Below are 57458 nucleotides of genomic sequence, written 5' to 3' on the forward strand. Positions count from 1 at the left end.
TAGGTGTCCGCATATCGGACATTGCCTCTGCGAACCGACGAACAGGAGACGGACTGCCGCATGAACGGGCGAACTGCAGCGCCGCGCGGCGAAGCGGACGAGGCGCCGGCAGGCAGCCTGCACCGCGCACGCCTGCTGGTGACGACGATTGCGCGCGGCTCGCGCCGCGGCAGTCTGCTGATCGAACTGGTCGCGCGCACCGGCCTGCCGCGGCCGACCATCCACCGCGTGCTCGACACGCTGATCGATATGGGCTGGGTCGAGCGCGATCCGGTCACGCTGCGCTTCAACCTCGGCCGCGATCTGGCCGCACTGGGTTATTCGGCGATCGGCCGCCAGCCGATCGAACGTGCGGCGGCCACCGAACTGAGTGCGCTCGCCGTGGCGCTTGATCAGGTGGTGTTCCTGAACATCCGCAGCGGACTGGACAGCGTGTGCATCGGGCGCTACGACAGCCTTTCGCAGATCCAGGTCGGGCGCGGCGACGTCGGCCTGCGCACGGCGTTCGGCGTCACGCAGAGCTGCCTCGCCATGATGTCGCGCCTGCCGGAAGAAGAGGTGTGGGAGGTGGTGCGCATCAACCTGTCACGCTTTCACCGCGTCGAGCGCTACGACGAAACGCGCCATCGCGCGGCGATCGAATTCGCGCTGGCGCACGGCTACAGCGCGTTCGACGGCATGGTGCTCGACCGCAGCACCAGCGGCATGGGGGTGCCGATCTGTGATGCAGGCGGCTATCCGGTGGCTGCCATCGGCACCACCTTCATTAGCGCCTGGCTGGACGAATCCGGCCGCGCCGCCTGTCGTGCGCGGCTCGAGGCGGCGGCGGCGCGGATTGCGCAACGGCTGTTCGCGTTGCCCGGCAGCGGCGCCGACTGATGGTCGGTCGCCGCGCGGGCAAGATGCCCGCGGTGCGTGCGGCTAAACTCCGGTGATGAAGCGTGGCACCAACCTGAAACTGACGCTGATGCTGCGCATCACGCTGCTCGCCGTGGCGATCGGTGCGCTCGCGTCGGCCGGCCTGATCTGGCGCACCACGACGCGGCTGCAGGCCGAGGCGGTGCGCAACGCCGATCTGGTATCGCGGCTGATCACCGACCAGATGTCGCGCCAGTTGAGCGGACTCGAACTGAATATCGGCAAGCCCGACCTCGCGCGCTTTGCCGAATTTTCCGAAGTGACGCGACTGTGCGTGCAGTACTTTGACCTGGAAGGTTCGCTGTCCGCCAACAGTTGTCAGCAGCAGGCGCCGCCGGCGCAGGACGCTGCGCAGGCACCCGCATGGTTCCGCGAACTGATCCGCTACATGCTGAACCGGCGCATCGATCGCGATGCCGAAACCGTCGTCGACGGCGGCGAGGCGCCCGGCGTGAAGGTGGGGCGGCGCGTGCTGTGGTACCAGCCGTACGGCGTCGGCCTGGACGTCGGGCGCGCGCCTGGCCTGAAGATGGGCGAAGTGCTCATCCGCGTCGACGCCGATCGCGAAAGTGCCGCCGTGTGGAACGAAATCACCCGTCTGCTGATGTGGGCGGTGCTGGCACTGCTGGCGTTCAATGTGCTGATCTACTTCAGCATTGGCCGCGCGCTGCGCCCGGCTGAGGCGGTGCTCGACGGTCTGGGCAAGCTCGAGCGCGGCGATCTGGATGCGCGGCTGCCGGCGTTCGAACTGATCGAATTCGACCGCATCGGTTCGGTGTTCAACGCGATGGCCGGCAATCTGAAACAGAAGACGCAGGAACAGCAACGGCTGGCGCAGATGCTGCTCACCGTGCAGGAAGGCGAGCGCCGGCGGCTGGCGCGGGAACTGCACGACGAATTCGGGCAGAGCCTGGCGTCGATCAGCGCCGAGGCCGCCTGCGTCGTGGACGAAGCCGCGCGGCCGCAACCCGAGCCGACTGCGCTGCGCACCAGCGGACAGACCGTGCTGCGCACGGTCAGCGGCATGATGGAATCGCTGCACGGCATCCTGCGCGATCTGCGGCCGGTGGGGCTGGACGAGTACGGGCTGATCGCCGGCCTCGACAAGCTGGTGCGCATGTGGGGCGCCCAGGCGCGCGGCCGCTGCAATTACCGGCTCGATGTAAGCGGCGAGTTCGCCGACGTGCCGGATGACATTGCGATCAATCTGTATCGCATCGTGCAGGAATGTCTGACCAATGCGGCCAAGCATTCGGACGCGACTGCGGTCGACGTACGACTGGAACGACGCGCAGCGAGCGATGACATCCGCCTGCGCGTCAGCGACGACGGCGTCGTACGCGGGCCTGACCTGCCTGCGCCGCAGGGAAAATCCGGCGGCTTCGGCCTGATCGGCGTCAAGGAAAGGGTGATCGCGCTCGGCGGTCGCGTGCAGTGGTCGGTGCGCGAACCACAGGGGCTGGTGGTCGACATCGTTGTGCCCTGGCAACTGAACGAAGGGGGAATGGCGGCATGACGGATACACCGGTCAGCGTGCTTCTGGTCGACGACCACGCGGTGGTGCGCGAAGGTTACCGGCGGCTGATCGAGCGCCATCCGCCGCTGACCATCGCAGCCGAAGCGGGCTCAGGCGAAGAGGCTTACCGGCTTTACGTCGAACTGGCGCCTGATGTGGTGGTGATGGATATCACGCTGCCTGGCGCCAGCGGCATCCAGACGCTGCAGCACATCCTGCAGCGCGACCGCGATGCGCGCGTGCTCATCTTCACCATGCACCGCGACGCCACCTTCGTCGAAAAGGCACTCGAATCGGGTGCGCTCGGCTACGTCACCAAAAGTTCGCCGCCCGACCTGCTGGTCGAGGCGATCTGCGCGGTGTACCACCGCCGGCAGACGCTGAGCCCCGACGTACAGGTCGAACTGGCGGCGCTGCGCCGCGCCGGCAGCGCTGCAAAGAATCCCTTGGCCGCACTGAGCGCGCGCGAATTCGAAATCCTGCGCATGCTGATCGCCGCAAAATCGCGCGAGGACATCGCCGACACGCTGCACATCAGCGTGAAGACGGTGTTCAACATCCATTACCAGATCAAGTCCAAGCTCGGCGTGTCGACCGACATCGAACTGATGCACGCGGCGCGCCAGCTCAAGCTGATCGACTGAGTACGGCCAGGACGCGGCCAGACCGGCAAGATGCCGTTCGCAGCAAGGCTGGACCGGACTTGTTGGCTCGCGTCGCGATCACGGTCGAAGCTCGATCGTTGGGCATCGCTGCGCTCACCCCAACCTACGCATCATCCAGCCCCGTAGGTCGGGGTGAGCGCAGCGATGCCCAACAAGTGACGTTCACGCGCCCAACGCATCGTCCCGCGCCCGTAGGTTGGGGTGAGCGCAGCGATGCCCAACAAGTCACGTTCACCCGACCAACGCATCGTCCAGCCCCGTAGGTCGGAGTGAGCGCAGCGATGCCCGACAAGTGACGTTCACCCGCCCAACGCATCGCCCAGCCCCGTAGGTTGGCGTGAGCGCAGCGATGCCCGACAAGTGACGTTCATCCGCCCAACGCATCGCCCAGCCCCGTAGGTCGGGGTGAGCGCAGCGATGCCCGACAAGTGACGTTCATCCGCCCAACGCATCGCCCAACCCCGTAGGTTGGGGTAAGCACAGCGATGCCCAAAACAAGTCACGTTCACCCGCCCAACGCATCGCCCAACTCCGTAGGTTGGGGTGAGCGCAGCGATGCCCAACAAGCCGCGCTCACCCGCCCGACGCCACCCGGCACATTATTGGAAGCAGGTGGGCGGTGACCGGCTCTGTCGCCACACCGGACGCCACGGCGATGCGGGTTCTGGCGTCAGCGTCCGGTTCCGGCGCCGGCAGAAACAGGCGCCGAAGGCGGCCGCTCTGACCGTGCGTTACCGCGGCTGTCGCCGGCCGCTCAGCCGGCGGCCGGATGCGGCTGGCCCCGCGCGTCCTTGTCGAGCAGCGGCGCCAGATAGCGCCCGGTGTGCGACGCCGGCTCGGCGGCGACCTGCTCGGGCGTGCCGGTGGCGACGATGCGCCCGCCGCCGGCACCCCCTTCCGGGCCGAGGTCGATGATCCAGTCGGCGGTCTTGATCACGTCGAGGTTGTGTTCGATGACGACGATGGTGTTGCCGGCGTCGCGCAGCCGGCCGAGCACGCCGAGCAGCATGTCCACGTCGTGGAAGTGCAGACCGGTGGTCGGCTCATCGAGGATGTACAGCGTGCGTCCGGTGTCGCGCTTCGACAGTTCCAGCGCGAGCTTCACCCGCTGGGCTTCGCCGCCGGACAGCGTGGTCGCACTCTGGCCGAGGCCGATGTAGCCGAGCCCGACTTCGACCAGCGTTTCAAGCTTGCGCGCCACCGTCGGCACGGCGTCGAAGAAGTCGCGCGCTTCGGTCACCTTCATCGACAGCACATCGTGAATGGTTTTGCCCTTGTAGCGGATGTCCAGCGTTTCGCGGTTGTAGCGACGCCCGTTGCACACGTCGCAGGGCACGAACACGTCGGGCAGGAAGTGCATTTCGACGCGCACCAGCCCGTCGCCCTGACAGGCTTCGCAGCGGCCGCCCTTCACGTTGAACGAAAAGCGGCCCGGGCCGTAGCCGCGCGAACGCGCTTCCGGCACGCCGGCGAACAGTTCGCGGATCGGCGTCAGCAGGCCGGTGTAGGTGGCCGGGTTCGAGCGCGGCGTGCGGCCGATCGGCGACTGGTCGACATTGATCACCTTGTCGAACAGGTCCAGCCCCTCGATCGCGTCGTGCGCCGCCGGCAGCGCAGCCGACCCATACAGATGGTGGGCGGCCGCGGCATACAGCGTGTCGTTGATCAATGTGGACTTGCCCGAACCGGACACGCCGGTCACGCAGGTCAGCAGCCCGACCGGAATCGCCGCGTCGGTGCCGTGCAGGTTGTTGCCGCGGGCGCCGCGGATGTGCAGCCAGTCGTCCTTCGCCGGCGTGCGGGTTTGCGGCACGGCGATCTGCCGGCGACCCGACAGGTAGGCACCGGTCAGGCTGGCTTCGCACGCTTCGATGTCGGCCGGCGTGCCCTGGGCGATCACTTCGCCACCGTGCTGGCCGGCGCCCGGGCCCATGTCGACCACGTGGTCGGCCATTTCGATCGCTTCCTGATCGTGTTCGACCACCACCACCGTGTTGCCGAGGTCGCGCAGCCGCGACAGCGTGCCGAGCAGGCGGGCGTTGTCGCGTTGGTGCAGGCCGATCGACGGTTCGTCGAGCACATACATGACGCCGGTCAGGCCCGAGCCGATCTGGCTGGCCAGCCGGATGCGCTGCGCCTCGCCGCCGGACAGCGATTCGGCCGAGCGGTCGAGACTGAGGTAGTCCAGTCCGACGTCGATCAGGAAGCCGAGCCGGGCGGCGACTTCGCGCATGATGCGGGCGGCGATCGCAGCGCGCGCGCCATCCAGTTCCATGCCGTCGAAGATGGCCTTGCAGGCGCGTAGTGGCAGCCCTGCCAGTTCCGGTAGCGTGTGCTCGGCCACCTTCACGTGGCGCGCATCACTGCGCAGCCGCGTGCCCTTGCAGTCCGGGCACACCTTGGTGTTGCGGTACTTGCCCAGCTCTTCGCGCACGGCGACCGAATCGGTTTCGCGGTAGCGGCGTTCCAGGTTCGGCACCACGCCTTCGAACACGTGCTCGCGTATCGTCGCGCGGCCCGATTCCGACAGGTAGCGGAACGGAATGCGGACCTTGTCCGAACCCTCCAGTACGACGGCCTGAAGCGCCGCGTCCAGCTCGTCGAACGGGGTGTCGATGTCGAATTTGTAGAACCCGGCCAGGCTGGACAGCAACTGGAAGTAGAACTGGTTGCGCCGGTCCCAGCCGCGGATCGCGCCGGAGGCGAGCGAAAGGTGCGGGTGGGCGACGATGCGCGCCGGGTCGAAGAAGGTGACCATGCCCAGGCCGTCGCAACTGGTGCAGGCGCCGGCCGGATTGTTGAACGAGAAAAAGCGCGGCTCGAGTTCCGACACGCTGTGGCCGCACACCGGGCAGGCAAAGCGGGCCGAAAAGAGCTGTTCGGCGTCGCTGTCCATGTCCAGCGCAATGGCGCGCCCCTCGGCCTGCTGCAGCGCGGTTTCGATCGATTCGGCGAGGCGCTGGCGCATGTCGGGGCGCACTTTCAGCCGGTCGACCACCACATCGATGGTGTGCTTGATGTTCTTGTCGAGCTTGGGCAGCGCGTCGATGTCCATCATCCTGCCGTCGAGCCGCACGCGCACGAAGCCGCGCGAACGCAGCTCGGATATCAGCTCGACCTGCTCGCCCTTGCGCTCGCTCACCACCGGCGCAAGGATGGCCACCTTGCTCTCTTCCGGCATCGCGAGTACGGCATCGACCATCTGCGACACGCTCTGCGCGGCCAGCGGCGCGCCATGCTCGGGGCAGTGCGGCGTGCCGACGCGCGCGAACAAGAGGCGCAGGTAGTCGTGTATTTCGGTCACCGTGCCCACGGTGGAGCGCGGATTGTGGCTGGTGGCCTTCTGTTCGATCGAAATCGCCGGCGAGAGCCCCTCGATCAGGTCGACATCCGGCTTTTCCATCAGCTGCAGGAACTGCCGCGCGTAGGCGGACAGCGACTCGACGTAGCGGCGCTGCCCCTCGGCATACAGCGTGTCGAACGCCAGCGAGCTTTTGCCGGAGCCCGACAGACCGGTGATCACCGTCAGGCGGTCGCGCGGGATGTCTATATTGATGTTCTTCAGATTGTGGGTGCGCGCCCCACGAATGCGTATCCAGTCCATCAGCCCGCCCGGTTTCATGCAACCGGGTATGAGAACCCATTTCGGGGGGAAAGGCGAGGAGCGCAGGAATCCGGATTCAAGATTCAAGATTGAAGATTCCAGGGCAAGGGGCAAGGGCGATGCGTGGGGTACGGATGATCCTTGGCACGGGCTCTGCGTGGGTTGGCGTCGCGCGCGCAGAAAAGAGCCCGGTGCGGCGCATCAGACCCTGCCGGCTTGCTAGAATCCCGGCTGACCGTTTTCCTGCCTCACATGACTCCCCCGACAAAAGACCGCATGACCCGCACGGAACTGCGCGCGGGGGCTGCGCTGGCCTTCATCATTTCCCTGCGCATGCTGGGGCTGTTCCTCGTGCTGCCCGTGTTCGCGGTGTTCGCGCGCACCCTGCCGGGCGGCGACAACATTTTCTGGGTCGGCCTGGCGTTCGGCATGTTCGGCCTGTCGCAGGGCGTGATGCAGATTCCGCTCGGCGCCGCTTCGGACCGCTTCGGCCGCAAGCGCATCATCGTGATCGGTCTGCTGCTGTACGCCGCGGGCAGCGCGATGGCCGCCTGGGCGCCCGACATCAACTGGATGATCGCCGCCCGCATCCTGCAGGGCAGTGGTGCCATTTCGGCCGCGGCCACCGCGCTGGTGGCCGATCTGGTGCGTGACGAGCACCGCACGAAAATCATGGCGGTCATCGGCACGTCGATCGGTCTGGTGTTTGCCGGCTCGCTGGTGCTGGCGCCGGCGCTCTACGGCTGGATCGGCATGGAGGGCATCTTCCTGCTGATCGGCGGGCTGGCGCTGGCCGGCATTCCGCTGCTGCTGTTCGTCGTGCCCGACCCGGAACACGCGCCGGTCGTGAAGCCTGCGCCATTCGCACGCGTGTTCGGTGACCGCCAGCTGATGCGCCTCAATTTCGGCATGTTCGTCGTGCACATGGTGCAGATGGCCATGTTCCTGATGGTGCCGCTGGCCCTTGTGCAGGTGATGGACCTGCCGGTCGCCGAACACTGGACGCTGTACTTCCCGATCGTGATCGCCAGCTTCATCTGCATGATTCCGGCCATCATCTGGGCCGAACGCAAGTCACGCGTGAAGACCGTTTTCCTTGCTTCCATCGTCACGTTGATCGTGTCGCAGGTGATGTTCCTGCTGCATCTCGACCTTGCCTGGGTGCTGATCGGCGGCCTGTTCGTGTTTTTCGTGGCGTTCAACCTGCTTGAAGCCACGCTGCCGTCGCTGGTGTCGCGCATCGCGCCGCCGGACGCCAAGGGCGCGGCGCTCGGCGTGTTCAATACCGCGCAGTCCTTCGGTGCGGCGACCGGCAGTGCGATCGGCGGTGCAATCGCGCTGCGCTTCGGCGAAGATGGCGTCTATCTGTTCTGCACTGTGCTGGCCATCGTGTGGCTGCTGTGGGCGCGCAGCATGAAGCCGCCGCCGGTGGTCGCGCTGCGCGAGTACGTGATCGACGAACATGTCGATCTGGACCGCCTGCGTGACCAGATCAACGACCTGCCCGGTCTGCGCGAAGTGCGCATCGAGGCAGAGCGGCGCATGGCTTTCCTGAAGGTCAATCTGGAACTGTGGGACGAAGAAGTCGTGCGCCGGCTGCTCGACCAGCCGGTCGCCGGTACCTGAGATTATGCAATGGGCGTAATCTGCCCTGTGCGAACGAAGACGCGGCGCGCAGCGCCGTTTTGATCATGCAGTCCGTGGGCCCCGTCGGGGCGCACGCTCAAGACACTCCGGGGGAGAAATCATGGCTTCAGTCAACAAGGTCATTCTGGTCGGCAATCTCGGGAAAGACCCGGAAACCCGCTACGCACCGAATGGCGACGCGATCTGCAACATCACCGTCGCGACCACCGACAGCTGGAAGGACAAGGCGACCGGAGAAAAGAAGGAAATGACCGAGTGGCACCGCGTTGCGTTCTTCGGCCGGCTGGCGGAAATCGCCGGTCAGTACCTGCGCAAGGGTTCGGCGGTGTATGTCGAAGGCAGCCTGCGCACCCGCAAGTGGCAGGACAAGGACGGCAACGACCGCTACACGACCGAAATCCGCGCCGACCAGATGCAGATGCTGGGTAGCCGCCAGGGCATGGGCGGTGGCGGTGCCGGCAGCGAAGGCTACAGCGGCGGTGGCGGTGGCGACGATTTCGATCAGTCGCCGCGCCAGGCGCCCGCCGCGCGCGCGCCGCAGAAGCCCGCTCCGCAGTCCGCCCCGGCCAGCAGTTCGGGCGGCTTCGGCGGCATGGACGACGACATTCCGTTCTGATCCGGCGCGTCTGGCCACTGCGACGGCGCGCCTCAGAGCGCGCCGTTTGTCTTTCTGCGCCCGGGTCTGACCGCCACGAACGCGCCCGCCGACACGAACAGCAGGCCGGCGATCAGCCAGCCGGACAGCGCCTCGCCCAGCAGCGGCGCGGCCATCACGCCGGCCAGCACAGGCACCAGTGCGACCAGTGCGCCGGTGCGCTGAGCACCCAGTACCGCCACTGCCTTCAGGAACAGCACCATGGCGACGATGGTCACGGCCACGCCCTGGTAAAGCCCCTGCAGCGCCAGCATCGACAGTGGGACGGCGTCGAGCGCTTTCGGCAGCCACAGCAGATAGACCGGCAGGAACACGAGCGCGGACGCCAGTGCGACGAAGCGGGTCAGCGTCCACGGGTCGTAGGCCCATTTCCTGGCCAACACCGAATAGATGGCCCAGGCGAGCGAGCTGCCGAGCAGCAGCGCGTCGCCGATCAGCAGGTCCGGTGTCCAGCTGCCGTGGCCGACCAGTTCGTGTCGCGTCACGCAGGCGATGCCCACAGCGATGAACACCAGCCCGGCGATACTGGCGCCGCCGGGCCGCGCGCCGCTGACCGCCCAGGCGACGGCGGCGATCAGGAAGGGCTGCATGCCGGGCAGCAGGATGGCGCCGTGGGCGGCCGGGGCGAACTTGAATGCGGCGAAGGCGAGCACGCCGTAGAGCAGGCCACCCATCATGGCCAGCGCCCACAGCCTGCCGTCGCGCCAGGCCCCGCGCGGCAGACTGCCGGCGAAGGGCAGCAGGAGCAGGGCGGCCGTGCCCAGCCGCAGCGCCAGCGTGTCGTAGGGCGTCAGCGCGCTTTTCCCACCCATGCGTGAAACGAGGATGAAGCCGGTCCAGATGGCGACGGTACCGGCGGCGGCGAGATAGCCGCCCAAGCGGGATGACGGGGAGGCTTCGGTGGAACTCATGATGTGAACGAGCTGACGGGCGGGCGAGAGCTTAGCCGACCCGGCGCCCGGCAGGGCCGGAAGCTGATCAGGCTCAAGAAATGGAACGTAGTCCGGACTATTGTTTGATCACGGAGCATGGGCTCCGACTCAAGCGGGAGCAGACATGAAGAAGCGTTGCATCGAACTTGTCATCAAGGATCAGGACCCGTTGCTGCTGAGCACCGGACAGACGGTCGGCGATGCCTGCCGACGCATGTGGGAACGCCGCGTGGGTGCCGTGCTGGTCGTCAACGACCAGGGGGCGCTGGCCGGCATTTTCACCGGCCGGGATGCAGTGCGCATTCTGGCTGAGGCCCACGATGGCCCGGACACACGGCTGGCGGTTGCGATGACGCCGGATCCGCGCACCATCGGCCCGGGCGAAACCTCGCTCGACGCGTTGCGCGCGATGAGTGACGGCGGATACCGTCATCTGCCGGTGGTCGAGGCTGGGCGCATTCTGGGTGTGGTGTCGCGCGGTGACTTCAACGGCGTGGAATTCGAGCGCCTGGGCGACGAAACCAGCCTGTGGGAACGCATCTGCTGACTGAAGGCGGCGCGGGCGATCCGGGACTTCCCGACCCACCCGCGCCCTGCGCGTGGCGAAGCCGGCGCGCGCGCGGCCCGCAGTTCAATGTCAACAGGCCCTAGAATCGCGCGATGCCCAGATTCCAGCTCCTGATCGCCGCGATCGAATTCGCGGCCACCCTTGCGTTCGCCCTGTCCGGTTTCATCGAGGCGGCGCGCCGTCGCATGGACGTGGTCGGGGTGTTCGCTGTTGCCTTCATCACGGCGTTCGGCGGCGGTACGGTGCGCGACGTGCTGCTCGATCGCCGGCCCTTCTTCTGGGTCGAACATCAGGCCCATGTGTGGCTGATCTTCCTGCTGTCGCTGGCTGCCGTACCCTGGTTGCGCGCGCGCCATCACCGCTTTACCGAACGCGCCATCCTGATTCCGGACGCGCTCGGACTGGGCCTGTTTACCGTGACCGGCGTCAGCCTGGCTTACGAGGCGGGCATGCCGGTGTTCGTGTCGGCCATGATGGGCGTCATCACCGGCGTATTCGGTGGCGTGATGCGCGACGTGATCTGCAACGAAGTGCCCTATGTGTTCCGCGACCACCGGCCGTATGCGCTGTGTGCCTTCGTCGGCGCCTGGGCCTATCTGGGCATGAATGCGCTGGACGTCACGCCGCTGGTGTCGCTCGGCGTGGCCGTGGTGCTGATCGCCGGTCTGCGACTGCTGGCGGTGCTGACCGGCTGGTCGGTCCCGGGCTGGCGCGAGGACTGATCACCAGGGCGCCTGCGGACTGACGTCAAGTGCCGAGGTCAGTTGCGGGCTTCAGCTGCGCTGCAGGCCGCCGTCTACCACGCGCACCCGGTCACCGGCGCGCACGGCGGTATCGGCGCCTTCAGTGAAGCTGCGCTGTTCGCCGTTATCCATGCGCACGTTCACCCGGTAGCCGGAGACATGTTCGTTGCGATTCTTTTCGATCGTGTGGCCGGCGACCGCGCCACCGACCGCGCCGACCGCAGTGGCGACCTTGCGGCCGCTGCCGCTGCCGATCTGGTTGCCGAGCAGGCCGCCGACGACACCGCCTACGGCTGCACCGACGCCGCTGGCTTCACCTTCTGCCACGATGGGCTCCACTGCAATCACTTCGCCCAGATCGGCGCGTACTGCGGGTTCCGGCTTCGCAGCAACCGTGCGAGCCTCACCCGATTTTCGGGGTTCGTTGGTCACGCGTTCCTGTTTCACCGGCTCTGCGGCGCCGGATTGCGGGCCGATCGGGAAGGTGGATTGCGGATCGCACGCGGCGAGCATGAAGCAACAACTGATGAGGCCGGCGCTGCCGACGATTTTTCTGGTGGTCTGTTTCATGATGGTCGGTCTCGTGGTCAGGTTCAATGATTCAGGATCCGGGTCAGTGACAACAGGCTTTCGCTGGCCGCTGCAGCGGCCTGCTCGACCGGCCCGTCGTCCGGGCCGGTGACGATCAGCGCGATGGTGGCTATCACCATCAAAGCGCACATCAGAAGTTGGGCGGCGGACATCAATCTCTCCGGTCGGTACTCAATTGGGGTGGTGAAGTGGATGGCATGGAGCCGTGACCGGAGCTTAAGAGGGGGGCCGCGAGCAACCCGTCAGCATCGGGCGCACCCGTTGTCGGCCCCGTCCTACACGAATGTGCAGGGCATGGGGAACGGGTCTTCGGGTAGGATGCTGCGCGTCGCATGCCGCACGGATCCGCGCGGCAAACCTTCACAACGGAATATCGATATGGCTGGCGCCAGCCTTCTTGCACTGATCGACGACATCGCCAGCGTGCTGGACGACGTATCGGTACTGACCAAAGTTGCCGCGAAAAAGACCGCCGGTGTGCTGGGTGACGATCTGGCGCTGAACGCGCAGCAGGTCGCCGGTGTCAAGGCCGACCGCGAGCTGCCGGTGGTGTGGGCGGTGGCGCTGGGTTCGGTGCGCAACAAGCTGATACTCGTGCCGGCGGCGCTGGCCATCAGCGCCTTCATACCTGCGGCGGTCACGCCGCTGCTGATGGTTGGCGGGCTGTTCCTCTGTTACGAAGGCTTCGAGAAACTTGCCCATGGATTCCTGCACAGCCCGGACGAGGATGTAGCGACGCGCAAGGAACACCTGGCGGCGCTGGCTGGCGCCGAAGTCGATCTGGTGGCGCTGGAAAAGGACAAGATCAAGGGCGCGATACGAACCGACTTCATCCTGTCGGCAGAAATCATAGCCATCACGCTGGGCACTGTCACCGACGCGCCATTCGGCACCCAGGTCGCCGTGGTGGCCGGCATCGCCGCCATCATGACCGTCGGCGTGTACGGTCTGGTGGCAGGTATCGTGAAGCTGGACGACGGCGGGCTTTACCTCAGCCGTTCAGACTCCGCGCCGTTGCGCGCCTTCGGCCGCGGCATCCTGACGGCTGCGCCCTGGCTGATGAAATTCCTTTCGGTCGCCGGCACGGCGGCGATGTTCCTGGTCGGCGGCGGCATCCTGACCCACGGCATTGCGCCGCTGCACGAGGCAATCGTCCACCTGACCGAAGCGGTGGCGCAGTCTGCGGGCACGGTGGCCGGCGTGCTGCTGCCCTTCCTTGCCGACGCGCTGACGGGCATCGTCGCCGGTGCGCTCACGCTGGCCGTCGTGCTGGGCGTGAAGAAGTTGCGCGGCGCCAGCGGCGCATAACAACGGTCTGTTCTCGCGTGCAGCGCCCGCGCGCTCAGCCAGCCGGACTGAGATCGGGCTTCAGTGCGCCGCGGTCGTCGAACACGACGCAGTTGCCGTGCCAGTGGGCGCCGCCCACCTCTTCGAAGTAGCGCAGGATGCCGCCCTCGAGCTGATACACCTGCGTGAAGCCAGCCTTCTTCATCAGCGGCGCGGCCTTTTCGCAGCGGATGCCGCCGGTGCAGAAGGTGACGATGGGCGTGTCTTTCAGGTCGGCGTATTGCTTGAGCGCTGCCGGGAACTGGCCAAAGCTGTCGACACCTGGGTCGAGCGCCTGGTCGAAACTGCCCTGTTCCACTTCCCAGCGGTTGCGCGTGTCGATGATGACGAAACGGCGGCCTTCGTCATACCAGCGCTTGAGTTCAGCCGCGGGCAGATAGGGCGCCGGGGTGTCGGCCGGATCGAAATCCGGCGCGCCGACCGTGACGATTTCCTTCTTCAGACGCACGCGCAGGCGCTTGAAAGGCACCGCGTCCGAATAGCTCCATTTCGCATCAAGCCCGGCAAGACGCGGATCTTCCGCCAGATCGGCAAGGAAGGCGCGCAGGTTGTCGGCCGCGCCGGCGAGAAACAGGTTGATGCCTTCAGTCGCCAGCAGCACCGTGCCCAGCAGGCCCCGCGCGCGCGCGGCCTCGTGGATGCGCGTACGCAGCGCGTCGCGCTCGTCCAGTCGTATGAAGCGATAGGCGGCAATATTGGCGAAACGGGACATGAGTGACTCAATCAGGACGGTCAGAAAGTATACCGTGTGGTCTGGACACACTATTGAAGGCTGAACCTTGATGACTCGTGCCCCGCGCAAGGAAATGCATCGCAGCCACCGCAGCGGCTGGCTGCGTGCCGCCGTCCTGGGCGCCAACGACGGTGTGGTGTCGACCGCCAGCCTGATCGCCGGCGTGGCCGCCGCGAATGCGACGCCGCAGGTCGTGCTGCTGACCGGCGTGGCCGGACTGGTGGCCGGAGCCATGTCGATGGCGGCCGGCGAATACGTGTCGGTCCATTCGCAGGCGGACACGGAACGGGCGGACATCGAGCAGGAGCGGCGCGAGCAGGAGAATGATCCGGTGCATGAAATGAGCGAACTCGCCGCTATCTACGTCGGGCGAGGGCTCGATCCGTCGACCGCCGACGAAGTGGCGCGCCAGCTGATGGAACGTGACGCGCTGCAAGCGCATGCGCGTGACGAACTGGGGATCCCGATCGATGGTCAGGCGCGTCCGCTGCAGGCCGCGCTGACATCGGCGCTGGCCTTTGCGGCGGGCGCCGGCATTCCTCTGCTCGCCGTCGTGCTGACGACGGAAGACTCCATGACGACGGCCGTGACCGTCGCGTCGCTGGTTTCGCTGATGGGGCTGGGCGCCGTGGCGGCGCAGGTCGGCGGTGCGTCACCGCTGCGTGGCGCGCTGCGCGTCACCTTCTGGGGCGCTGCAGCCATGGGGCTGACTGCGCTGGTCGGATCCTGGTTCGGTGTTGCCGTCTGAGCCGAGTCGCAAGGGGTCGAGGCGGGCACGATTCAAGTCGCGGTCTGACGCCTCGTTTCAACGCTCGCCACTTGACGCTTTCGTCCCGCAACTCTGCTTATCCGAGCGCCTTCACCAGGTTGTAGGCACTGAGCGCACTGATCAGCAGGCCGACCAGCACGAGCAGCGCGCGCGCCGGCAGGGCGCGACACAGGAATGCGGCCAGTGGCGCGGCGAACATGCCGCCCGCCACCAGCCCGGCGACGGTGGCCCAGGGCGCCGCGTCGATGAACAATACGAAGGCGCCGGCACTGGCGATGGCGATGAAGAATTCGGCGAAATTCACCGAACCGATGGTGCGTCGCGGGTCCTGACCGGCACCGACCAGACTGGTCGTCACCACCGGGCCCCAGCCGCCGCCGCCAGCGGCATCCACGAAACCGCCGAACAGCGCCAGTTTGGCGACATGCTTCGGTTCCTGCGCCGGCTTGCGCCGGTGACGCCACGCCTTTGTCAGCACATAGACGCCCATCAGTAGCAGGTAGCCGGAAATCCAGGGCTTGAGCGCCGCGCCGTCGAGCTGGGTGACGAAAAGCGCGCCCAGCACGCCGCCGATCACGCCGGGCACCAGCAGGCGCAGCATCAGCTTGCGATCGACATTGCCCAGTCGCAGATGCGACAGGCCGGACAGACCGGTGGTGAAGATTTCAGCGATGTGCACACTTGCGCTGGCCACCGCGGGGGAGGCGCCGGTGCCGAGCAGGAAAGTGGTGGCGGAAATGCCGTAAGCCATGCCAAGTGCGCCGTCGATGCTTTGCGCGATGAAACCGACTGCGGCGGCCGTGAGGAATTCCTTCGACGTGACGACCTCGATGACGATGGCCAGCGCTGCGGCCGGGTCGCTCATCGGAAGGCCGCGTACCAGCAGGACCGTGGCGAGACCGAACAGGGTGAAGCCGATCAGCCAGGTGGCGATTGTGACCAGCGGACGCGTCTGAGCGCGGTCGATGACCTGCTCGACCGGCGGCAGGCCGAGGGCTTCGTGGGCCTGCCCGACAGCAGTCGGGCGGGTGTCTATATGGCGGATTTTCACTGCGCTGCACTCCTTGAGGAGGGCGCAGTCTAGCCAGCAATACTTATCTCAAAAAGTGATATTTGATTATAAGCATAGCTCTGAAAGACATTTTCCGTCAGTAGAACGGCCGCCGCCAGTAGCCCCACGGATAACCCGGATATCCGGGGTAGCCGAACATCCACATGCGTTCGCGTTCGCGCATGGCCTCGCGCGCCCGGGTGGCTTCGAGCAGCGTGACCTGCATGTGGTCGATCACCTCGTCGGACACACCCTGTTCGCGCAGATTTGCCAGTTCCGATGCCTTCAACGTATACAGGGCACCGCTTTCGTCGATGCGCTGGATGATTTCGGCCGGCGTCAGTCCGTCCTTCGACATCTGCACGATTTCATCGGTGGTCGGTGCCGGCGGGCGCGGCGGGTAGGTCGCGCAGCCACCGAGCATCACGGCAAGCAGGGCGACAAGTATCCAGCGGCTATTCGGCATATCGGGTGCTCCGGCATCGGTTCATGAGCGTATGAGTCAGGACGGGGTGGTCAAGTTCGCTGCATCCGGAAACAGCCGCGTCCAGATGGCGGTGATGGCTGCCCGCTCGACGACCACCTGGGCCGGATCGACGCGCGCCTTGGGCGCGTCGTTCAGGCGAAGGCCATGCTGCAGGTGACGCAGGTGGCGGTAGGCGTTGCCGGCGGCGACCGCATCCGGCGCCGGCAGCAGGCCGAATTGCGAGGCAATGCGCAGCAGCGTGATGTTGCCCAGGTTTCCGGTCAGCTCGGGGTGGCGTGATGCGTAGGCGAGCACCAGGTACTGCACCGCGAATTCGAGGTCGATCAGGCCGCCCGGATCGTGCTTGATGTCGAACAGGTCGGATTTGTTGGCGTGGCCCTCGCGCATCTTGCGCCGCATGTCGAGCACCTCGCGCTGCAGCGTCGTGAGGTCGCGGTCGCGCGTCAGCACCTCGTTGCGGATGGCTTCGAACTGCTCGCCGACCTGTGCGTCGCCGGCCGAAAAGCGGGCGCGGGTCAGCGCCTGGTGTTCCCACACCCAGGCGGATTTTCGCTGATAGTCGCGGAAGGCTTCGACTGAACTGACCAGCAGGCCGGATTCGCCGTTCGGCCGCAGCCGGGTGTCGGTTTCGAACAGCATGCCGGCGCTGGTGTGGCTGGACAGCCAGGTCAGCAGGCGCTGCGCCAGCCGGGCGTAGATTTCGGGGGCCGATTCGTGCTCGTCGTCGAACAGGAAGATCACGTCCAGATCGGATGCATAGCCCAGTTCCTTGCCGCCCAGCTTGCCGTAGCTGATGACCGCGAAGCGCGGCGTGTCGCGGTGGCGCCGCGCCAGCTTGCGCCAGCACAGGTCGAGCGTGACGCGCAGCATCACGTCGGCCAGCGCCGACAGGTGGTCGGACAGCCGCTCGACCGACAGCTCGCCCGCCAGATCGCGTGCCAGCAAGCGGAAAACCTGAGCGTGGTGGGCGTCGCGCATGGTGTCCATCTGGCGTTCGGTGTCGTCGCCCAGTTCGTCGAGCTGCACTCGCAACGCCGCATCGAAGGCCGGCCAGTCCGGTTCGCCGGTCAGCAGCCGGGCGTCCAGCAGTTCATCGAGCAGGATGGGGTGGCGCACCAGATAGCTGGCGGCCCAGCTCGACGCACCGATCAGCCGTGCCACCTGGCCAAGTGCCTGAGGAAACTCCGCCAGCAGCGCCAGGTAGGCGGCGCGCCGGCTGATTGCTTCCAGCAGATCGAGCCCGCGCAGCGCCGTCGCCGTCGGGTGAGGTGTTTCGCGGCACGCTTCGAGCAGTTTGGGCACCAGTGCGTCGACCCGGTTGCGCGAAGTGTCGGGCAACTGGCGGTAGCGGCTGCCGGACTTGAACGCGACCAGCCGGTTCGACAGGTCTTCCGGCTCGCTGAAGCCCATGGTGGCGAGTGCGCTTCGGCAGTCGTCGCCCTGGTCGGCGTCCTGCCACAGCGCGCGCGGCGCTGAGGTGTCCGTTTCCTGCGCGCCGAACACGGCGTCGAAATGCCGGCTGACCCGGCTGCGATGCGCATCGAGTTCGCTCAGCAGGCTCGCGTAGTCGTCGAAACCCATGGCGCTGGCGATCAGGGCCTGATCGCCGGAGTCGGCCGGCAGTTTGTGCGTCTGCGCATCATCGAGGTACTGCAGCCGGTGCTCAAGGCGGCGCAGGAACACATAGGCCGCATGCAGTTCGTCCACCGCCTCTTCGGTCATCACGCCGCGCATCGCCAGCCGGTCGAGCACCTTTTGCGTCGGACGGATCTGCAGCGCACTTTCGCGGCCACCACGGATCAGCTGGAACACCTGGGCGATGAATTCGATTTCGCGGATGCCGCCCGGGCCCAGTTTCACGTTGTCGGCCATGTCGCGCCGCGCCACTTCGCGGCGGATCTGCGCGTGCAGGTCGCGCATCGCGTTGATGGCGCCGAAATCGAGGTATTTGCGGAACACGAAGGGCTTGCGCAGGGACTCCAGTTCGTCGTGCCGGCTGCCGGTCAGCGCGCGCGCCTTGATCCAGGCATAGCGTTCCCACTCGCGGCCCTGGGTGAAGAAGTAGTTTTCGAGCATGTCGAAACTGACCGCCAGCGGACCACTGTCGCCATTCGGGCGCAGGCGCATGTCGACCCGGAACACGAAGCCGTCGGCCGTCACTTCCGACAGCAGTTCGATCACCTTGCGGCTCAGCCGGGTGAAAAAGTCGAAATTGTCGATCTGCTTGCCCAGCCCGTTCGGCGTCTGGCCATCGGTTTCGCCGCTTTCCGGATAGACGAAGATGAAATCGACGTCGGAACTGACGTTCAGCTCGCGCCCGCCCAGCTTGCCCATGCCGATGCAGATGAAGGGCTGCACCACGCCGGCGCTGCCGTCCTCGGCCTCGCCACGCGGCTCGCCGAAACGCGCTGTGAGCGGGAGGCGCGCCTGATCGGCCGCCACGCGCACGGTCAGTTCGGCCAGCAGCGTCATGCCCTCGGTCACTTCGTCCAGATCGGCCAGGCCAGCCAGATCACGCACGATCAGATGGGCCATCGTGCGGGCACGCAGGTGGCGCAGCGCGCGCTTGATGCCGGCTTCGTCGCCCGTCTCGAATGCCGTCTGCGCCAGCCAGTCCTCGAGCACGGTTGCACTGGCGTGCGCCTGCAGGGTACCGGTCAGCGTGCCTATGAGTGCCGGTCGGGCATCGAGCAGGCGGTCGAGGTAGCGACTGTGTCGTCGGGCGTGGGCAATGGCGGTAGATGCATCCATGTGTCGTCTCTGCGATCGGTCGTGAAAATGCCGGGCTGTCGCAAGGCGCTGTCGCCCTGCCCGCCCGGAGCCATACGCGCCTGTTGTAAGGACTCCCTACAGAACGCGCCCTGTGCGACGTTGCGGGTAAACTCCAATATCGTCCCACAAACGCAGTCATCCCACTTTTGACTGCAAATTCTGATCTTGTCTGATTCTTCCTCCGCTGCCATTGCACACGCGCCCGCAGACGCCCGGTCCGCGCGGCCGTTATGGCGGCGACTGCCCGGCCGCGCCTTCGACGTGCTGCTGGTCGCCTGGATTGTCGTGGCGCTGGTCGTGCTGGGCGCGCGTCACCTGCTGCTGCCGCAGGTGGATGCCTACCGAACTCAGATCGAAGGCGCGGTGGGCGAGGCGCTCGCGCGCGAAGTGCGCATCGACAGCATCCGCGCCGACTGGAGCGGTCTGCACCCGCATCTGGCGCTGCGTGGTGTCACCCTGCTCGACGAAGCCGGTCAGCCGGCGCTGCGGCTGGAACAGGTCGATGCCGCACTCGGGTTTTCGTCGCTGGTGCGCGGGCGCATGCATCTGCACCGGCTCGATATCAACAGCCCCGCGCTGCAGATCCGCCGCGATACGGCCGGCGTACTCCACATCGCAGGGCTCGCGCTGCGGCAGGACGGCACGCGCGGCGGCTTTCTGCCATGGCTGCTCGCGCAGGGGCAGATCAACATCCGCGATGCGCAGCTCGAGTGGCATGACGAAACTCGCGCCGGTGCGCCGCCGCTGACGCTGACCCAGGTCAATCTGCGACTGGACAACTCGGGCGACCGGCACCGCTTCGGCCTGCTCGCCACGCCGCCGGCGGAACTGGCCCGGCAGCTGGAACTGCGTGGCGACGTGGTACTGCCCGACATCGACCAGCCGGCCCGCGCGTCGGGCGAACTTTACGTATCGCTGGACAACGCCGACCTTGCCGTCTGGCAGAGCTGGGTCGATTACCCGGTCGATCTGCCCCAGGGGCGCGGTGCGGTGCGCGCCTGGGCGAATTTCGACGGCGCCACGCTCAATGCGGTCACCGGCGAACTGGCGCTGTCGGACGTGAAACTGCGCCTGCTGCCCGATCTGCCGCAGCTTGATCTGGTCACCCTGTCCGGGCGCGTCAGTGCCGAGCATCTGAGCCGCTCGCGGGTGACCGCCAATGCGCGCCAGTTGCAGTTGCTGACCCGCGACGGCGTGCGCGTGCGGCCGACCAGCATCGACCTGAAATGGCAGGCCGCCGCCGACGGACGAGCCGGGCAGGGTGAAGTGTCGGCCAGCGTGCTCGACCTTGCCGCACTGACCCGGCTGTCCGACTTCATGCCGCTGCCCGATCCGTTGCGCGAGCGGCTGCGCGATCACGCGCCGCACGGCCGGCTGACCGACCTCGACGCCGGCTGGACAGGCGAGCTGTCGGCGCCGCTCGGTTTCCGCGTCAGCGCCGGGCTCGACCGCATCGGCTTCAATGCGCGCGGCGACGTGCCCGGTGTGGCCGGTCTGAGCGGCAAGCTCGAAGGTAGCGATGAGCGCGGCAGCGTGGTGGTCGATGCGCCGGGACTGAGCTTCGATCTGCCGACGGTGTTCGCCGAGCCGCAGATCACGTTCGCCCGCTTCAAACTGCGTGCCGGCTGGTCGCGCAGCGACGGCGAAACCACCGTCGCGCTGGAATCCGTGGCGTTCGGCAATGCCGACGTCGAAGGCGAATTCAGCGGCCGCTACCGCACGCTGCCGGAAAGCGCCGGGGAACTCGATCTGGATGGCCGCCTGCAGCGCAGCGACGCGCGCGCCATCTGGCGCTACCTGCCGCTGACCATTGGCGCCGATACGCGCGACTGGCTGCGTGATGCGCTGGTGGCGGGCGGCTCCACCGATGCAACGCTGAAGCTGCGCGGCAAGCTCGACGACTTTCCGTTCGATCGCGGGCAAGCCGGGGTCTTTCTGGTCAAGGTGAAGGCCGAAGATGTGACGGTCGCCTTCGGTGGCACCTGGCCAGCCATCACCGGACTCGACGCCGATGTGCTGTTTGAAGGCAAGCGCATGCTCATCACTTCGCGCGACGGCCGCATCCTGAACACGAAGCTGGGCACCACGACTGCCGAAATACCGGACCTCGAAGCGGCCGAGGAACTGTTGCTGGTGCGCGGATCGGCCAGCGGGGTCACGTCCGAGTTCCTGCGCTATATCGACATCAGCCCGGTGGCGGGTCGCATGGACGGATTCACCCGCGGCATGCGCGCCGACGGTAATGGCCGTCTCAATGTGTCGCTGGCCATACCTCTGCGCCACTCGCAGGACGCGAAAATCGAAGGCGATTTCACCTTCGCCGGCAATCGTCTGATCATCGACGACGCGCTGCCGCCGCTGACCGATGCGGCAGGCAAGATTTCGTTCACGGACAGTTCGCTGACCGTTCGCGGGGCGCAGGCGACGGCACTGGGCTTCCCGATGACGCTCGATGTGGCTTCAGCGGGCGGCGGCGTGGTGAATGTGACGGCCAGCGGACGCGCATCGATGGAGGCGCTGCGTGCCCAACTGGGGCAGCCGTGGCTCGCGGCACTCGCCGGCACGGCAGCCTGGCAGGCCCGCCTGGGCGTGCGCCGCAACGGCATGGACATGACGCTGGAAGCCGATCTGGCCCAGCTTGCCTCGACGCTCCCGGCCCCGCTCGGCAAGGCGGCCGGCGAGCCCATGACGCTCCGGATCGAACGCACCGGCACGCTCGACGCGCGTGAATCGGCCCGGCGCGGCCTGCCGGCCATCGGTCCCGACCGCGAACTGTTGCGCGTCACGCTCGGCGATCTGGCCAGCGCCGACATCGTGCGCCGCACGGCGCCGACCGGCTGGGTCATCGAGCGAGGCGCGATCGGGCTGCCGCAACAGCCGGCGATGCCCGAGCGCGGACTTGCGCTGTCCGTGCGTGCCGATACGCTCGACCTCGACGCCTTGCGCCGTGCTTTTACACCGCGACCCACTCCCGAGGGGGCGGCGGGTGCGGCGGGTGCGGCGGGCAGCAGGGACGACGACCTGCCGCTTGCCCGCGTGCTGCTTGATGCGAAGCATGTGCGCCTGATGGACCACTGGCTCGATGCGGTCAAGGCCGATGCACAACGTCAGGGCGAGGCCTGGGACATCGATCTTGCGAGCACGCAGGCGCGTGGCCGCATCAACTGGTCCGGGCAGGGCAAGGGCCGCCTGCAGGCGCGTTTCGACCAGCTGTTGATCAATACAGCGAGCGAGCCGGGCGTGCAGGCGTCGCCCGACGCCGAGGCGGAAGCGGGCGACGTGCTGGAGGATCTGCCTGCGCTGGACATCGAAGCAGCGCGCTTCGTGCTCGACGGCAAGACGCTTGGCAAACTGGCACTGCAGGCCAGCAACGAGCGGCGCGCCTGGCTGATCGACCGGCTGGCCCTGGAATTGCCGGAAGGCCGTTTCGATGCCAGCGGTGCCTGGGGCAAGCCGCTCGGTGCGCCGGGTGGCGTGCGCGAGACGCGGCTCGATTTTTCGATCAGGGCGGACGAGGCGGGCAAGCTGCTCGATCGGCTCGGTCACGCCGACGCATTGCGCCGGGGTACTGCCGACATGAAAGGCAGCCTGCGCTGGAACGGCAACCCGTTGTCGATCGACTATCCGTCACTGTCCGGTGCGTTCAAGCTGTCGGTCAGCAAGGGGCAGTTCAGCAAGATCAACCCCGGTGCCGGGCGTCTGCTCGGCATCCTCAGCCTGCAGGCGCTGCCGCGCCGCATCACACTGGATTTCCGGGACGTGTTCAGCGAAGGGTTCGCGTTCGACCTGATTGAAGGCAATGTCGCGGTCGAGCGCGGCATCATGAAAACCGACGACTTCGAACTGGCCGGCCCGGCCGCACGCGTGCGGATTAGCGGCAGTGCGGACATCGCGGCCGAAACGCAGAATCTGATCGTGCGCGTGCAGCCGGCGCTCAGCGACAGCGTGTCGGTCGGCGTGTTGATCGCCAATCCTGCGGTCGGGTTGGCCACCTACCTTGCGCAGAAGGTACTGCGCGATCCGCTCGGCCAGATTTTCGCCTTCCAGTACGGCGTTACCGGGTCCTGGGACGATCCGGTCGTGGCTAAACTTGCGGTGCCACCACCGTCCGGCAAGCAGGCGGAAAATTGATGCCCTGGGTTCGCGGTCAGCTGGTCGGGTGGTCAGGTGCGTCGCTTGCCGCAGCATGCTTTGGCGGCGCATCATCAAACTGAAAGGTCCGTCATGAATACTTCTGCAATGACCCGCGTTGCTGCCGTGCAGATGGTGTCCGGCCCGAATGTTGCCGACAACCTCGACGAGGCCGGGCACTGGATTGCCGAAGCCGCCCGTCAGGGTGCGAAGCTGGTGGCGCTGCCCGAGTATTTCGCGCTCATTTCGGGTGACGAAGCCGACAAGGTGGCGATTCGCGAAACAGAGGGTGAGGGCCCGATCCAGCGCTTCATGGCAGAAGCCGCGCAGCGGCACGGCGTCTGGCTGGTCGGCGGTTCGGTGCCGCTGGTCGCCGACCGGCCCGACAAGGTGCGCAACACCTGTCTTGCCTACGGACCGGATGGCCGCCAGGTGGCGCGCTACGACAAGATCCACCTGTTTGCCTTCACGCGCGGCGCCGAGAATTACGACGAAGCGCGCACGATAGAGGCAGGCAGCACGCCGGTCGCCTTCGAGGCGCCGTTCGGGCGGGTCGGGCTGTCGATCTGCTACGACCTGCGTTTTCCAGAGTTTTTCCGCGCGCTGGGCGACATGAAGCTGCTGGTGCTGGGGGCGGCCTTCACGGAAACGACCGGTCGCGCGCACTGGGAACTGCTGCTGCGCGCGCGCGCGGTCGAAAATCAGTGCTACGTGCTGGCATCGGCGCAGGGCGGCGTGCACCCGTCGGGGCGGCGCACCTTCGGCGATTCAATGCTGATCGACCCGTGGGGCCAGGTGCTCAATCGTCTGGCGCGCGGCCCGGGCGTGGTCGCAGGCGATCTGAACGAGGACTATCTCGTTGAAATAAGGCAAAATCTTCCGGCTCTGGGACACCGACGCCTTTCATGCTGAACATTCGTTGCTGAGGTCGACATGGCTGATCAACCCACCCGCCCCCATTCCCAGTTTCCGCACACGCTGGCTGAAGTCACGGTCATGGACGTCGACCGGCTGCGCTCCATGTGCATCGAGCAGGAAGACATCGCCGGTACGCGCGAAATGGCGCAGCAGAAAGACAAGTTCCGGGTGCGCCTGCTGAGCAGCGACAACGAGAAGCGCGAAGGCACCAGCCTGCTGATCGAGAAGATGTATTCGTGGCGCGGGTACCACACGAAGAAGCAAATCGACGAGGTGCCCAACCGGATCACCCTTGTGGCGGAGTTCGATGGCCATATATATGGAACGATTACGGTCAATCTCGATTCCGATACGGGTCTGTCGGCTGATGAAACCTACCCTGACGTGATGGCTGCACTGCGCGGCGACGGCCGTCGCGTGTGCGAATTCGGCAAGTTTGCCGTGGAACAGTCGGTCAAGTCGAAGCGACTGATGGGCACATTGTTCCACCTGATGTGCATCTACGCGTTCCGGCTGCAGCGCTGCGACGACGTACTGATCGAGGTAAATCCTCGCCACCGCGTGTTCTACGAAAAGTATCTGTCCTTTGTGCCGGCCGCCGAGGAACGCATGTGCAGCCGTGTCGGCGCACCCGCCGTTCTGCTCAGACTGACGCGCGAAATGTATCGCAGCCGGGTCGATGAACTGGGCGGGCGCTGGCGCGATCTGAAGGAAGAGAAGTCGATGTACAAGTATTTTTTCCCGCGACAGGAAGAAGATGCCATCGCGGACCGGCTCGGACGCTAGGTGCGACGAAACCCGCCCAAATTGACAGAGGATGCACTGACCCATGACAGGTTCCACCCGCACGACCGGCATCCAGGCAGCACTACCTGGCCCCGACATGATGGACATCGCGCGATCGACGCTGCTAGCGCCATTCGATCTTGCGCGCCATGACCTCGACCGGGTGTTCGGCCTGCTCGCCTCACACCGCATTGACTACGCCGACCTGTATTTCCAGCACCAGTGCAGCGAGGCCTGGAGTCTGGAAGAGGGCATCGTCAAGTCCGGGAGCTTCAATATCGAACAGGGTGTGGGTGTGCGCGCGATCCAGGGCGAAAAGACCGCATTCGCGTATTCGGACGAAATCAGCGCCCCGGCGCTGGAAGCTGCGGCCCGCGCGACGCGTGCGATCGCATCGCAGGGCCAGAGCCTGACCGCGCGCACGCTGACCAGCAAGGCAAAGCTGCCGCGGGCGCTGTATTCGGCCGCCAACCCGCATGCCTCCCTCAGCGACACCGCGAAGGTGCAACTGCTTGAGCGGCTCGAAAGCTATGCCCGCGCGGAAGACAGCCGCGTCACACAGGTGATGGCCCACATCGCCGGCACGCACGAAACGGTGCTGGTGATGCGCAACGACGGCCACATGGCTGCCGATGTGCGGCCGCTGGTTCGCGTGTCGGTCACCGTCATCATGCAGGATGGTACGCGTCGCGAGCAGGGCTCGAGCGGCGGCGGCGGCCGCTTCGACTACGGCTACTTCACCGATGCAGTGTTGCGCGACTACGCGGCACGGGCGGTACACCAGGCACGGGTGAATCTCGACGCGCGTCCGGCGCCGGCCGGCACGATGAGCGTGGTGCTCGGCCCGGGCTGGCCGGGCATCCTGCTGCACGAGGCGATCGGCCATGGTCTGGAGGGCGATTTCAACCGCAAGGGCAGTTCGGCGTTCGCCGGGCGCATCGGCCAGCAGGTGGCGTCGCGCGGTGTGACCGTGGTCGACGACGGTACGTTGCCGGATCGCCGCGGTTCCTTGACGATCGACGACGAAGGCAATCCGACCCGCTGCACAACGCTGATCGAGGACGGCATTCTGGTCGGCTACATGCAGGACAGCCTGAACGCGCGCCTGATGGGCGTGGCGCCCACCGGCAACGGCCGGCGAGAAAGCTTTGCGCATCTGCCGATGCCGCGCATGACCAACACTTACATGCTCAATGGTGACCGCGAGCCGGAAGAAATCATCCGCTCGGTAAAAAAAGGCCTCTATGCCGTCAATTTCGGCGGCGGCCAGGTCGATATCACAAGCGGCAAGTTCGTGTTTTCGGGTGCGGAGGTTTATATGATCGAGAACGGAAAGGTGACCTACCCGATCAAGGGGGCAACGCTGATCGGCAACGGCCCGGACGCGCTGACCCGCGTGTCGATGATCGGCAACGACATGGCACTGGACAGCGGCGTCGGTACCTGCGGCAAGGAAGGTCAGAGCGTTCCGGTCGGCGTCGGCCAGCCAACGTTGCGCATCGACGGATTGACCGTGGGCGGCACGGCCTGAGCGACATACCGATCACTGACTGACTGCCGCCGCGTCCCCCGGGGTGCGGCGCTTACCCCATGCCCCCCTTTCTCGCCCGCTGGATGCCCACCCGCGAACAACTGCTCGCGATACGCTGGCTGGCACCGTTCGCGCACTACCTGTCCGACGACCGGCTGTGGCACGCCGACCGGAAAAGTGTCGCCAAGGCGGTATCGATCGGCTTGTTCTTCGGGTTGCTGATTCCGTTCGCGCAGTTTTTGTTCGCGATCGCGACGGCATTCGCGATGCGGGCGAATGTGGCGATCAGCGCAGGCTGTACGCTCATCACCAATCCTTTCACTTTCCCGCCGATCTACTGGGCAGCCTTTGAACTGGGCAGTTTCGTGCTCGACCGGCCGGGTTCCGACCGCGAGGTTCAGAACATCGAACAGTCGGCCGAAAAGATCGGCGAGCTGGCCACAGGCTGGCTGGAAGGGTTCTGGATCTGGCTCGGTGCAGCTGGCATGCCGCTGGTGACCGGGCTGTTCATCATGGCGTGTACCGGAGCGATCGTCGGCTATATGGCGGTCCATCTGCTGTGGCGCGATTCGAAGCACGATTCGAGGCATGAATCGAAGCACGAGTCGAAGCACGAAACGAAGCACGAAACGAAGCACGACAGACCGCTCTGATTCCTGCGCCGCGCCGTCATCGAACGAAAACGCGCGCCGGGGTAGAATCCGGCTCTTTTTACCGGCTTCCGTGCCTGCGCGGGTGCCAAAACCGAAGGCCATGAACGCTCACATGCACATGATCACCGACGACGTCCGCATCAAGGACATCCGCGAACTCATCCCGCCGATGAAGCTGCTCGACGACCTGCCGGCCAGCGATGTCGCGGCGCAGAGCACCTTCGGCGCGCGTCAGGCCATCCACCGCATCCTGCGCGGTGCCGATGATCGGCTGCTCGTCGTCATCGGACCCTGTTCGATCCATGACTACAAGGCGGGCATGGAATACGCGAAGCTGCTGATTGCTCAGCGCGAGCGTCTGTCGGCCGACCTCGAAATCGTCATGCGCGTCTATTTCGAAAAGCCTCGCACCACCGTGGGTTGGAAGGGTCTGATCAACGATCCGTATCTCGACAACAGCTTCCAGATCAACGATGGTTTGCGTCTGGCGCGTCGCATCCTGCTCGAAGTGAATGAGCTTGGGCTGCCGGCCGGCACCGAATTCCTCGACACCATCACGCCGCAATACACGGGTGATCTGGTCGCCTGGGGCGCAATCGGCGCGCGCACCACAGAAAGTCAGGTGCACCGCGAACTGGCGTCCGGCTTGTCCTGCCCGGTCGGTTTCAAGAACGGCACCGACGGCAATGTGCGCATTGCATCCGACGCGATCAAGTCGGCACAGGCGCCCCACGTGTTCCTGTCGGTCACCAAGGCTGGCCACTCGGCCATTGTCACGACCGGGGGCAACGAAGACTGTCACGTCATCCTGCGCGGCGGCAAGGAGCCGAACTACGACGCCGAGGCAGTCGACAAGGTGTGCCGCGAATTGGCCGCCGCCGGTGTGCCGGCCAAGGTGATGATCGACTTCTCGCACGCCAACAGCCGCAAGCAGTGCGCGCTGCAGATGGACGTTGCGCGCGATGTCGCGGCCCAGCTCGCCTGCGGCGAAGAGCGCATTTTCGGCGTCATGGTCGAATCGCACCTGAAGGAAGGCCGTCAGGATCTGATCGCCGGCAAGGAACCGGAATACGGCATGAGCATCACCGACGCCTGCCTCGGCTGGGAGAAAAGCATAGAGCTACTGGACACGCTGGCAGAAGCGGTGCGTGCGCGCCGTCGTGCCATCGCCGACCGCGACTGATCGGTGACCCTGTTTTCCGCAACGGCGCCAGCCCACAACTGGCGCCGTTTCTACTTTGCAGCGCTGCTGCTCACGCTGGTGTTCCGTGGCTGGCTGGGCGCAGCGCTGCCGTTCACCGGCGACGAGGCGTACTTCTACTGGTGGGGCAAGATTCCCGCCGGCGGCTTCTACGATCACCCGCCCATGGTCGGCTGGTGGCTGGCCGGCCTGATTGCCGTGTCGGAAGCCGAGTGGTGGCTGCGCCTGCCGGCCATCCTGCAGCCGGCACTGCTGTCCTTCATGTTGCTTGCCTTTCTGCGCGACGACCCGCATGCGACGCGCTGGGGCGTCGCCACGCTGGTGCTGCTTGCGCCGGCCAGTGTGCTCGACGTGCTCATCACGACCGACATTCCGCTGGTGTATTTCAGCGTCGCGTCGGCACTGGTCTTTCTGAGTGCCGTGCGTGGCCGCACCGGCTGGCTGTTCGCGTTGAGCGGCCTGCTGCTGGGCGGCGCCTTCCTGTCGAAGTACTTCGCCGTGCTGCTCGGCTTCGCCTACATCGCCTGGGCGCTGTGGAGGCCGGCAGTCTGGAAATGGAAGGCGCTGGCGCTGCTCGTGCTGTGTGCATTGCCGGCCGGGCTGTACAACGCCTGGTGGAACAGCCAGCACTGTTGGGCGAACGTGATGTTCAATGTGTTCAACCGTCATGGCAACGCCCATCTGTCGTGGGAAACGCCGCTGCTGTACGGGGCGATGATGGTGTGGCTGCTCACGCCGATGGTCGTGTGGGGCCTGCTGCGCACGCCCGGGACCTGGCTGCGTCAGGTGGCGCTGCCCTGGCTGGTCATCGTGCCGCTGTCCATCTTCGGGCTGCTTTCGCTGGTGAAGACCATCGGCCTGCACTGGGTGTTTTCTTTCGTGCCGCTGGTGTTCCTGCTGTACGGGCGCAGCGTGTCCGACCTGACGCTGCAGCGGGCGATCCGGTTTGCAGCGGTGATTGCCGCAGTGCATGTCGCCGCAGTGCTGGCCGTGGCCACCCAGCCGGTCGAGCGCTGGGCCTCGCTGCTGGGCGAACGCAAATACGCCGGCGTGGTGCAGACGGTGAAGCCCGATGAGGTGATCGCGGCACTCGGCGACGACGTGAATCGCTATGAACTGATGACCGACGGTTACTCGCCTTCGGTCACCGTCGGCTACAACCACCGCCGATACTGGCCGGTGTTCGGCCCGGCGTCGAGCCATGCGCGCCACGATGACATGCTGACCGACTTCCGCCGCCTCGACGGCCGCGACGTGCTGGTGCTCAGCAAGGAAGCGCCGGTGCTGACCGACTACACGCCGTATTTCCGTGATGTGCAAGTCGATGAGCTCACGGTGCGCGGCGCCAAGTTCTGGCGTATCCGCGGCCACAGCTTCGATTTCGCGGCCTATCATGCCGGCGTGCTCGAACCGGCGCGCCGCTACTGGTACGCGATCCCGGGCTGGTTGCCGCAGCAGGGCTGCTTTTTCGAAGAACGTTATTTCCGCTGAATGCCTGCAGGATTGCCATCCGGCCGCCGATCATGATTGCCGCTGCGTTCAAGTTGCTGCGACCGCACCAGTGGGTGAAGAACGGTTTCGTGTTCTTCGGCCTGCTGTTCGGCCACGCCTGGCACAACAGCGCCACGGTGCAGGCGGCCATTCTTGCCTTCCTCGCCTTCTGCCTGATGTCGAGCGCAGTCTATGCGCTGAACGATCTGCGCGATATCGAGCAGGACAGGCTGCATCCGGCCAAGCGGATGCGCCCGCTGGCATCCGGTGCGCTTTCGCCGTCGGTGGCCATCCTGCTGATGTCCGCCTGCTCGATCGGTGCGCTTTTGCTGGCCTGGCAGGTCGGCGATACGCTGGTCTATCTGTTGTGCATTTACGGCCTGATCAACTTCGGCTACAGCTATGGCCTGAAGCGAGTGGTGGTGCTCGACGTATTCCTGATCAGCGCCGGCTTCATGCTGCGTCTGCTGGCCGGGACCACCGGGCTGGACATTCCGCCGTCGAACTGGCTGCTGATGTGCGGCCTGCTGCTGACGCTCTTCCTCGGCTTTTCGAAGCGGCGCGCCGAGCTGATGCTGATGGACGAGGCGGGCGGGGCGCACCGCAAGGTACTTGATCTGTATTCCCCGGCGCTGCTCGACCAGTTCATCACCATCACCGGCGCCTGTGCCGTGGTGGCGTACTCGCTGTACACGGTCGATGCTGACACGGTGCGCATTCATGGCACGGCAGATCTCATCTATACATTGCCGTTCGTGCTGTACGGGCTGTTCCGCTACCTGTACATGCTGCACCGCCGCGGTGGTGGCGGTGATCCGTCATATGACCTGTTCCGCGACCCGCACCTGATCGTCGCGATGGGCGGCTGGCTCGCGGTTACGATTTCCCTGCTGCGCTGATGCAGCATGACATCCTGCGGGTGGCGGGTTTCGGGCAGCACCGGTCAGATGGACGTCAGATTCCCATGCCTTTGGTGCCCAGATAGGCCGGAATCCAGGCTTGCAGCAATTCGAGGAAGGCTTCGGCCGCCCGCGACAGGCGACGTTGCTGCAGTCGGACCACGTGCCAGCGTGACATCAGCGGAAACCCCTCGACCTGAAGGATGACCACTTCATTTTCGAGCAGCGGATCGCGATGCAGCGTGTGGCGCGAAAGTATCGACAGCCCCATGCCGCCCGCCACCGCCTGCTTGATGGCTTCGTTGCTGCCCAGTTCCATCCGCACATTCAGCGTGGCGCCCTGCTGCGACAGGTAGTTCTCTATGGCGATGCGCGTGCCCGAGCCCTGCTCGCGCATGATGAAGCGCTCTTCCGCCAGATCCTGCAGCTTCAATAAACCTGCATTGGCCAGCGGGTGCGCCGCTGGCGCAATTGCCACCAACGGATTGTCGAGGAATGAATCGCACGTGAGATCCATGTCTTCGGGCGGTTTGGTCATGACGTACATATCGTCGAGATTGGCCTGCATGCGTTCGATCAGACGGTCCCGGTTTGCCACTTCCAGCTTCACGTCGATGCCAGGGTGCTGTGCGCAGTAAGGGCCGAGCACCCGCGGCACGAAGTACTTCGCGGTACTGACCGCAGCCAGCCTGAGCGTGCCGCGATGCAGGCTGCGCGTGGCCTGGAGGTTTTCCTCGAACTGCTGCCACTGCAGCTGTATGCCCTTCCATGCCGACAGCAGCTCTTCCCCGGCCGGTGTCAGGAAGGTGCGCCGGCCTATGGTGTCGAACAAGGGTTCGCCGACCGTTTCGGTCAGTTGTCGCACCTGCTGTGACACCGCCGGCTGGGTCAGGAAGAGCTGCTCCGACGCGCGCGTAAAGCTGCCGGTTTCAGCCACTTTGGCGAATACCTGCAACTGCCGAAGCGTTATGTTCATAACCTTTTTCTTATCGAATCAAGAAAAAAATAATATTTGTACTAATGGATCAAAGTTTTTAGCATCTCGCGTCAATCACTGCAACCTGAATCGTCCGTGTCAATCGCCCTCGTGCCCAGCCAGTTTTCCAGCCCACCTGAATCCGGTTGGCGTACGTCACGTCTGACAGCCCTGGGCCACGCCCGGATGATCGCATTCTTGTGCATGGACGATGCGGTGCGGCGCCGGCTCGTTCTGGCCGGTTTCGTACCGAGCGCTGCGGGCAACGATGGCGCCCGCCGTGCGTGGAGTCGGCATGGCACGTCACCGCTGCTGCACCCGTCAACGCTGCAACCCGAACACCCGCTGCGGCTTACCGGCTGATGCCGCCCGCAGGGCTCGCCCGGGGCGGACAACGCCCCGGTCACCGCTTCCCTTGGCCAACCCTTCGGTCTTACCCGCCACCTGTCTGATTCCTCAACGGATCCGACATGTGTGCGGGATTTTTTTATGCCGGCAACGGCGCAAGTCGCGCATCCGGCTGCCACAGTCTCTGCAGCACCCGCTCAGCGGTGTCCGAGGCGGCCGAGGACCAGAAGCTTTCGGTTCCTGTCGCGTTTGCGCTGCGCAGAAGTCCGGCATCGTTCAGTCGATGCGCCAGCTGACGGGCCACCGAATCGCCGGTGTCGATGACCCGTACCGACGGCCCAGCCTGTTGCTCGACCCACTTGCGCAGGAACGGATAGTGCGTGCAGCCGAGCACGATCACGTCGGCACCGTCGGCCAGCAGCGGTTCGACATGCGACGCGATCAGCGCCTGCGTGGCGAGGGTGTCCAGTTCGCCGCGTTCGACCGCCTCGACCAGGCCGGTACCGGGCCGGGTGATCACGCGGACGTCGCGGCCGAAGGTGTCGAGCAGTGCAGCGAAGCGCGCGCTGGCCAGCGTCCCCGTGGTGGCGAGTATGCCGACCACACCGGACCGCGTGGCGGCGGCGGCGGGTTTGACCGCCGGTTCCATGCCGATCACCGGCACGTCCGGCCAGCGTTCGCGCAGGGCGTGAGCTGCGGCCGCCGTTGCCGTATTGCAGGCGATCAACAGCGCTTTCGCGCCCTGGTCGATCAGAAATTCACCCAGCGTCAGGCTGCGCTCCCGGATCCAGTCGGCGCTGCGCTCACCATACGGTGCATGGCCCGAATCGGCGACGTACAGGAAGTTTTCGCCAGGCAGGCGCGCCCTTGCGTGGCGCAGCACCGACAGGCCGCCAAGGCCGGAGTCGAAAACGCCTATCGGGGCATCGTTCGTCGGGGTCACGTTGGCGGCAGGTCGCCGATGGACGCGGGCGATCCGGAAGAAAGCAGCTTCATCGCGAGAACATGACTTTTCCGGGTCTGTCCGCCTTGATCGGCATTTTCAGCGTTCATCCGCCGCGCTGGTTCGGATCAGACCGTCTTGACGTCGTGTGCCCGGCCACGTTGCCACAGCACGTCGCCGCGGCCATCGAGCCGGTTGAAAGTGCGACCGATGACGAACAACAGGTCGGACAGGCGGTTCAGATACTGGCGGCTGGCGTCCGGCACCTGACCTTCGGCAGCGGCGGCGATCACGGCGCGTTCGGCGCGCCGGCAGATCGTGCGCGCAAGGTGCGACAGTGCGGCCGGGCGCGTGCCCCCGGGCAGGATGAATTCCTTCAGCGGCTGGAGTTCGTCGTTCAGTCGTTCCAGTTCGGTTTCCAGCCGCGCCACCTGTTCAGGCTTGACCAGGTTGTAGCCCGGTACTGCCAGTTCGCCACCGAGATCGAACAGATCATGCTGGATGTCGGTCAGCAGCGCGGCAAGATCGGGCGGCAGCGATTCGCACAGCAGCACACCGAGCGCACTGTTGAGTTCGTCGACGTCACCCAGCGCGTGCACGCGGGCGCTGTATTTCGATACTCGCGTACCATCGCCCAGGCCGGTTTCGCCACCGTCACCGGTGCGTGTCGTGATCTTTGAAAGTCGGTTGGCCATGGCTGCTCGTGATGAGATGGATAAGAGCTATTGATTATAAGTCGGCTTATATATAAGGCCGCACCAGTTAGAATTCTGCATATATTCCGAAGGCGACGCGCGCTGCGTGCCGAACGAAAGCAACGCATGGAGCGATCGCAAGTATGACCCCGAAAACCGACCCGAAAGACTTCCTCCGCGAACTGTTTCAGGCGGCGTTCGACGCCGCCAATCCGGATCTGTGCGTGCCGGCCAACCTGCCGCTGCCACCCAGGGGGCGCACGCTGGTCGTAGGCGCCGGCAAGGCGGCCGCCTCGATGGCGCTGGCAGTGGAGAAGAACTGGCCGGGCGATCTGTCCGGACTGGTCGTGACGCGTTACGGTCATGGCGCCCCGTGCCGGCGCATCGAAGTGGTCGAGGCGTCGCATCCGGTACCCGATGCGGCCGGCCAGCAGGCGGCGAAGCGCATTCTTCAGTCAGTCCAGGGTCTGACTGAAGACGACCTGGTTATTGCGCTGATTTCCGGCGGCGGTTCGGCACTGCTGTCGGCACCGGCCGAAGGCCTCACGCTGGAGGACAAGCAGGCGGTGAACCGCGCGCTGCTGGCCAGCGGCGCAGCGATCCAGGAAATGAATTGCGTGCGCAAGCACCTGTCGTCGATGAAGGGCGGCCGGCTGGCGCAAGCCTGCTACCCGGCGCGCGTGTTCACGCTGGTCATTTCGGATGTGCCGGGCGACGACCCGGCGGTGGTTGCATCCGGCCCGACGGTTCCCGACACCACGACGCGCGAGGATGCGCTGGCCATCATCCGCCGCTACAACATCGAAGTGCCGACCGCGGTGATGAACTGGCTGTCGAGCCCCGAATCCGAAACCCCGAAGTCGGACGACCCGCGTCTGGCGCGCTGCGAAACGCGCACCATTTCGACCGCCCAGGCTTCGCTGCTGGCCGCCGCCGAGGTGGCCCGAGCGCACGGCGTGACGCCGCTGGTGCTGGGCGACATGATCGAGGGCGAGTCGGCCGATGCCGGCAAGGTGCTGGCCGGCATCGCCAAGGCGTGCGCGATCAACGGCACGCCGCTGGCGCCGCCTTGCGTGCTGCTGTCCGGTGGCGAGACGACCGTGACGCTGGGCCAGATCAAGCCGGGGCAGAAACCGCGCGGCGGCCGCAATTCGGAATTCCTGCTGTCGCTGGCCATTGCGCTTGACGGCATGCCCGGCATCCATGCCGTGTCCGGCGATACAGACGGCATCGACGGCAGCGAGGACAACGCCGGTGCCCTGGTCACCGACGATACGCTGGCGCGCGCCCGCGCCGCCGGCATCGACGCCCGCCACATGCTCGACGTGCACGACGCGTACGGCTTTTTCCATGGCATCGATGACCTCATCGTGACCGGGCCGACGCTGACCAACGTGAATGACTTCCGCGCCATCTACGTCGAGAAAAAGGTCTGAAAGATGTTTATTTGCAGCGGTAAGCGTCCGAAGAAGCGGCTGCTGTAGCGCGCCGACACGGCTGGCCCCGCATGGCCAGCCGGCATCGCGGGCGTTGAACAGTGTTCGCCGAAACCCCGCTCCCACAGCACCGGCTCCCACAGCACCGGCGCTCCCACATCGGCGAGTCATGCGGTGCCAGCCGTCGTTCAAGCCGGCAAGTTTCGATGTGGCCGCGTCGCTTCGTTGCAACCGTCCGCGATCGCGGATGTCTGCGGGTATCATCGATCGCCTGATTGCACCCGAAAACGAGCCATGAGCGCATCGCCGCAGGCGCACGCCAATACCGCCAATTCCCACTCGACTGCCGCTGCACCCACGGTGGTTTCCAGGGCCGCCCTGATCGCGGAACTGGCGCGCGTGCTGCCGGCTGACTGCCTCATCACCGACACCGGCCGCCTGCGTGCCTACGAGTGCGACGGCCTGATGCTGATGCGCGAAATGCCGCTTGCCGTCGCGCTGCCGACGACCGAGGCGCAGGTGGTCGCGGTGCTGCGCACCTGCCACCGGCTGGGCGTACCGGTGGTGCCACGCGGCGCCGGCACCGGCCTGTCCGGCGGCGCCACGCCGCACAAGAACGGCCTGGTGCTGTCGACGGCGCGCATGAACCGCATCGTGTCGGTCGACCGGCTGGCGCAGCAGGCGGTGGTTCAGCCGGGTGTGCGCAATCTTGCGGTGTCCGAAGCAGCCGCCCCGCACGGCCTGTACTACGCGCCGGATCCGTCGTCGCAGATCGCCTGCAGCATCGGCGGCAATGTGGCGGAGAACTCCGGCGGTGTGCACTGCCTGAAATACGGACTGACCGTTCACAACGTGCTGCGCGTGCGCATGGTCACTATGGCCGGCGACGTGATGGAGGTGGGCAGTGCCGCGCCGGACAGCCCGGGCTACGACCTGCTGGCTGTCACCATCGGCTCGGAAGGCCTGCTTGGCGTCATCACCGAAGTGACCGTGAAGCTGGTGCCCCGACCGCGTGTGGCGCGCTGCGTGCTGGCTGCCTTCGACGACGTGCGCCGCGCGGGTCAGGCGGTGGCCGACATCATTGCGGCGGGCATCATCCCGGCCGGCCTGGAAATGATGGACCAGGCGACCACGGTGGCGGTCGAAGCGTTCGTACATGCCGGCTACCCGCTGGATGCCGCCGCCATCCTTCTGTGCGAGGCCGATGGCACGGCGGAAGAAGTGGAAGACGAGATTGCCCGCGTTCGGGCGCTGCTCGACGCAGCCGGAACCACCGAAATCCGTGTGTCTGACGGCGAAGCCGAACGGCTGCGTTTCTGGGCCGGCCGCAAGGCGGCTTTCCCGGCGGCCGGGCGCATCTCGCCCGATTACTACTGCATGGACGGAACCATTCCTCGCCGCAAGCTGGCCGACATGCTGGAAGCGATGAATGCCATGTCGGACAAGTACGGCCTGCGCTGCCTGAACGTGTTCCATGCCGGTGACGGCAATCTGCACCCGTTGATCCTGTTCGACTCGAACGATCCGGATTCGCTGCACCGCGCAGAGGCCTTCGGCGTCGAAATCCTCGAATTGTCGGTCGCGCTGGGTGGCACCATTACTGGCGAGCACGGCGTCGGGCTGGAGAAGATCAACCAGATGTGCGTGCAGTTCGCGCCCGGAGAACTCGACATGTTCCATCGCGTGAAGGCGGCCTTCGATCCGGCCGGTCTGATGAATCCGGGCAAGGCGGTTCCCACGCTGCACCGCTGCGCCGAAATGGGCGGCATGCACGTGCATCACGGGGAGCTGCCGCACCCCGATCTGCCGCGTTTCTGACCATGAGCCATCCTTTCCATTCGACGCTGCGCGAGCTGGTGCTGGATGCCGCCGCGCAAGGCCGCACGCTGCGTCCGCATGGCAGCGGCTCGAAGGATTTCCTCGCGCAGCAGCTCGCTGGCGCGCCGCTCGACATGCGCGGTGCGCAGGGTGTCATCGCCTACGAACCCTCCGAGCTCTACATCACGGCGCATGGCGGTACACGCGTGGCCGACATCGAAGCGCTGCTGGCCGGGCGGCAGCAGATGCTGGCTTTCGAGCCGCCGCTTTTCGGTCCCGGCGTCACATTGGGTGGCATGGTGGCGAGCGGCCTGTCCGGCCCGCGCCGCATGGCCGCCGGCAGCCTGCGCGACTTCGTGCTCGGCGTCACCGTCATGGACGGGCAGGGCCGTGTGCTGCACTTCGGCGGCCAGGTCATGAAGAATGTTGCAGGCTTTGACGTATCGCGCCTGATCGCTGGCAGTTTTGGCACGCTGGGCCTCATTCTCGACGTAACGTTGAAGGTGCTGCCACTGCCCCAGGCCGAACAGACCCGGGTTCTCGAACTCGACGACGCGACGGCGCTGCTGCGCATGCGTGAGTGGGGCGCCCAGCCACTGCCGATATCGGCCACTTGCTGGCACGGCGGCCGGCTCCACGTCAGGCTGTCGGGCGCGCAGGTCGCGCTCGACGCCGCGGCACCGCTGATCGGCGGCGAGGCGGTTGACGCCGTCGAAGCGGCAGCGCTGTGGCGCTCGGTACGCAATCACACACATGCCTTCTTCGATGGCGATGCGCCGCTGTGGCGCGTCGCGCTGCCGCCGACGGCGCCGCATCTGGCCCTGGATGGCGACACCCTGACCGAATGGAACGGCCTGCAGCGCTGGCTGCGCAGCGACACCGACGCGGACGCGTTGCGTCACGTGGTCGGCGCGATGGGCGGCCATGCCACCCTGTTCCGCGGCGGCCGGACCGTGGACCGGGCGCTCGGCGTGTTCGAGCCGCTCAAGCCCGAAGTCATGGCAGTCAGCCAGCGCCTGAAGCACGCTTTCGACCCGTCCGGCGTGTTCAGCCCCGGACGGTTGTATCCCGAACTTTAAGAGCGATCCCGATGCAGACCGGACTGGCCGATTTCATCCGCAGCACGCCGGAGGGCGACGCTGCAGAAGCAGTGCTGCGCAAGTGCGTGCATTGCGGTTTCTGCAACGCCACCTGCCCGACCTATCAGTTGCTGGGCGACGAACTCGACGGTCCGCGCGGCCGCATTTACCTGATGAAGCAGATGTTCGAGGGCACCGTGCCGGCCGAGACCGTGCTGCCCCACCTCGACCGTTGCCTGACCTGTCGCAATTGCGAATCCACCTGTCCGTCCGGTGTGCGCTACAGCGAACTGGTCGATATCGGCCGTGCCGTGGCGGAGCGCCGCACGCAACGGCCGCTGGTCGCGCGCGCGGCGCGCTGGGTGCTGAGGGAAGGCCTGTCGCGACCCGGTGTTTTCAACACCGCACTGGCGCTGGGGCGGCTTGCCAGACCGCTGCTGCCCGCTTCGCTGGCCGCCAAGGTGGCGCCGCGGCGGGACGCCGGCAGCTGGCCGCCGGTGCGTCACGCACGCCGCATGCTGGTGCTGGCCGGCTGCGTGCAGCCGGCGCTCATGCCCGACGTGAATGCCGCTGCGGCGCGGGTGCTCGACCTGGTCGGCATTTCGCTGGTCGAGGCCGCGCGCGCCGGTTGTTGCGGCGCCTTGCGTTTCCACCTGAATGACCAGGAAGGCGGACGGCGCGACATGCGCGCGTTGATCGACGCCTGGTGGCCGGCCATCGACAGCGGCGAGATCGAAGCCATCGTGATGACCGCGTCCGGCTGCGGTACGACGGTGCGCGAGTACGGCCACCTGCTGGCTGATGACCCGCACTACGCACAGCGCGCCGCACGCGTGGGCGCAATGACGAAGGACCTGTCCGAAATCCTGCACGCCGAGCGCGTGCAGATCGAAGGCCTGTTCGCGGCGCAGCCGCCGGCGACGACGGCGCTTGCCTATCACCCTCCCTGTTCGCTGCAGCACGGCCAGCAGGTGCGCGGTCTGGCCGAAGGTCTGCTGCGTGCCGCCGGATACGACCTTGCACCGGTCACCGACAGTCATCTGTGCTGTGGCTCGGCCGGCAGCTATTCGCTGTTGCAGCCACAGCTTTCACGCACGCTGCGCGACAACAAGCTGCATGCGCTGCAAGCCGCGCCGGTGAAGGGAATTGCCAGTGCCAACGTAGGCTGTATCGCACACCTGCAGACCGGCACTGGAACACCGGTGCGCCACTGGATCGAATGGGTGGAGGACGCACTGACAGCGGCTGCGTGAGCGCATCGTTTCCGGTTCAAGTTGCGGCAATTTCTGCCGTAGATGGACGTAACCCGCCAAAGATCCGGAAAAGAATCCCCGCCATGCAAAAAGCTCGCAGCACGATGCCCGACACCGCAGAAGCCCTGCTCGATTCCACCGCCGTGTTGCTGCCGGCCAAGCCACATCTGCTGATGGAAATCGACAACCTGATGCGTACGCCGGATTTTGAGGTGGGTGTCCTGGCTGAATCCATATCGCGCGATCCCGGCGTGCTGTCGGCCCTGTTCAAGCTTTGCCGATCGCCGGCCTACAGCCGCGGTCGCGCGCCGAGCAACGCCGAACAGGTGCTGATGCTGGTCGGTCTGTCGCAGACCGTGAATCTGGTGCGCGGCATTTCGATCCGTCAGGTGGCGGGTGGAGCCGGTCCGCAGATGACGCACTTCTGGACGCGTTGTGACGAGATCGCGGCGCTCGCCTCGCAGATCGCCAGCGAACGTGTGGCCGTGTGCAATGTGTTCCCTGACCAGGCCTATCTGGCGGCGATGTTCCACGACTGCGGCGTACCGCTGCTGTGCACACGCTTTCCGGGGTACTGGAAGCGGCTCAATCTCGATGACGACACCGCGTGGGTCGATCTCGCACTCGAGAACACGAGCTATCGGCTTGACCACGCCACGGTCGGTTACTGGGTTGCCCGCAACTGGGGTCTGCCCGAACTGATCGTGCAGGCGATCCGGCACCATCACGCCATGCCGGACGACGATACCTTCGGGCTGCGCAGCACGATAGGCATCGTTGCGCTCGCCACTCACATCTATCTGCGCAACAAGGGACTGGGCGACCCGTCCTGGGCGGTGTGCGGGCCGGAAATCCTGTCCGAACTGGGCATCCATGCCGCGGCGCTTGACGAGTACGTTGACGAAATCAACGAACGGCACGTCAGTCTCGCGATGTGAATATTCGTCACAATCTTCCGGAGATTGTGACGCCGGGTGACGCAGGTCGCAGCGGACCCGCCTGCACGGCTAGAATCAAGGGACGTACCCGGAAACCTTCATGGCACTAAAATTAGACAGTTGCGTTGCGCAGCACATCGGTGACCGCAAGGAACAGCAAGACCGCGCCGCAGTCTTTCCGCACAGCCGCCACAAGGGCATGCTGATGGCAGTGCTCGCCGACGGCATGGGCGGGCACAGCGGCGGGGCGATGGCGGCCGAGCAGGTCGTGATGAAAGCGCGTGACAACTTCGAGGCCTACGCGCCAGCGGTCGAAACGCCGACGGACCTGCTGCGCAGCGTGGTCGAGGAAGCGCACGTGGTGATCAAGCTCACCCGATTCACGACCGAGCAGGACCCGCATTCCACCGCCTGCGTGCTGTTGATGCAGTCGGGCCGTGTCGACTGGGCGCACTGCGGCGATTCGCGCATCTACCATTTCCGCCACGACAAGCGCGTGGCTATCAGTCAGGACCATTCACTGGTCGGCGAACTTATCCGCCAGGGCAGGCTCGACGAGGAAGGCGCCAAGACGCACCCGCAGCGCAATCTGCTGCTGCACTGCCTCGGCGCGCAGAAGGAACCGATGATCGACTACGGCGGCGCCAGCGACCTGGCCGACGGCGACAGCTTCCTGATCTGCTCGGACGGTCTGTGGGCCTACTTTTCCGACGAGGAAATCGGCGGCGTGCTGTCTGTCTTCTCCGCCCGCGAGGCGGCGGAAACGCTGATCAAGCGTGCGCGGGACCGGGGGCGGCCGACCGGCGACAATGTGTCGCTCATCCTGATCAAGCTGATCGACGCCGAATCGCGCGAGAAGGCCGAACGCGAAAGGCTGGATTCAGCACGGCGCAAGCTGGGCAGCATGAAAGACTGAACCGGGCTGCCGGTCAGCCACCGGTCAGCCTAGCCAGTGCCGGCGCCAGAACAGCATGCCGAGCGGTGCCGCGATGGCGGCCATCAGCGCCAGCGCCATCAGGAAGCCATCGGGTGAATCCAGCCACGGCATATGGCGGAAGTTCATGCCGAACACACCAGCCACCAGCGCCGCCGGCATGAACAGCGTGGTGATCACGGTCAGGATGCGTACCTCCTGATTCACCCGCTGGCTCATCGCCGACAGGTAAACATCCAGCAGACCGGAAAGCGTTTCCCGCATCGAATCGACCGATTCGATCAGGAAGGTCAGGTGGTCCTGCACATCGCGCAGATAGACGCGCGTTTCCGGCATCACCAGCGGATGGTCGCCGCGCTGCAGGCTGCTGATCACTTCGCGCAGTGGCCACAGCGCGCGACGCAGTGCCATGGTGTCGCGCCTCGCCTCGTGCAACGGGGCGATCTGTGCGCTCGCCGGGCGTTCGAACAGCGCTTCCTCCAGCCTGTCCAGTCGATCATCGATGCGTTCGATCACGCCGAAATAATTGTCCACCACGGCATCGACCAGACTGTAGGCCAGCAGGTCGATGCCGCTGCTGCGCAGGCTGCCGAGTGATTTGCGCAGGCGCTCGCGCACCGGTTCGAAACTGCCGGTCGGCCGTTCCTGGAAACTGAGCAGGAAGTCCCGGCCGAGCACCAGACTGAACTGTTCCGACGACAGCGTCTGACCGTCATCGGACAGCTGCAGCACGCGGGCGACGATGAACAGCTGGTCGCCGTAGTCCTCCACCTTGGGTCGCTGCTCGGTGTTGGCGATGTCTTCCAGCACCAGCGGATGCAGATTGAAGCGTTGACCGATTTCGGCCAGTACGCTCGTGTCGTGCACGCCATAGACATTCAGCCAGCGAAACGGCAGCGTCGCCTCGTGCAGGCGCGACTGTTCTAGCGACGTGAAGCGGGTTTCCCGCAATGCGTCCGAACCATACTCGATCAGCGAAATGCCCGCCGCCTGTTCGCGCGCCGCACCGATGAACACCACCGACCCGGGCGCCAGGCCGCGTTTGCTGGAGCGGCGTGACGTGCCGCGCGCGCGTTTCGGAGTGGTTTGTCGATTCATAAGTAAGCCTTTATTTTGGTATACCCCCCTGCGCGCCGCGCTGCCTGAGGATAGTATGCGAAGCCGGCCGGGGGCAGCTTTCAGCGACCGCCCGGGCATCCAGAAACATCGGCACCGCCGCGCTCCATGGAGACGGCCGGGCAGCACGATGTTCAGCGCAGGACGTTCATCACGGGGGAGGGTACATGGCAGTCACCATTGGTGTGCCGAAGGAATCGGCCGAGGGCGAACAGCGCGTGGCGCTGACGCCTGAAGTGGTCAAGAAGTTTGCCGCACTGGGCGCCGCGATTCAGGTACAGACCGGCGCGGGCGCGAGCAGCCACTACAGCGACGAGGACTATGTCGCTGCGGGCGCGACCATCGTCGAGAGCAGCGAAGCGATCCACACGCAGTCCGACATCGTGCTGCGGGTCGGCGTGCCGACCAGTATGCAGATCGAGTCGCTCAAGCCGGGCGCTGTACTGACCGGCTTCCTGCAGCCCTATGCCGACCGTGCGCGTGCCATGCGGCTGGCTGAACGCAACATCACGAGTTTCGCGGTCGAACTGGTGCCGCGCATTTCGCGCGCCCAGAGCATGGACGCGCTGTCGTCGCAGGCGGCGGTGGCCGGTTACCAGTGCGTGCTGATCGCCGCTGGCCAGTGCCCGAAGTTCTTTCCGATGTTGACCTACGCGGCCGGCACGATCCGCCCGGCGCGTGCGCTGGTGATCGGTGCTGGCGTGGCAGGCCTGCAGGCCATCGCCACGGCAAAGCGGCTCGGCGCCATCGTCGAAGCCTATGACGTACGGCCGGAAACCAAGGAGCAGATCGAGTCCCTGGGTGCCAAGTTCGTCGATACCGGCGTGTCGGCGGCCGGTGCCGGCGGCTACGCGCGCGAGCTGACCGACGAGGAAAAGGCGCAACAGGCGGTGAAGCTGGGCAAGGCGGTGGCCAACGCCGACGTGCTCATCACGACCGCGGCCATCCCGGGCAAGCGCGCGCCGCGCATCATCACGCTCGACATGGTGCAAGGCATGAAGGCCGGCGCCATCGTGGTTGACATGGCGTGCGAATCCGGCGGCAACGTGGACGGCACGATCGCCGGCCAGTCGGTGCATGTCGGCAACGCCCTGATCATCGGGCCGACCAACATCACGTCGCGCATGCCGGTGCATTCGTCCGACATGTACGCCAAGAATCTTTTCAACCTGCTGTCACCCTTCGTCAAGGACGGTCAGTTCGTGCCCGACTGGGAAGACGACGTGATCTCCGGCACCGCGCTGACCCACGGTGGCGAGGTGCGTCATGCGATGGTGAAGAAGGTGTTCGGCCTCTGAGCCAGCCCAAAAAAGAAAGGATCGAATGATGGAAGCGCTCTATATCTTCATGCTCGCCGCCTTCACCGGTTATGAGGTGATCGCCCGTGTGCCGGTCATCCTGCACACCCCCTTGATGTCGGGTTCCAACTTCGTGCACGGCGTCGTGCTCGTCGGTGCCATGGTCGTGCTCGGCCACGCCGATCCGGAGGATCCGCTGCAGCTCGCCATCGGCTTCATCGCCGTGGTGCTGGGCGCGGCGAATGCAGCCGGCGGCTACGTCGTGACCGAGCGCATGCTCGCCATGTTCATCAAGAAGAACTGAGGGAGCCGACAACGTGACTGCAAAACTCCTGGTCGACGCGTCCTATTTCGTCGTCGCCGTACTGTTCATCCTCGGCCTGAAGGCCATGGCCTCGCCGGTCACCGCACGCAAGGGCATCGTGTGGGCGGGCATCGGCATGGTCGTGGCCACCCTGGTCACATTCTTCACGCCCGGCATGCAGAATTTCGGGCTCATCATCCTCGCCATCGCCATCGGCGGCGTCGCGGCCTGGTGGTCGGGCAAGGTGGTGAAGATGACCGATATGCCGCAGATGGTCGCCATCTACAACGGCATGGGCGGCGGTGCCGCTGCAGCGATCGCCGCGCTCGAATTTGCGCGCGGCGGCGTGCATGGCGTGGTGTTCACGACACTGGCCACCCTCGGCGCGCTGATCGGCGCGGTGTCGTTCTCGGGTTCCTGCGTGGCGTTTGCCAAGCTGCAGGGTCTGATGAACAAGGCCTGGCGCCTGCCGGCGCAGAACGCCGTCAACATCGTGCTGGCCCTGGTCACCATTCTGGTGGGCGTCGGCATCGTGGTCAGCGGTGACCCGACGCCGACCCAGATCATCACGTTCTTCGTGCTGTCGCTGGTGCTGGGCGTCATCATCACGCTGCCGATCGGCGGCGCCGACATGCCTGTGGTCATTTCGCTGTTCAACGCCTTCACCGGCCTGGCCGTGGGCTTCGAAGGCTATGTGCTGGGCATTCCGGCGCTGATCATCGCGGGCATCGTGGTGGGCGCTGCCGGCACGCTGCTGACTCAGCTGATGGCCAAGGCGATGAACCGCCCGATCACCAACATCCTGTTCTCGCCGATCACCGGTGAGGCGCAGGCCGGCTCGGGCCCGACCGGCACGATGAAGGAGTGCTCGGCAATGGACGCCGCGTCGATGATGCGCTACGCGCAGAAGGTCATCATCGTGCCCGGTTACGGCATGGCGGTGGCCGGTGCGCAGCACAAGGTGTATGAAATGACCAAGCTGCTGGAGGAGGCGGGTGTCGAAGTCAAGTTCGCCATCCATCCGGTGGCCGGCCGCATGCCGGGTCACATGAATGTGCTGCTGGCCGAAGCCGGCGTGCCCTACGAGCAGATATTCGACCTGGAAGAAATCAACGAAGAGTTCTCGCAGGCCGACGTGGCGCTCGTGATCGGCGCCAACGACGTCGTGAATCCGGTTGCCCGCACCGACAAGACCAGCCCGATCTACGGCATGCCCATCCTGAACGCCGACAAGGCGCAGAACGTCATCGTGATCAAGCGCGGCAAGGGTGCCGGCTATTCCGGTATCGAGAATGCGCTGTTCTTCGAAGAGAACTGCCGTCTGTGCTACGGCTCGGCGCAGGGCGTCGTGTCGGAAATGATCGGCCACGTGAAGTCGCTGAGCTGATCGGTCTGCGCGCCGGCGAAACCGCGTGTCCGCGTAAGCGGCACGCGGTTTTTTGTGCACCGAATGCTGTAGGCGCGTGGGCTCCGGCGGCCGTTGTGGACCACGCGGTTGTCGTCGGTCGTGTCCCGAAAGCCGACCTGGAACACCCGCGAGTTGTCACCCGAACGGATAAGCGCTATACGCATGTTGGCCGGCGGTGCGGGGCGTTTTGCTTCGCGTCGCCTGCAGCGGTGTTCCGTACAACGCGACAGGCCTTCCAATCGCGTTGTTTTCGTTACGTCTCCACACTTCAAACCACCCTGGAAGGGACAGTTCATGTCGAAAAAAGATGCCGAAAGTGCATCGCCGCCCGACCCGACGGCGAACCGGATACTGGCGTCGCTGCCCGACAAGGATCTCGCGCGCCTGCTGCCCGATCTTGAACTCGTCGACATGCCGATCGGCTGGACCCTGTCGGAGTCCGGCGATCACGTGAATTTCCTGCATTTCCCGGTGTCCGGCATCGTATCGCTGCTCTATTCGCTGGAGGACGGGTCCTCCAGCGAAACCGCGCTGGTTGGCAAGGAAGGCATGGTCGGCATTTCGATCTTCATGGGCGGCGAAAGCATGCCGACCAGTACCGAAGTGCAGAGCGCCGGGCAGGCCTACCGTCTGAGCCGCAAGGTGATGCAGAACGAGTTCGCGCTCGGCGGTCATCTGCAGTCCCTGTCGCTGCTGTTTACCCAGGCGATGATCTGCCAGACGGCGCAGAACGCGGTGTGCAACCAGCACCATGAACTGGCCCAGCAGATGTGCCGGTGGCTGCTGATGAGCATCGACCGCCTGGATGGCTGCAAGCTGCCCGTCACACAGGAGCGGGTTGCCAAGCTGCTCGGTGTGCGGCGCGAAAGCGTGACGCAGACGCTGGGGTTGCTGGAGAAGGAAGGCCTGATCGCGCGCTCGCGCGGCCTCATCACCGTCATCAAGCGCTCGAAGATGGAAAAGCGTGTGTGCGAGTGCTATGGCGTCGTGAAGGAAGAGTATGACCGGCTGTTGCCGGCGCGCAAGCGCAGGAACTGAAACCGCGTCCCGGTTCGGTCGATCTCCGCCATGCGCATGCCCTACACCCTGCTGCCCGACGAAATCGAATTTACCGCCATTCGTGCCCAGGGTGCTGGTGGGCAGAACGTCAACAAGGTGTCAAGCGCAGCGCATCTGCGTTTCGACATCGGCGCCTCGTCGCTGCCGGATGAGTTGAAGGTGCGACTGCTTGCGCTCGGAGACCAGCGCATCAGCAAGGATGGCGTCGTGGTGATCAAGGCGCAGACCTTCCGCAGCCTGGAGAAAAACCGTACGGAGGCACTGCACCGGCTGGACGAACTGATCGCCGCAGCCGCCCATGTCGCGAAAACCCGCCGCCCGACGCGACCCGGCCGCGCTGCGGTCGAGCGCCGACTGGCCGGCAAGACGCATCGGTCGGCGATCAAGGCCGGTCGCCGTGGCGGCTGCGAATGAGCGCACCCGGGCATGGCTTGCCGGGTTGCGCTGCGCCGTGCCACCTTCCAGCGCTGTTCACTCATCTCCACGACGACCCATGACACCACGAACGTTCCGCGCGCTGATCGCACTGTATCTGCTGTGCGTCGTGCTGGCGGTCATCTCGCACATCGCCTCCGTACCCGCTCTGCCCGAGCCGCTGCGCGGCTACGTTGAGGCGCAGGACGCGACGAGCTGGATGACCGGCATCGGCGGAATGGTGTATCTGGTGCTGGCTTCGATTTCGACCGCCGGCCTGCTGCTGTTCCGGCGCTGGGCGCGCCCAGTGTTCGCGTTGGTCGCGCTGGCCGGCAGCGTGCCGTGGGACGGCACGACCCTGTATCCGCCGCTGGAATACCTGTTCGTCAATCTCGAATTCATGCTCGCAGGCGCCGTGATTGCGTTGAGCTGGACACCTGCCGTGAGCGCCCGCTTCGCGCGCCGCTGAGCGGCGGCTGCACAGACCCTAGCGTAGCCCGACGCGCAGCGACAGCGGCCAGCTCACCGTACGCGCCTGCGCCGGGTCGCCCCAGGCTGCGAGCAGCGGGACCGACAGCCGTTCGACCGGGTCGAAGCCGTTCGCGGCCATGAAGCGTGCGGTGGCCGACCAGCTGCGCAGGTAGCCGAGCAGCTGCGTCGGCGTCCACCGTGCTGACAGCGCGAAGTCCGGTGCGGGCAGCAGCGGGAACGGGAAGGGCAGATCGCGATATCCCGTTTCGACATGATGGCGTTCGGCCGGCCACCAGGGGCCGACCTCGTCACGATAGAAGTGCTGCACGATGCGGTCCACTTCACCGCCTTCCTCGCCGACGTGCAGTACGCCGTAACACCACGCCGCGATCACGCCGCCCGGTTTCAGCACGCGCCGCGCTTCAGGGTAGAAGCGGTCAAGATCGAACCAGTGCAGCGCCTGGGCGACGACGACCAGATCGACCGATGCATCGTCCAGCCCCGACGCCTCGGCCGGTGCGACCCGGTAGTCGATGCGCGCGCTCGGGGTCGCTTCGGCGATCTGCGCGGCGCTGGCGTCGGTCGCAATCACCTGTGCGAACACGCGGCTCAGATCGACGGCTGCCTGGCCGGTACCGGTGCCGCAGTCCCACACGCAGTCGCGCGCAGCGCACCGACTGGCCAGCCAGTCGAACAGTTCCGGCGGATAGGTCGGGCGGCTGCTCGCATAGTGGCTGGCGAGCGGGGCGAAGTGATCGGCGAACGCTTTGGTCACGGCTTGATCATGACCTGGCGGGTCCGCCGCTGATGTCGAGGCACAGATACTTGATGTCGACATACTCCTCGATGCCGTGCTTCGACCCTTCACGGCCGAAGCCGGACTGCTTGATGCCGCCGAATGGCGCCACCGCGTTCGAGATGCGTCCGGTATTCAGGCCGACCATGCCGCATTCCAGTGCTTCGGCGACGCGCCAGCTACGGCCGATGTCGCGTGTGTACAGATAGGCGGCGAGTCCGTACTCGGTGTCGTTGGCGAGCGCAATGGCTTCGGCTTCGCTATCGAAGCGGAACACCGGCGCCACCGGGCCGAATACTTCCTCGCGGGCGATGCGCATCGCAGGGGTCGCATCGGCCAGCACGGTCGGTTCGAAGAAGGTGCCACCCAGCGCATGGCGGCGTCCGCCGCACAGCACCCGGGCACCTTTCGCCTTCGCATCTGCGATCAGCGCCTCGACCTTTTCGATTCCTGCCATGTTGATCAGCGGCCCCTGTTCGACACCCGGTTCGGCGCCGTCGCCGACCACCAGCCGCGCCGAAGCGTCGGCCAGCCGGGCGACGAAGGCTTCATGCACGCGGGACTGCACGATGAAGCGATTGGCGCACACGCAGGTCTGGCCGCTGTTTCGGTACTTGGCCGCCAGCGCGCCCTCGACTGCGGCGTCGATATCGGCGTCGTCGAACACGACGAAGGGCGCATTGCCGCCCAGTTCGAGCGACAGCCGTTTGAGGGTCGGTGCGCACTGCGCCATCAGCCGCCGCCCGACCGCCGTCGAGCCGGTGAAGGAAAGCTTGCGCACCGCCGGATCGGCGCACAGCACATCGCCGATCTGCGCCGGATCACCGGTGATCACATTGAGCACGCCCGGCGGCACACCGGCGCGCATGGCCAGTTCAGCCAGCGCGAACGCCGTCAGCGGCGTCAGTTCCGACGGCTTCACGACGACGGTGCAGCCGGCTGCCAACGCCGGGGCAACCTTGCGCGTGATCATCGCCAGCGGGAAATTCCACGGCGTGATGGCGGCGCACACGCCGACCGGCTGGCGCAGTGTCAGCAGCCGGGTGTCGTGCGCCGACGACGGAATGATGTCGCCATAGACGCGCCGGCCCTCTTCGGCAAACCATTCGACGAAGGACGCGCCGTACTTCACCTCGCCGCGCGCCTCCGCCAGCGGCTTGCCGTTCTCGGCCGTGATCAGTGCCGCGAGGTCCTTCTCGTGCAACAGGATCAGTGCGCACCAATCGCGCAGCACCCCGGCGCGGGCTGCCGCGGTCAGTGCGCGCCAGCCGGGCAGGGCGCGGGCCGCCGCGTCGATCGCCCGCGCGGTTTCCGCAGCGCCACAGCCGGGCACGTCGGCCAGCCATTCGCCGGTCGCCGGATTGCGCACGGTCAGCGTGGCGCCATCGTCGGCCGTGATCCACTGGCCGTCGATCAGGTTGGCGCTGCGCAGCAGGGCAGATTCAAGGTTCAAGATTCAAGACTCAACATGGATGCGGCCGCGACAGGCGATGCTGAGCCACTTTCGGCCTGAAGCTTGCCTCTGATTTCAACCGAACAGCCCGAGCGCCATCAGCAGCGGCAACGACAGCCAGAACAGCAGCGTACTCCAGCCGATCAGCAGTGCCGAGGCGGCGGCATCGATCTTGAAGCGCTCGGCCAGCAGCAGCGATGTCATGAAGGTCGGGGTGGCGCATTCGACCAGCGAGGCGCGCTGCGCTTCGGTCGGCGCGTCGGACCACAGCAGCACGATGGCCCAGATCAGCAGCGGTGCGACCAGCAGCTTGACCGACGCGGCGACCAGCACTTCGGTGCGCGGCACCAGACGGCGCCACGGTATGGTCATGCCGAGTACGAACATGATGACCGGGATGGCCGCCTGACCGATGAAGCGCGCCGCCTCGATCAGCGGCGGATAGGCCAGCCCGCTGTACTGCGCACCCAGTCCGAGGGCGAAGGCCCAGATCGGCGGCATCATCAGCACGGTGCGCAATACGTCCGGGCGCTCGCCTTCGGCGTGCGAACCAAGCCGGGTGGCGATCCACACGCCCAGCGTCCACACCACCGGCATGGTCATGAACATGTCGTTGAAGATGGCGTAGCGCATGGCGCCGGCGCCGAAGAAGAACTCCAGCACCGGCGCGCCGACGTTGAAGGTGTTGCCGAACATGCCGCCCAGCATCAGCGAGGCGCGCGTCGTGTCGTGCAGCCCGGCGCCCAGTCGCGTCTTCCACAGCAAGACATAAAGCAGCGCGCCATTGGCCAGCGTGCCGATGCCCACCAGCAGCGGCACCGTCAGCAACTCGAAACTGATCGGCGTGCTGGCGGCCACCGCGAACAGGATGGCCGGATAGAACAGGTAAAGCACCAGCCGGTTCAGCTGCGCGCGCAGCACACCCGCGTCGTGACCCTCGCCCATGCGCGCCGCCCACCAGCCACCGGCCGCGACCAGAAGCGACAGCGGCAGCATGACCTGCACCATCAGCCCGAGCAGATTGCTGCCCAGCGTCACGCCTGCACCTCGGTCAGATTGCGGCCACGCGTTTCGGTCACCATGGCCGCACCGGCCAGACCGATCAGCGCAGCGACGACGAACACCGACATGCCGGACGCCATCGCTGCAGCAGTCGGTTCGCCCGGGCCGCCGATTTCGCGTTCGATCACCCAGCCGACCAGCGGTTGCTGGATGGCGGCGCCGAGAAAGCAGCCCACATTGACCACGCTGGTGGCCATGCCCGACAGCGCGGGCGGATTCACCTCTTTTGCGCTGGCCCAGCTCAGCGTGAAGGCGGCCGCCGACATGCCGAGCAGCGCGAACAGCGCATGGCTGGCCAGCGGTGTCAGCGGCATGCCCTGGGTCAGCGGCTGCCAGCACAGCAGATAGACGGTGCCGACCACCAGCATGACGCTCTTGCGCCGACGCAGCCGGTCGGACAGCCGTCCGATGAACAGTGCGCCGAAGGCAAAGGCGACCAGCATCAGGGTGGCGTGCTGCGCGGCCAGAGCGCGATCCATGCCCTGGACCTTCATCAGCCAGGGGATGCACCACAGGCCGGCGAATGAAAAGAAGCTGCCGGCAATGCCCAGATTGACGAACAGCCCGGGCCAGGTTGAACGGTTGCCGGCAACGCGCCGCAGTCCCGCCTTCCAGTCGTCGGCCAGCGGCGCATGCGCCGCCTTGCCGGACAATTCGCGCAGCGACGGCAGACCGGCGTCTTCCGGCCGGTCGCGCACGTGCAGCCAGGTCAGCACCGCCAGCAGCATCGACAGCAGGCCCAGCGCCACGAATACCGAGCGCCACGACACCACGCCGACCAGCAAGGCAAGCGGCGTCGCAGCGACGGCCGCACCGAGGTTGCCGATGAACTGGGTCAGCCCGCTCATCGTGGCGAAGCGGCTTTCCGGAAACCAGGCGGCGTTGATCTTGAGCAGCGCGAGAAACGGGAAGGACACGCCCAGGCCGACGAGTGCGCGGCCGACCACCGCGACGAAAAGCGAATCTGCCTGGGCAAAAATGATAGCCCCGATGCCGGCGATGACGCCGCCGAAGGCCACGATGCGCCGTGGCCCCAGCGTGTCCATCAGCACGCCGGTCGGGATCTGCATCAGTGTGTAGATCCAGAAGTAGCTGGCCGCAAGGATGCCGAGCGAGGCCGGGCCGACTGCAAAGTCGCGCGTCAGCTCGCCGGCAATTGCAGCAGGCGCGGTGCGATGGAAAAACACCAGCACATAAGAGCAGGCGAGCAACAGGAATGCCGTCCAGCGCAGGCGGACCAACAGGCGGTTCTGTTCGGCGAGGAGCATCGACCGGATTCTAGGTTGCACCGCAAGGATGCGCAGGCGCGCTGGCACCTGCGCATCAAGCTGTAACGGTTACATCAGTTGTACAGATAGTTCGGCAGCCACAGGCCGATGCCGGGGAACATGTAGAGCAGGATGAGCATGATCACCTGGATGCCCATGAACGGCAGCATGCCGGAGAAGATCTGGTTCAGCGTCACGTGCGACGGCGCCACGCCCTTCAGGTAAAACGCCGACATCGCCACCGGGGGCGACAGGAAGGCAGTCTGCAGATTGATCGCCACCAGCAGGCCGAAAAATAGTGGGTCGATGTTGAAGTGCGCCAGCAGCGGCACGAAGATCGGCATGAAGATGACGATGATTTCGGTCCATTCCAGCGGCCAGCCGAGGATGAAGATGATGCACTGCGCGAGGATCATGAACTGGATCGGTGTGAGGTCCATCGACAGCACGAATTTCTCCACCAGATCCTGACCGCCGAGCAGCGCGAAAGCGGCCGAGAAGATGGCGCTGCCGACGAACAGCCAGCACACCATGGCCGAGGTCTTGGCGGTCAGGAACACCGACTCCTTGATCACGCCGAAATTCAGCTGGCCGTAGGCGGCCGCCAGCAACGCGCCGCCGAAGGCGCCGATCGCCGCCGCCTCGGTCGGTGTCGCCAGTCCGAACACGATGGAGCCGAGCACCGCCAGGATGAGCACGGCCAGCGGAAAGAAGGACGACAGCAGCATCTTGAAGATTTCCAGCCGCTCGAAGCTGAGGATGGCGTAGAACGCGATCAGCAGTACGGCGCAGATGGCACAGGCGACCCAGAAGCTCGACGGGGCGGCCGGCGCTGCGGGTGTCTCATCGCTTGCAGGCGCTTCGGCGCCGGGCTCGGCCAGCGAGGGTGCAGGCGTTTCGGCAGCCATCGGCGCCGCCCCCGGCGGTTCTGCGAGGCCTGCTTCCTGCGGGGGCTCGGATACGCCGGCTTCCAGTGGCGGCTCGCTCAACCCGCCATCGCTGTCCGGCTCGGCCAGCGATGAAGACGAGTAGCTGCTTTCGAACGATTCGAGTCCGGCCGGTACCTCGTCGATCACCCTGACTGCCGTCATTGAGCTGTGGATGGCAAACAGCGACACCGCCACCGCGATCAGCGGCAGCAGCGCGAGCCCGAGCTGGCCGAGCAGATTGCCCATCGGCACATCGGCGTTGCGCGGCCCTTTCACCGCGGCCAGCAGCGAGGGCAGGGCACGCGAGCCGTACTGGCGCGCCACCTGCGTCGCCAGCGCCGGCAGCGGAACGTGCCGTTCGGCCTCGGGCAGCGGCGGCGCCCAGTCGGGGCGCAGCTTCGCCATGATGATCACATACACCATGTACAGGCCGGCCAGCATCAGCCCGGGGAAGAAGGCGCCGGCATACAGTTTGACGACCGACACGCCGGCCGTCGCCCCATAGACGATGAGCATGACCGACGGCGGAATCAGGATGCCCAGACAGCCACCGGCCGTGATGACGCCGGCCGACAGCCGCACGTCGTAGCCGGCGCGCAGCATGGCCGGCAGCGCCAGCAGACCCATCAGCGTGACCACCGCACCGACGATGCCGGTCGCTGTTGCGAAGATGGCGCAGGTCACCAGCGTGGCGATGGCCAGCGAGCCGGGCAGGCGCGACATCGCCAGATGCAGGCTCTTGAACAGCTTTTCGATCAGGTTGGCGCGCTCGACCAGATAGCCCATGAAAACGAATAGGGGGATCGATATCAGCACGTCGTTGGTCATGACCGAAAACGCGCGCTGCACCATCAGGTCGAGCGTCTGCTGGGTCGCGATATCCGGGTTCTGCGAGCGGTAGGCCAGCCAGGCGAAGATGACGCCCATGCCCATCAGCGTGAAGGCGGTCGGAAAGCCCAGCATGATGGCCACCACGACGAGCGCCAGCATCAGCAGGCCCAGATGGCCGCTCGTCCATTCCGACGGCGCGGGCATCAGGATGGCCGTGGCGGCAATGATGATTGCCATCAGGCCGAAGCCGAAACGCAGTTCCTTCCTCATTTCGCACTCCCGGCAGACGCCTCTTCAGGCAGGTCGGCGTGCACCATGTGGCGCAGCTTCTCGACGTCGACTTCCTCCACGTCCCGCACGCGCGACGGCCATTCACCCTGGCGGATGCAGATGATGCAGCGCAGGATTTCCACCACGCCCTGCAGCATCAGCGAGGCACCGGCCAGCGGAATGATGGCCTTGAACGGATAGATCGGCGGGCCGTCGGCCGACACTGAAGAGTGTTCGTTGATCACCCAGGATTCGGACGCGAAGTCCCAGCCGGCCCAGCACAGCGCCAGCACGCCCGGAATGAAGAACACGAAGTACAGGATGAGGTCCAGCGTGGCCTGGGTGCGCGGGCGGAAGAACCCGTACAGCACGTCGCCGCGCACGTGTCCGCTGGCGGCCAGCGTGTAGGCGCCGGCCATCATGAACAGCGTGCCGTAAAGCATGTAGGTGGCGTCGAACACCCAGGCGTGCGGCGTGTTCAGCACGTAGCGGGAGAAGACTTCCCAGGTGATGACAAGTGTCAGCAGCACCACGGTCCACGCAAAGGCGTGTCCGACCAGGGTGTTGAATCGGTCTATGCGCAGCAGCAGTTGTTGCATGGCGGTTTCCTGATCCGGCAGGCACGCGCATCGATGCCTGCAATGAAAAAACCGGCGCCCCGTTCCGGAGCGCCGGTCTGTCACCTACCGAGCGGGCTCAGCCCTTCTTCGAGAAGAAGTGGTCGTAGGCCATGCGGAAATTGACGGTGGTGTCGTTCTGCCATGCAGCGGCGCGCTTCGCGAACGTGCGCTGCGATTCAAGCACCTTGGCGAACAGCGGGTTTTCGGATGCCTTCTTGTCGGTCACCTTGTCCCACGCGGCCAGTTGCGCCTTCAGGATCGGGTCCGGCGTCTTGTAGAACTTCACGCCCTGCTTGTCGCGCATTTCCATGTAGGCCGTGGAGTAACGGTCGATCGCCTTCCACGACATTTCGGCCGAAGCAGCCGGAACGGCAGACGCGATGATGGCGCGCAGGTCCGGTGCCAGGGCATCGAGGCGCTTCTTGTTGAACAGGATTTCGAACTGTTCCGACGCTTGGTGGAAGCTCTGCAGCATGCACACCTTGGACACGTCGGGGAAGCCGAGCACCTGATCGCTCGACGCGTTGTTGAACTCGGCTGCGTCGAGCAGGCCGCGGTCCATTGCCGGGACGATTTCGCCGCCGGGCAGCGCGTTGACGGACACGCCCATGTCGGTGAACACGTCGATCGACAGGCCGACGGTGCGGAACTTCAGGCCCTTCATGTCTTCCGCCTTCGACACCGGCTTCTTGAACCAGCCGAGCGGTTGAGTCGGCATCGGGCCGTACATGTAGGACACGACGTCCATGTTGAGGCTCTTGTAGATTTCTTCCAGCAGCGCCTTGCCGCCACCGAATTCGTGCCACGCCAGCACCATGTTGGCGTCCATGCCGAAGGCCGGACCGGAGCCCCACAGAGCCAGCGCGGAATTCTTGCCGTACCAGTAGGCAATCACGCCGTGGCCGCCATCGAGCGTGCCCTTGTTGACCGCATCCAGCAGATCGAATGCCTTGACCACCGAGCCGGCGGGCAGTACGTCGATCTTCAGCCGGCCACCCGACATGTCATTGACCCGCTTGGCGTAGTCCTGGGCGAATTCGTGGAAGATGTCTTTCGCTGGCCAGGTGGACTGGAAACGCAGCGTGATCGGCGACTGGGCGACCGAAATGCCCGGGAAGGCCACTGCCGCCGTACCGGCTGCGGTGCCGGCGGCTCTGGCCAGGAAGTTTCTGCGGGCTGCCTGGGGCTTGTTCTGTTCGGACATGTCGTACTCTCCTCATCGTCGTTGTTGTGACCGCATCGTGCTGTGCGGTGCAATGATCGCCGTGTGCCGTACAGATACGACGCGTGACGATGCTAACCCCGCCGTACCGGCCACGACAAGGCGCACTGCAGCGTCGCTCCGTGAGCGGGCGCACCGTATATTTTCTGCCTTACGGTTTCCTTACTTGACCAGGCCCCAGTTCTGCAGTCGCTGAAACGCAAACTGCGCCTGCGCGTCCTTGTTGCCGCTGCGGATGTAGGCCGCGTAGTGCTGGCTGGCGTTGCGCTTGTCCTGCATGGTTTCGTAGGCAACACCCTTCAGGAACAGCGTGGACGGGTTGCCCGGCAGGATGCGGTCGTAGGCATTGAACGATGCCAGTGCCTCCTGCGGCCGGTTCAGTGCAAGCTTCGATACGCCGCGCTGGTACAGCGCCTGGCCTTCGCCCGGATAGATCTCTGCCGCGCGCGCGAAGTGACGATCCGCATCGTCATACTGTTTCTGCGCAATCAGGCACTTGCCCATCAACACGTTGCCGCAGTAGTCGTCCGGCGCCGCCTTGAGCGCCCGGGCGAAATTGCCTTCGGCCTCTTCAATCGATTTCTTCGCCATCAACGATTCGCCGTCCTGCTGCGCCTTGATGGCCGGCGCGATGCGGCGCAGCGACGCCGTGTTGTCCATATAGCGTTCGCGCGACAGCTTCTTGTTGCGCAGCGCACCATAGGTGCCGTGCGCCTCGCGCTCGGCCGTGGCGTAACGCTCGTCGGACATCGGATGCGACGAGAACATGGTCTGCAGCAGACTGGGCTTGGCCTTGTTCTGGCTGCGCAGCATGTCCATCAGATTCACCATCCCGTCCGGGTTATAGCCGGCCTTGGTCATGTATTCCAGGCCCAGCGCGTCGGCCTGGCGCTCGTCGCTGCGCGAGTAGCCGGCGAGCAGCGCACTGGCGCCGACCTGGGTCGCGATATTGGCCAGCGGTGCGGCGCCGCGGTAGTCGGACATCGCCACCGCGACATTCACCGCTGTCGCGCCGACCTGGGCCATCATCGAGCGGCCGGCCTGTTTCGCGCTGTGGCGCGCATTGACGTGGCCTGTTTCATGGCCGAGCAGGGCGGCCAGCTCGTCCTCGCTGTCCATGTCCAGCATGATGCCGCGCGTGACCGCCATGCTGCCGCCGGGGAAGGTGTAGGCGTTGATGTAATTGGCGTTCACGACGCGTGCGTTGTAAGGCACCTCCGGCCGATGCGTGTTCTTCGCGAGCGACAATTCGAGGTTGTTCACGTAGCGGTTCAGCGCGTTGTCCTGCACCGCACCGTAGTCAGCCGAGAACTGCTTGGGCGAATGCTGGCGGTCGATGCCCAGCTCACTTTCCTCGGACATACCGACAACGACCTGCTTGCCGGTGATCGGGTCGGTCGCACAGCCGGTCAGCTGAGGCAGCGTCACCGCGGCGCCGGCAATGCCGGACAGCCAGAGGAAGTCGCGGCGTGACATTTCGCGGCGGAAGTAGCGGTCATGTGACATGTGGTCGGTCCTTTAGAAGATTCTGGGTGCGGCCTGCGAATACCTCCCCGCGGGCGCTACTCCGCAGGCGATTTGCAAACTTTGATCAGACGACGGCGTTCATTTCGAGGCCGGATCGTCTGCAGGGCAGGCTCCTGCGAAAGACGAGACCTTCGTGAGAGCTTCGTTGGCCGGCACATCGCTCACGCTGGCTCTGCGTGTTCCACCATCAACTGTATGCGACGCACGCCCTGGTATTCGTTCACGTCCAGCCGGTAGGCCGCGTTGACACGGGCCGGCAGGGGTTCCGCGCGGTTGAACCAGATGGCGTCGAAACTTGCGCCGTCCTTCACCAGGGAGAGCTTGAGGTGCTTGTCCTTCAGCAGACGCTGATTGCGTACTTCGAAGTGATCGGAAAACACCG

General features: G+C 65.7%; 51 protein-coding genes (1 of these 51 running past the window's edge). 30 read left to right on the plus strand and 21 right to left on the minus strand.

The window, feature by feature from the left end:
- Positions 1 to 60 precede the first annotated feature (60 nt).
- Genes Q8R75_RS09290 through Q8R75_RS09300 form a run of 3 tightly spaced genes read left to right on the plus strand, consistent with a single transcriptional unit; the run spans position 61 to position 3078 of the window.
- Positions 61 to 879, plus strand: a complete 819-nt coding sequence (locus Q8R75_RS09290) for a helix-turn-helix domain-containing protein (protein ID WP_305613465.1) — start codon at positions 61 to 63, stop codon at positions 877 to 879.
- Between the two features lie 55 nt (positions 880 to 934).
- A complete protein-coding gene (locus tag Q8R75_RS09295) occupies positions 935 to 2434 on the plus strand; it encodes a sensor histidine kinase (RefSeq protein ID WP_305613466.1) in 1500 nt (499 codons plus the stop codon).
- Positions 2431 to 3078, plus strand: coding sequence for a response regulator transcription factor (locus tag Q8R75_RS09300; RefSeq protein ID WP_305613467.1), 648 nt, complete (start codon positions 2431 to 2433; stop codon positions 3076 to 3078). The genes Q8R75_RS09295 and Q8R75_RS09300 overlap by 4 nt, the downstream gene beginning before the upstream one ends.
- Before the next feature lie 775 nt (positions 3079 to 3853).
- On the opposite strand, the gene uvrA is transcribed toward Q8R75_RS09300, so the two are convergent.
- Entirely contained in the window at positions 3854 to 6703 is a 2850-nt protein-coding gene (uvrA, locus tag Q8R75_RS09305; protein WP_305625995.1) for an excinuclease ABC subunit UvrA, read from the minus strand.
- A 276-nt stretch (positions 6704 to 6979) separates the two neighbouring features.
- On the opposite strand from uvrA, the gene Q8R75_RS09310 reads away from it, so the two are divergent.
- Both Q8R75_RS09310 and ssb read left to right on the plus strand, forming a co-directional pair.
- Positions 6980 to 8329, plus strand: a complete 1350-nt coding sequence (locus Q8R75_RS09310; protein ID WP_305612358.1) for an MFS transporter — start codon at positions 6980 to 6982, stop codon at positions 8327 to 8329.
- 121 nt (positions 8330 to 8450) lie between these two features.
- Positions 8451 to 8966, plus strand: a complete 516-nt coding sequence (ssb, locus tag Q8R75_RS09315) for a single-stranded DNA-binding protein (protein WP_305612360.1) — start codon at positions 8451 to 8453, stop codon at positions 8964 to 8966.
- Positions 8967 to 8998: 32 nt separating this feature from the next.
- Here the strand turns inward: ssb and Q8R75_RS09320 are convergent, their stop codons facing one another.
- The gene (locus Q8R75_RS09320; RefSeq protein ID WP_305612362.1) at positions 8999 to 9916 is read right to left on the minus strand and encodes a DMT family transporter; all 918 of its coding nucleotides are present in this window, start codon (positions 9914 to 9916) and stop codon (positions 8999 to 9001) included.
- Positions 9917 to 10061: 145 nt separating this feature from the next.
- On the opposite strand from Q8R75_RS09320, the gene Q8R75_RS09325 reads away from it, so the two are divergent.
- Both Q8R75_RS09325 and Q8R75_RS09330 read left to right on the plus strand, forming a co-directional pair.
- Positions 10062 to 10484: a CBS domain-containing protein gene (locus tag Q8R75_RS09325; RefSeq protein WP_305612364.1), complete on the plus strand. Its 423-nt coding sequence runs from the start codon at positions 10062 to 10064 to the stop codon at positions 10482 to 10484.
- A 113-nt stretch (positions 10485 to 10597) separates the two neighbouring features.
- Positions 10598 to 11227, plus strand: a complete 630-nt coding sequence (locus Q8R75_RS09330) for a trimeric intracellular cation channel family protein (RefSeq protein ID WP_305612366.1) — start codon at positions 10598 to 10600, stop codon at positions 11225 to 11227.
- Positions 11228 to 11278: 51 nt separating this feature from the next.
- On the opposite strand, the gene Q8R75_RS09335 is transcribed toward Q8R75_RS09330, so the two are convergent.
- Complete coding sequence (locus tag Q8R75_RS09335) at positions 11279 to 11818, minus strand: glycine zipper 2TM domain-containing protein (RefSeq protein WP_305612368.1); 540 nt, start codon at positions 11816 to 11818, stop codon at positions 11279 to 11281.
- A gap of 23 nt (positions 11819 to 11841) precedes the next feature.
- A complete protein-coding gene (locus Q8R75_RS09340) occupies positions 11842 to 11991 on the minus strand; it encodes a hypothetical protein (RefSeq protein ID WP_305612370.1) in 150 nt (49 codons plus the stop codon).
- A 226-nt stretch (positions 11992 to 12217) separates the two neighbouring features.
- Here Q8R75_RS09340 and Q8R75_RS09345 point away from each other — a divergent pair, with 226 nt between their 5' ends.
- Positions 12218 to 13147: a DUF808 domain-containing protein gene (locus Q8R75_RS09345; RefSeq protein WP_305612372.1), complete on the plus strand. Its 930-nt coding sequence runs from the start codon at positions 12218 to 12220 to the stop codon at positions 13145 to 13147.
- 34 nt (positions 13148 to 13181) lie between these two features.
- Here Q8R75_RS09345 and Q8R75_RS09350 read toward each other — a convergent pair whose 3' ends face one another.
- Positions 13182 to 13898, minus strand: coding sequence for a rhodanese-like domain-containing protein (locus Q8R75_RS09350; RefSeq protein ID WP_305612374.1), 717 nt, complete (start codon positions 13896 to 13898; stop codon positions 13182 to 13184).
- Positions 13899 to 13968: 70 nt separating this feature from the next.
- On the opposite strand from Q8R75_RS09350, the gene Q8R75_RS09355 reads away from it, so the two are divergent.
- Positions 13969 to 14667, plus strand: coding sequence for a VIT family protein (locus Q8R75_RS09355; RefSeq protein WP_305612375.1), 699 nt, complete (start codon positions 13969 to 13971; stop codon positions 14665 to 14667).
- A 97-nt stretch (positions 14668 to 14764) separates the two neighbouring features.
- Here the strand turns inward: Q8R75_RS09355 and Q8R75_RS09360 are convergent, their stop codons facing one another.
- From Q8R75_RS09360 to glnE, 3 genes are all read right to left on the minus strand, one after another.
- The gene (locus Q8R75_RS09360; protein WP_305612377.1) at positions 14765 to 15739 is read right to left on the minus strand and encodes a sulfite exporter TauE/SafE family protein; all 975 of its coding nucleotides are present in this window, start codon (positions 15737 to 15739) and stop codon (positions 14765 to 14767) included.
- Between the two features lie 97 nt (positions 15740 to 15836).
- Positions 15837 to 16205 (minus strand): hypothetical protein, encoded by a 369-nt coding sequence (locus Q8R75_RS09365; RefSeq protein WP_305612378.1) that lies wholly within the window; start codon positions 16203 to 16205, stop codon positions 15837 to 15839.
- 36 nt (positions 16206 to 16241) lie between these two features.
- Positions 16242 to 18977 (minus strand): bifunctional [glutamate--ammonia ligase]-adenylyl-L-tyrosine phosphorylase/[glutamate--ammonia-ligase] adenylyltransferase, encoded by a 2736-nt coding sequence (gene glnE / locus Q8R75_RS09370; RefSeq protein ID WP_305625975.1) that lies wholly within the window; start codon positions 18975 to 18977, stop codon positions 16242 to 16244.
- A gap of 186 nt (positions 18978 to 19163) precedes the next feature.
- Between glnE and Q8R75_RS09375 the strand changes: the two genes are divergently transcribed.
- The 8 genes from Q8R75_RS09375 to Q8R75_RS09410 all read left to right on the plus strand — a co-directional run bounded on the left by Q8R75_RS09375 (position 19164) and on the right by Q8R75_RS09410 (position 30608).
- Positions 19164 to 23129 (plus strand): YhdP family protein, encoded by a 3966-nt coding sequence (locus Q8R75_RS09375; RefSeq protein ID WP_305613137.1) that lies wholly within the window; start codon positions 19164 to 19166, stop codon positions 23127 to 23129.
- 93 nt (positions 23130 to 23222) lie between these two features.
- The gene (locus tag Q8R75_RS09380; protein ID WP_305613138.1) at positions 23223 to 24041 is read left to right on the plus strand and encodes a carbon-nitrogen hydrolase family protein; all 819 of its coding nucleotides are present in this window, start codon (positions 23223 to 23225) and stop codon (positions 24039 to 24041) included.
- A 21-nt stretch (positions 24042 to 24062) separates the two neighbouring features.
- Positions 24063 to 24833 (plus strand): long-chain N-acyl amino acid synthase, encoded by a 771-nt coding sequence (locus Q8R75_RS09385; protein WP_305613139.1) that lies wholly within the window; start codon positions 24063 to 24065, stop codon positions 24831 to 24833.
- A gap of 97 nt (positions 24834 to 24930) precedes the next feature.
- A complete protein-coding gene (tldD, locus tag Q8R75_RS09390) occupies positions 24931 to 26364 on the plus strand; it encodes a metalloprotease TldD (protein WP_305613158.1) in 1434 nt (477 codons plus the stop codon).
- 59 nt (positions 26365 to 26423) lie between these two features.
- A complete protein-coding gene (locus tag Q8R75_RS09395) occupies positions 26424 to 27017 on the plus strand; it encodes a DUF2062 domain-containing protein (RefSeq protein ID WP_305613140.1) in 594 nt (197 codons plus the stop codon).
- A gap of 112 nt (positions 27018 to 27129) precedes the next feature.
- The gene (gene aroG / locus Q8R75_RS09400; protein WP_305613141.1) at positions 27130 to 28200 is read left to right on the plus strand and encodes a 3-deoxy-7-phosphoheptulonate synthase AroG; all 1071 of its coding nucleotides are present in this window, start codon (positions 27130 to 27132) and stop codon (positions 28198 to 28200) included.
- Positions 28201 to 28203: 3 nt separating this feature from the next.
- Entirely contained in the window at positions 28204 to 29709 is a 1506-nt protein-coding gene (locus Q8R75_RS09405; RefSeq protein WP_305613142.1) for a glycosyltransferase family 39 protein, read from the plus strand.
- A gap of 32 nt (positions 29710 to 29741) precedes the next feature.
- Positions 29742 to 30608 carry a decaprenyl-phosphate phosphoribosyltransferase gene (locus Q8R75_RS09410; RefSeq protein WP_305613143.1) on the plus strand — a complete coding sequence of 289 codons (867 nt, stop codon included), beginning with the start codon at positions 29742 to 29744 and terminating at the stop codon, positions 30606 to 30608.
- A 55-nt stretch (positions 30609 to 30663) separates the two neighbouring features.
- On the opposite strand, the gene Q8R75_RS09415 is transcribed toward Q8R75_RS09410, so the two are convergent.
- A complete protein-coding gene (locus tag Q8R75_RS09415; protein ID WP_305613144.1) occupies positions 30664 to 31584 on the minus strand; it encodes a LysR family transcriptional regulator in 921 nt (306 codons plus the stop codon).
- A gap of 186 nt (positions 31585 to 31770) precedes the next feature.
- Here Q8R75_RS09415 and Q8R75_RS09420 point away from each other — a divergent pair, with 186 nt between their 5' ends.
- On the plus strand, positions 31771 to 31947 hold the full coding sequence (locus Q8R75_RS09420; protein WP_305613145.1) for a hypothetical protein: 177 nt from the start codon (positions 31771 to 31773) through the stop codon (positions 31945 to 31947).
- Between the two features lie 124 nt (positions 31948 to 32071).
- On the opposite strand, the gene murI is transcribed toward Q8R75_RS09420, so the two are convergent.
- Both murI and Q8R75_RS09430 read right to left on the minus strand, forming a co-directional pair.
- Positions 32072 to 32875, minus strand: a complete 804-nt coding sequence (murI, locus tag Q8R75_RS09425; protein WP_305613146.1) for a glutamate racemase — start codon at positions 32873 to 32875, stop codon at positions 32072 to 32074.
- Positions 32876 to 33003: 128 nt separating this feature from the next.
- Positions 33004 to 33570 (minus strand): cob(I)yrinic acid a,c-diamide adenosyltransferase, encoded by a 567-nt coding sequence (locus Q8R75_RS09430; protein WP_305613147.1) that lies wholly within the window; start codon positions 33568 to 33570, stop codon positions 33004 to 33006.
- A gap of 143 nt (positions 33571 to 33713) precedes the next feature.
- On the opposite strand from Q8R75_RS09430, the gene Q8R75_RS09435 reads away from it, so the two are divergent.
- From Q8R75_RS09435 to Q8R75_RS09460, 6 genes are all read left to right on the plus strand, one after another.
- Positions 33714 to 35006 (plus strand): glycerate kinase, encoded by a 1293-nt coding sequence (locus Q8R75_RS09435; RefSeq protein WP_305613148.1) that lies wholly within the window; start codon positions 33714 to 33716, stop codon positions 35004 to 35006.
- Between the two features lie 294 nt (positions 35007 to 35300).
- Positions 35301 to 36824, plus strand: a complete 1524-nt coding sequence (locus tag Q8R75_RS09440; protein ID WP_305613149.1) for an FAD-linked oxidase C-terminal domain-containing protein — start codon at positions 35301 to 35303, stop codon at positions 36822 to 36824.
- A gap of 2 nt (positions 36825 to 36826) precedes the next feature.
- Entirely contained in the window at positions 36827 to 37903 is a 1077-nt protein-coding gene (gene glcE / locus Q8R75_RS09445; protein WP_305613150.1) for a glycolate oxidase subunit GlcE, read from the plus strand.
- Positions 37904 to 37914: 11 nt separating this feature from the next.
- Positions 37915 to 39156, plus strand: a complete 1242-nt coding sequence (gene glcF, locus Q8R75_RS09450) for a glycolate oxidase subunit GlcF (protein WP_305613151.1) — start codon at positions 37915 to 37917, stop codon at positions 39154 to 39156.
- A gap of 83 nt (positions 39157 to 39239) precedes the next feature.
- Positions 39240 to 40094 carry an HDOD domain-containing protein gene (locus Q8R75_RS09455; protein ID WP_305613152.1) on the plus strand — a complete coding sequence of 285 codons (855 nt, stop codon included), beginning with the start codon at positions 39240 to 39242 and terminating at the stop codon, positions 40092 to 40094.
- Between the two features lie 100 nt (positions 40095 to 40194).
- Positions 40195 to 41010 (plus strand): protein phosphatase 2C domain-containing protein, encoded by an 816-nt coding sequence (locus tag Q8R75_RS09460; protein ID WP_305613153.1) that lies wholly within the window; start codon positions 40195 to 40197, stop codon positions 41008 to 41010.
- 24 nt (positions 41011 to 41034) lie between these two features.
- Here the strand turns inward: Q8R75_RS09460 and corA are convergent, their stop codons facing one another.
- Positions 41035 to 42126 carry a magnesium/cobalt transporter CorA gene (gene corA, locus Q8R75_RS09465; protein ID WP_305613154.1) on the minus strand — a complete coding sequence of 364 codons (1092 nt, stop codon included), beginning with the start codon at positions 42124 to 42126 and terminating at the stop codon, positions 41035 to 41037.
- 185 nt (positions 42127 to 42311) lie between these two features.
- Here corA and Q8R75_RS09470 point away from each other — a divergent pair, with 185 nt between their 5' ends.
- The 6 genes from Q8R75_RS09470 to Q8R75_RS09495 all read left to right on the plus strand — a co-directional run bounded on the left by Q8R75_RS09470 (position 42312) and on the right by Q8R75_RS09495 (position 47096).
- Positions 42312 to 43442, plus strand: coding sequence for a Re/Si-specific NAD(P)(+) transhydrogenase subunit alpha (locus Q8R75_RS09470; protein WP_305613155.1), 1131 nt, complete (start codon positions 42312 to 42314; stop codon positions 43440 to 43442).
- Between the two features lie 28 nt (positions 43443 to 43470).
- Positions 43471 to 43746 carry an NAD(P) transhydrogenase subunit alpha gene (locus Q8R75_RS09475; RefSeq protein WP_305613156.1) on the plus strand — a complete coding sequence of 92 codons (276 nt, stop codon included), beginning with the start codon at positions 43471 to 43473 and terminating at the stop codon, positions 43744 to 43746.
- 13 nt (positions 43747 to 43759) lie between these two features.
- Positions 43760 to 45133 carry an NAD(P)(+) transhydrogenase (Re/Si-specific) subunit beta gene (locus Q8R75_RS09480; RefSeq protein ID WP_305625976.1) on the plus strand — a complete coding sequence of 458 codons (1374 nt, stop codon included), beginning with the start codon at positions 43760 to 43762 and terminating at the stop codon, positions 45131 to 45133.
- 315 nt (positions 45134 to 45448) lie between these two features.
- Positions 45449 to 46192 (plus strand): Crp/Fnr family transcriptional regulator, encoded by a 744-nt coding sequence (locus tag Q8R75_RS09485; RefSeq protein ID WP_305614322.1) that lies wholly within the window; start codon positions 45449 to 45451, stop codon positions 46190 to 46192.
- A 30-nt stretch (positions 46193 to 46222) separates the two neighbouring features.
- Positions 46223 to 46627, plus strand: coding sequence for an alternative ribosome rescue aminoacyl-tRNA hydrolase ArfB (arfB, locus tag Q8R75_RS09490; RefSeq protein WP_305614323.1), 405 nt, complete (start codon positions 46223 to 46225; stop codon positions 46625 to 46627).
- Positions 46628 to 46706: 79 nt separating this feature from the next.
- Positions 46707 to 47096 carry a hypothetical protein gene (locus Q8R75_RS09495; RefSeq protein WP_305614324.1) on the plus strand — a complete coding sequence of 130 codons (390 nt, stop codon included), beginning with the start codon at positions 46707 to 46709 and terminating at the stop codon, positions 47094 to 47096.
- Positions 47097 to 47114: 18 nt separating this feature from the next.
- Here Q8R75_RS09495 and Q8R75_RS09500 read toward each other — a convergent pair whose 3' ends face one another.
- The 9 genes from Q8R75_RS09500 to recJ form a co-directional block, all read right to left on the minus strand.
- Positions 47115 to 47873, minus strand: a complete 759-nt coding sequence (locus Q8R75_RS09500) for a class I SAM-dependent methyltransferase (protein WP_305614325.1) — start codon at positions 47871 to 47873, stop codon at positions 47115 to 47117.
- 7 nt (positions 47874 to 47880) lie between these two features.
- Positions 47881 to 49350, minus strand: coding sequence for an NAD-dependent succinate-semialdehyde dehydrogenase (locus tag Q8R75_RS09505; RefSeq protein WP_305614353.1), 1470 nt, complete (start codon positions 49348 to 49350; stop codon positions 47881 to 47883).
- Positions 49351 to 49422: 72 nt separating this feature from the next.
- On the minus strand, positions 49423 to 50385 hold the full coding sequence (locus tag Q8R75_RS09510) for an AEC family transporter (RefSeq protein ID WP_305614326.1): 963 nt from the start codon (positions 50383 to 50385) through the stop codon (positions 49423 to 49425).
- Positions 50382 to 51677 (minus strand): MFS transporter, encoded by a 1296-nt coding sequence (locus Q8R75_RS09515; RefSeq protein ID WP_305614327.1) that lies wholly within the window; start codon positions 51675 to 51677, stop codon positions 50382 to 50384. Before Q8R75_RS09515 ends, Q8R75_RS09510 begins: the two co-directional genes overlap by 4 nt.
- Before the next feature lie 74 nt (positions 51678 to 51751).
- On the minus strand, positions 51752 to 53707 hold the full coding sequence (locus tag Q8R75_RS09520) for a TRAP transporter large permease subunit (protein ID WP_305614328.1): 1956 nt from the start codon (positions 53705 to 53707) through the stop codon (positions 51752 to 51754).
- Complete coding sequence (locus Q8R75_RS09525; protein ID WP_305614329.1) at positions 53704 to 54306, minus strand: TRAP transporter small permease subunit; 603 nt, start codon at positions 54304 to 54306, stop codon at positions 53704 to 53706. The genes Q8R75_RS09520 and Q8R75_RS09525 overlap by 4 nt, the downstream gene beginning before the upstream one ends.
- 97 nt (positions 54307 to 54403) lie before the next feature.
- Entirely contained in the window at positions 54404 to 55531 is a 1128-nt protein-coding gene (locus tag Q8R75_RS09530; RefSeq protein WP_305614330.1) for a TRAP transporter substrate-binding protein, read from the minus strand.
- 180 nt (positions 55532 to 55711) lie between these two features.
- Positions 55712 to 57055, minus strand: a complete 1344-nt coding sequence (locus Q8R75_RS09535; RefSeq protein ID WP_305614331.1) for a M48 family metalloprotease — start codon at positions 57053 to 57055, stop codon at positions 55712 to 55714.
- A gap of 182 nt (positions 57056 to 57237) precedes the next feature.
- A protein-coding gene (gene recJ, locus Q8R75_RS09540) for a single-stranded-DNA-specific exonuclease RecJ (protein WP_305614332.1) crosses the window boundary here: on the minus strand, positions 57238 to 57458 show its 3' portion. 1471 nt of this gene lie beyond the right edge of the window; the window shows 221 of its 1692 coding nt (coding positions 1472–1692); the start codon falls outside the window, past its right edge; its stop codon occupies positions 57238 to 57240.

The sequence above is a fragment of the Methyloversatilis sp. genome, assembly GCF_030696805.1.
Taxonomy (GTDB): domain Bacteria; phylum Pseudomonadota; class Gammaproteobacteria; order Burkholderiales; family Rhodocyclaceae; genus Methyloversatilis.

Bases quoted from the DNA above. Each gene is read 5' to 3' on its own strand.
- Q8R75_RS09520 (WP_305614328.1), bottom strand. From the start codon at position 53,707: ATGAGGAAGGAACTGCGTTTCGGCTTCGGCCTGATGGCAATCATCATT.
- Q8R75_RS09295 (WP_305613466.1), top strand. From the start codon at position 935: ATGAAGCGTGGCACCAACCTGAAACTGACGCTGATGCTGCGCATCACG.
- Q8R75_RS09395 (WP_305613140.1), top strand. From the start codon at position 26,424: ATGCCCCCCTTTCTCGCCCGCTGGATGCCCACCCGCGAACAACTGCTC.
- Q8R75_RS09290 (WP_305613465.1), top strand. From the start codon at position 61: ATGAACGGGCGAACTGCAGCGCCGCGCGGCGAAGCGGACGAGGCGCCG.
- Q8R75_RS09310 (WP_305612358.1), top strand. From the start codon at position 6,980: ATGACCCGCACGGAACTGCGCGCGGGGGCTGCGCTGGCCTTCATCATT.
- Q8R75_RS09345 (WP_305612372.1), top strand. From the start codon at position 12,218: ATGGCTGGCGCCAGCCTTCTTGCACTGATCGACGACATCGCCAGCGTG.
- arfB (WP_305614323.1), top strand. From the start codon at position 46,223: ATGCGCATGCCCTACACCCTGCTGCCCGACGAAATCGAATTTACCGCC.
- glcF (WP_305613151.1), top strand. From the start codon at position 37,915: ATGCAGACCGGACTGGCCGATTTCATCCGCAGCACGCCGGAGGGCGAC.
- Q8R75_RS09380 (WP_305613138.1), top strand. From the start codon at position 23,223: ATGAATACTTCTGCAATGACCCGCGTTGCTGCCGTGCAGATGGTGTCC.
- Q8R75_RS09495 (WP_305614324.1), top strand. From the start codon at position 46,707: ATGACACCACGAACGTTCCGCGCGCTGATCGCACTGTATCTGCTGTGC.
- Q8R75_RS09460 (WP_305613153.1), top strand. From the start codon at position 40,195: ATGGCACTAAAATTAGACAGTTGCGTTGCGCAGCACATCGGTGACCGC.
- tldD (WP_305613158.1), top strand. From the start codon at position 24,931: ATGATGGACATCGCGCGATCGACGCTGCTAGCGCCATTCGATCTTGCG.
- Q8R75_RS09365 (WP_305612378.1), bottom strand. From the start codon at position 16,205: ATGCCGAATAGCCGCTGGATACTTGTCGCCCTGCTTGCCGTGATGCTC.
- Q8R75_RS09485 (WP_305614322.1), top strand. From the start codon at position 45,449: ATGTCGAAAAAAGATGCCGAAAGTGCATCGCCGCCCGACCCGACGGCG.
- Q8R75_RS09350 (WP_305612374.1), bottom strand. From the start codon at position 13,898: ATGTCCCGTTTCGCCAATATTGCCGCCTATCGCTTCATACGACTGGAC.
- Q8R75_RS09420 (WP_305613145.1), top strand. From the start codon at position 31,771: ATGATCGCATTCTTGTGCATGGACGATGCGGTGCGGCGCCGGCTCGTT.
- Q8R75_RS09525 (WP_305614329.1), bottom strand. From the start codon at position 54,306: ATGCAACAACTGCTGCTGCGCATAGACCGATTCAACACCCTGGTCGGA.
- Q8R75_RS09455 (WP_305613152.1), top strand. From the start codon at position 39,240: ATGCAAAAAGCTCGCAGCACGATGCCCGACACCGCAGAAGCCCTGCTC.
- glcE (WP_305613150.1), top strand. From the start codon at position 36,827: ATGAGCCATCCTTTCCATTCGACGCTGCGCGAGCTGGTGCTGGATGCC.
- glnE (WP_305625975.1), bottom strand. From the start codon at position 18,977: ATGGATGCATCTACCGCCATTGCCCACGCCCGACGACACAGTCGCTAC.
- Q8R75_RS09320 (WP_305612362.1), bottom strand. From the start codon at position 9,916: ATGAGTTCCACCGAAGCCTCCCCGTCATCCCGCTTGGGCGGCTATCTC.
- Q8R75_RS09330 (WP_305612366.1), top strand. From the start codon at position 10,598: ATGCCCAGATTCCAGCTCCTGATCGCCGCGATCGAATTCGCGGCCACC.
- Q8R75_RS09300 (WP_305613467.1), top strand. From the start codon at position 2,431: ATGACGGATACACCGGTCAGCGTGCTTCTGGTCGACGACCACGCGGTG.
- Q8R75_RS09355 (WP_305612375.1), top strand. From the start codon at position 13,969: ATGACTCGTGCCCCGCGCAAGGAAATGCATCGCAGCCACCGCAGCGGC.
- Q8R75_RS09385 (WP_305613139.1), top strand. From the start codon at position 24,063: ATGGCTGATCAACCCACCCGCCCCCATTCCCAGTTTCCGCACACGCTG.
- Q8R75_RS09475 (WP_305613156.1), top strand. From the start codon at position 43,471: ATGGAAGCGCTCTATATCTTCATGCTCGCCGCCTTCACCGGTTATGAG.
- Q8R75_RS09470 (WP_305613155.1), top strand. From the start codon at position 42,312: ATGGCAGTCACCATTGGTGTGCCGAAGGAATCGGCCGAGGGCGAACAG.
- aroG (WP_305613141.1), top strand. From the start codon at position 27,130: ATGCACATGATCACCGACGACGTCCGCATCAAGGACATCCGCGAACTC.
- Q8R75_RS09535 (WP_305614331.1), bottom strand. From the start codon at position 57,055: ATGTCACATGACCGCTACTTCCGCCGCGAAATGTCACGCCGCGACTTC.
- Q8R75_RS09415 (WP_305613144.1), bottom strand. From the start codon at position 31,584: ATGAACATAACGCTTCGGCAGTTGCAGGTATTCGCCAAAGTGGCTGAA.
- Q8R75_RS09530 (WP_305614330.1), bottom strand. From the start codon at position 55,531: ATGTCCGAACAGAACAAGCCCCAGGCAGCCCGCAGAAACTTCCTGGCC.
- Q8R75_RS09430 (WP_305613147.1), bottom strand. From the start codon at position 33,570: ATGGCCAACCGACTTTCAAAGATCACGACACGCACCGGTGACGGTGGC.
- Q8R75_RS09440 (WP_305613149.1), top strand. From the start codon at position 35,301: ATGAGCGCATCGCCGCAGGCGCACGCCAATACCGCCAATTCCCACTCG.
- uvrA (WP_305625995.1), bottom strand. From the start codon at position 6,703: ATGGACTGGATACGCATTCGTGGGGCGCGCACCCACAATCTGAAGAAC.
- Q8R75_RS09325 (WP_305612364.1), top strand. From the start codon at position 10,062: ATGAAGAAGCGTTGCATCGAACTTGTCATCAAGGATCAGGACCCGTTG.
- Q8R75_RS09340 (WP_305612370.1), bottom strand. From the start codon at position 11,991: ATGTCCGCCGCCCAACTTCTGATGTGCGCTTTGATGGTGATAGCCACC.
- Q8R75_RS09515 (WP_305614327.1), bottom strand. From the start codon at position 51,677: ATGCTCCTCGCCGAACAGAACCGCCTGTTGGTCCGCCTGCGCTGGACG.
- corA (WP_305613154.1), bottom strand. From the start codon at position 42,126: ATGAATCGACAAACCACTCCGAAACGCGCGCGCGGCACGTCACGCCGC.
- Q8R75_RS09335 (WP_305612368.1), bottom strand. From the start codon at position 11,818: ATGAAACAGACCACCAGAAAAATCGTCGGCAGCGCCGGCCTCATCAGT.
- Q8R75_RS09435 (WP_305613148.1), top strand. From the start codon at position 33,714: ATGACCCCGAAAACCGACCCGAAAGACTTCCTCCGCGAACTGTTTCAG.
- ssb (WP_305612360.1), top strand. From the start codon at position 8,451: ATGGCTTCAGTCAACAAGGTCATTCTGGTCGGCAATCTCGGGAAAGAC.
- Q8R75_RS09410 (WP_305613143.1), top strand. From the start codon at position 29,742: ATGATTGCCGCTGCGTTCAAGTTGCTGCGACCGCACCAGTGGGTGAAG.